The organism is Photobacterium sp. 270122K, assembly GCF_059941365.1.
Map to the genome: position 1 here is coordinate 403700 of NZ_JBPOEN010000001.1, position 57671 is coordinate 461370.

General features: G+C 48.1%; 53 protein-coding genes (2 of these 53 running past the window's edge). 16 read left to right on the forward strand and 37 right to left on the reverse strand.

Annotated elements, in window-relative coordinates:
- Positions 1–1989, forward strand: partial view of a c-type cytochrome gene (locus ACSF8W_RS01820; RefSeq protein ID WP_500844534.1) — the 3' portion only. Its footprint begins 168 nt before the window's first position; the window shows 1989 of its 2157 coding nt (coding positions 169–2157); the start codon falls outside the window, past its left edge; it ends in the stop codon at positions 1987–1989.
- Positions 1990–2162: 173 nt separating this feature from the next.
- On the opposite strand, the gene ACSF8W_RS01825 is transcribed toward ACSF8W_RS01820, so the two are convergent.
- From ACSF8W_RS01825 to ACSF8W_RS01850, 6 genes are all read right to left on the reverse strand, one after another.
- Entirely contained in the window at positions 2163–3935 is a 1773-nt protein-coding gene (locus tag ACSF8W_RS01825; protein ID WP_500844535.1) for an alkaline phosphatase D family protein, read from the reverse strand.
- Between the two features lie 650 nt (positions 3936–4585).
- Positions 4586–6499: a methyl-accepting chemotaxis protein gene (locus ACSF8W_RS01830; protein WP_500844537.1), complete on the reverse strand. Its 1914-nt coding sequence runs from the start codon at positions 6497–6499 to the stop codon at positions 4586–4588.
- A 396-nt stretch (positions 6500–6895) separates the two neighbouring features.
- Entirely contained in the window at positions 6896–9133 is a 2238-nt protein-coding gene (locus ACSF8W_RS01835; RefSeq protein ID WP_500844538.1) for a TonB-dependent receptor, read from the reverse strand.
- A 169-nt stretch (positions 9134–9302) separates the two neighbouring features.
- The gene (gene fhuB, locus ACSF8W_RS01840) at positions 9303–11261 is read right to left on the reverse strand and encodes a Fe(3+)-hydroxamate ABC transporter permease FhuB (RefSeq protein ID WP_500844985.1); all 1959 of its coding nucleotides are present in this window, start codon (positions 11259–11261) and stop codon (positions 9303–9305) included.
- A gap of 73 nt (positions 11262–11334) precedes the next feature.
- On the reverse strand, positions 11335–12354 hold the full coding sequence (locus ACSF8W_RS01845; protein WP_500844540.1) for an ABC transporter substrate-binding protein: 1020 nt from the start codon (positions 12352–12354) through the stop codon (positions 11335–11337).
- A 30-nt stretch (positions 12355–12384) separates the two neighbouring features.
- A complete protein-coding gene (locus tag ACSF8W_RS01850) occupies positions 12385–13152 on the reverse strand; it encodes an ABC transporter ATP-binding protein (RefSeq protein WP_500844541.1) in 768 nt (255 codons plus the stop codon).
- A gap of 249 nt (positions 13153–13401) precedes the next feature.
- On the opposite strand from ACSF8W_RS01850, the gene ACSF8W_RS01855 reads away from it, so the two are divergent.
- Positions 13402–13833 carry a MarR family winged helix-turn-helix transcriptional regulator gene (locus tag ACSF8W_RS01855; RefSeq protein WP_500844543.1) on the forward strand — a complete coding sequence of 144 codons (432 nt, stop codon included), beginning with the start codon at positions 13402–13404 and terminating at the stop codon, positions 13831–13833.
- 17 nt (positions 13834–13850) lie between these two features.
- Positions 13851–14618, forward strand: a complete 768-nt coding sequence (locus ACSF8W_RS01860; RefSeq protein ID WP_500844545.1) for a class I SAM-dependent methyltransferase — start codon at positions 13851–13853, stop codon at positions 14616–14618.
- A 301-nt stretch (positions 14619–14919) separates the two neighbouring features.
- Here ACSF8W_RS01860 and ACSF8W_RS01865 read toward each other — a convergent pair whose 3' ends face one another.
- From ACSF8W_RS01865 to ACSF8W_RS01960, 20 genes are all read right to left on the reverse strand, one after another.
- Positions 14920–15645: a hypothetical protein gene (locus tag ACSF8W_RS01865; RefSeq protein ID WP_500844546.1), complete on the reverse strand. Its 726-nt coding sequence runs from the start codon at positions 15643–15645 to the stop codon at positions 14920–14922.
- 186 nt (positions 15646–15831) lie between these two features.
- On the reverse strand, positions 15832–16023 hold the full coding sequence (locus ACSF8W_RS01870) for a YwbE family protein (RefSeq protein ID WP_500844547.1): 192 nt from the start codon (positions 16021–16023) through the stop codon (positions 15832–15834).
- A 77-nt stretch (positions 16024–16100) separates the two neighbouring features.
- Complete coding sequence (locus ACSF8W_RS01875; RefSeq protein WP_500844549.1) at positions 16101–17390, reverse strand: DEAD/DEAH box helicase; 1290 nt, start codon at positions 17388–17390, stop codon at positions 16101–16103.
- 196 nt (positions 17391–17586) lie between these two features.
- Positions 17587–18819 (reverse strand): beta-ketoacyl-ACP synthase, encoded by a 1233-nt coding sequence (locus ACSF8W_RS01880; protein ID WP_428479207.1) that lies wholly within the window; start codon positions 18817–18819, stop codon positions 17587–17589.
- The gene (locus ACSF8W_RS01885; RefSeq protein ID WP_500844551.1) at positions 18816–19541 is read right to left on the reverse strand and encodes a 3-ketoacyl-ACP reductase FabG2; all 726 of its coding nucleotides are present in this window, start codon (positions 19539–19541) and stop codon (positions 18816–18818) included. Before ACSF8W_RS01885 ends, ACSF8W_RS01880 begins: the two co-directional genes overlap by 4 nt.
- A complete protein-coding gene (locus ACSF8W_RS01890) occupies positions 19538–20002 on the reverse strand; it encodes a hotdog family protein (RefSeq protein WP_500844553.1) in 465 nt (154 codons plus the stop codon). Before ACSF8W_RS01890 ends, ACSF8W_RS01885 begins: the two co-directional genes overlap by 4 nt.
- Positions 19995–21242 carry a beta-ketoacyl-[acyl-carrier-protein] synthase family protein gene (locus ACSF8W_RS01895; RefSeq protein WP_500844555.1) on the reverse strand — a complete coding sequence of 416 codons (1248 nt, stop codon included), beginning with the start codon at positions 21240–21242 and terminating at the stop codon, positions 19995–19997. Before ACSF8W_RS01895 ends, ACSF8W_RS01890 begins: the two co-directional genes overlap by 8 nt.
- Before the next feature lie 15 nt (positions 21243–21257).
- Complete coding sequence (locus tag ACSF8W_RS01900) at positions 21258–21950, reverse strand: DUF3261 domain-containing protein (RefSeq protein ID WP_500844557.1); 693 nt, start codon at positions 21948–21950, stop codon at positions 21258–21260.
- Positions 21928–24339, reverse strand: coding sequence for an MMPL family transporter (locus tag ACSF8W_RS01905; RefSeq protein WP_500844558.1), 2412 nt, complete (start codon positions 24337–24339; stop codon positions 21928–21930). Before ACSF8W_RS01905 ends, ACSF8W_RS01900 begins: the two co-directional genes overlap by 23 nt.
- Entirely contained in the window at positions 24323–25066 is a 744-nt protein-coding gene (locus ACSF8W_RS01910; RefSeq protein ID WP_500844560.1) for an outer membrane lipoprotein carrier protein LolA, read from the reverse strand. Before ACSF8W_RS01910 ends, ACSF8W_RS01905 begins: the two co-directional genes overlap by 17 nt.
- Positions 25059–25490: an acyl-CoA thioesterase gene (locus tag ACSF8W_RS01915; protein ID WP_500844561.1), complete on the reverse strand. Its 432-nt coding sequence runs from the start codon at positions 25488–25490 to the stop codon at positions 25059–25061. Before ACSF8W_RS01915 ends, ACSF8W_RS01910 begins: the two co-directional genes overlap by 8 nt.
- A gap of 31 nt (positions 25491–25521) precedes the next feature.
- Complete coding sequence (locus ACSF8W_RS01920; RefSeq protein ID WP_500844986.1) at positions 25522–27066, reverse strand: HAL/PAL/TAL family ammonia-lyase; 1545 nt, start codon at positions 27064–27066, stop codon at positions 25522–25524.
- Positions 27067–27079: 13 nt separating this feature from the next.
- Positions 27080–28807, reverse strand: a complete 1728-nt coding sequence (locus tag ACSF8W_RS01925) for a glycosyltransferase family 2 protein (RefSeq protein WP_500844562.1) — start codon at positions 28805–28807, stop codon at positions 27080–27082.
- Complete coding sequence (locus ACSF8W_RS01930; RefSeq protein WP_428479198.1) at positions 28804–29175, reverse strand: ApeI family dehydratase; 372 nt, start codon at positions 29173–29175, stop codon at positions 28804–28806. Before ACSF8W_RS01930 ends, ACSF8W_RS01925 begins: the two co-directional genes overlap by 4 nt.
- A 25-nt stretch (positions 29176–29200) precedes the next feature.
- The gene (locus tag ACSF8W_RS01935; RefSeq protein ID WP_500844564.1) at positions 29201–30673 is read right to left on the reverse strand and encodes an AMP-binding protein; all 1473 of its coding nucleotides are present in this window, start codon (positions 30671–30673) and stop codon (positions 29201–29203) included.
- A gap of 84 nt (positions 30674–30757) precedes the next feature.
- Positions 30758–31336: a COG4648 family protein gene (locus ACSF8W_RS01940; protein ID WP_500844566.1), complete on the reverse strand. Its 579-nt coding sequence runs from the start codon at positions 31334–31336 to the stop codon at positions 30758–30760.
- Positions 31336–31587 (reverse strand): acyl carrier protein, encoded by a 252-nt coding sequence (locus ACSF8W_RS01945; RefSeq protein WP_428479195.1) that lies wholly within the window; start codon positions 31585–31587, stop codon positions 31336–31338. Before ACSF8W_RS01945 ends, ACSF8W_RS01940 begins: the two co-directional genes overlap by 1 nt.
- A 15-nt stretch (positions 31588–31602) precedes the next feature.
- Positions 31603–31860 (reverse strand): phosphopantetheine-binding protein, encoded by a 258-nt coding sequence (locus tag ACSF8W_RS01950; protein ID WP_428479194.1) that lies wholly within the window; start codon positions 31858–31860, stop codon positions 31603–31605.
- Positions 31861–31886: 26 nt separating this feature from the next.
- Positions 31887–32678 carry a lysophospholipid acyltransferase family protein gene (locus tag ACSF8W_RS01955; protein ID WP_500844988.1) on the reverse strand — a complete coding sequence of 264 codons (792 nt, stop codon included), beginning with the start codon at positions 32676–32678 and terminating at the stop codon, positions 31887–31889.
- Positions 32678–33412 (reverse strand): beta-ketoacyl synthase chain length factor, encoded by a 735-nt coding sequence (locus ACSF8W_RS01960; RefSeq protein ID WP_500844568.1) that lies wholly within the window; start codon positions 33410–33412, stop codon positions 32678–32680. The genes ACSF8W_RS01955 and ACSF8W_RS01960 overlap by 1 nt, the downstream gene beginning before the upstream one ends.
- Positions 33413–34193: 781 nt before the next feature.
- Here ACSF8W_RS01960 and ACSF8W_RS01965 point away from each other — a divergent pair.
- The 3 genes from ACSF8W_RS01965 to ACSF8W_RS01975 all read left to right on the forward strand — a co-directional run bounded on the left by ACSF8W_RS01965 (position 34194) and on the right by ACSF8W_RS01975 (position 36555).
- Positions 34194–35261: a methyltransferase gene (locus tag ACSF8W_RS01965; protein WP_500844570.1), complete on the forward strand. Its 1068-nt coding sequence runs from the start codon at positions 34194–34196 to the stop codon at positions 35259–35261.
- A gap of 252 nt (positions 35262–35513) precedes the next feature.
- On the forward strand, positions 35514–36176 hold the full coding sequence (locus ACSF8W_RS01970) for a winged helix-turn-helix domain-containing protein (protein WP_500844571.1): 663 nt from the start codon (positions 35514–35516) through the stop codon (positions 36174–36176).
- A complete protein-coding gene (locus ACSF8W_RS01975; protein ID WP_500844573.1) occupies positions 36142–36555 on the forward strand; it encodes a hypothetical protein in 414 nt (137 codons plus the stop codon). The genes ACSF8W_RS01970 and ACSF8W_RS01975 overlap by 35 nt, the downstream gene beginning before the upstream one ends.
- 172 nt (positions 36556–36727) lie before the next feature.
- Here the strand turns inward: ACSF8W_RS01975 and ACSF8W_RS01980 are convergent, their stop codons facing one another.
- The 4 genes from ACSF8W_RS01980 to csm6 form a co-directional block, all read right to left on the reverse strand.
- A complete protein-coding gene (locus tag ACSF8W_RS01980) occupies positions 36728–37588 on the reverse strand; it encodes an alpha/beta hydrolase (RefSeq protein WP_500844575.1) in 861 nt (286 codons plus the stop codon).
- Positions 37589–37674: 86 nt separating this feature from the next.
- A complete protein-coding gene (locus tag ACSF8W_RS01985; RefSeq protein WP_500844577.1) occupies positions 37675–39375 on the reverse strand; it encodes a DUF4145 domain-containing protein in 1701 nt (566 codons plus the stop codon).
- Between the two features lie 141 nt (positions 39376–39516).
- Positions 39517–39690 (reverse strand): hypothetical protein, encoded by a 174-nt coding sequence (locus ACSF8W_RS01990; protein WP_500844579.1) that lies wholly within the window; start codon positions 39688–39690, stop codon positions 39517–39519.
- Positions 39691–39947: 257 nt separating this feature from the next.
- Positions 39948–41063: a CRISPR-associated ring nuclease Csm6 gene (gene csm6, locus ACSF8W_RS01995; protein ID WP_500844581.1), complete on the reverse strand. Its 1116-nt coding sequence runs from the start codon at positions 41061–41063 to the stop codon at positions 39948–39950.
- 593 nt (positions 41064–41656) lie between these two features.
- Here csm6 and ACSF8W_RS02000 point away from each other — a divergent pair.
- The 3 genes from ACSF8W_RS02000 (at position 41657) to ACSF8W_RS02010 (ending at position 44669) form a co-directional block, all read left to right on the forward strand.
- Positions 41657–42238, forward strand: a complete 582-nt coding sequence (locus ACSF8W_RS02000) for a winged helix-turn-helix domain-containing protein (RefSeq protein ID WP_500844583.1) — start codon at positions 41657–41659, stop codon at positions 42236–42238.
- A gap of 658 nt (positions 42239–42896) precedes the next feature.
- Positions 42897–43571 carry a tRNA (adenine(22)-N(1))-methyltransferase gene (locus ACSF8W_RS02005; RefSeq protein WP_500844584.1) on the forward strand — a complete coding sequence of 225 codons (675 nt, stop codon included), beginning with the start codon at positions 42897–42899 and terminating at the stop codon, positions 43569–43571.
- A gap of 162 nt (positions 43572–43733) precedes the next feature.
- Positions 43734–44669 carry a hypothetical protein gene (locus ACSF8W_RS02010; protein ID WP_500844586.1) on the forward strand — a complete coding sequence of 312 codons (936 nt, stop codon included), beginning with the start codon at positions 43734–43736 and terminating at the stop codon, positions 44667–44669.
- Positions 44670–44787: 118 nt separating this feature from the next.
- On the opposite strand, the gene ACSF8W_RS02015 is transcribed toward ACSF8W_RS02010, so the two are convergent.
- Both ACSF8W_RS02015 and ACSF8W_RS02020 read right to left on the reverse strand, forming a co-directional pair.
- Positions 44788–44961 (reverse strand): hypothetical protein, encoded by a 174-nt coding sequence (locus ACSF8W_RS02015; protein WP_500844588.1) that lies wholly within the window; start codon positions 44959–44961, stop codon positions 44788–44790.
- A 138-nt stretch (positions 44962–45099) separates the two neighbouring features.
- Complete coding sequence (locus ACSF8W_RS02020; protein WP_500844589.1) at positions 45100–47490, reverse strand: glycosyl hydrolase family 18 protein; 2391 nt, start codon at positions 47488–47490, stop codon at positions 45100–45102.
- Positions 47491–48128: 638 nt separating this feature from the next.
- Here ACSF8W_RS02020 and ACSF8W_RS02025 point away from each other — a divergent pair.
- The 3 genes from ACSF8W_RS02025 to ACSF8W_RS02035 all read left to right on the forward strand — a co-directional run bounded on the left by ACSF8W_RS02025 (position 48129) and on the right by ACSF8W_RS02035 (position 49964).
- Positions 48129–49040: a chemotaxis protein gene (locus ACSF8W_RS02025; RefSeq protein WP_500844590.1), complete on the forward strand. Its 912-nt coding sequence runs from the start codon at positions 48129–48131 to the stop codon at positions 49038–49040.
- A gap of 233 nt (positions 49041–49273) precedes the next feature.
- Entirely contained in the window at positions 49274–49495 is a 222-nt protein-coding gene (locus ACSF8W_RS02030) for a hypothetical protein (protein WP_500844592.1), read from the forward strand.
- 157 nt (positions 49496–49652) lie between these two features.
- Positions 49653–49964, forward strand: a complete 312-nt coding sequence (locus ACSF8W_RS02035) for a hypothetical protein (RefSeq protein WP_500844594.1) — start codon at positions 49653–49655, stop codon at positions 49962–49964.
- Between the two features lie 79 nt (positions 49965–50043).
- Here ACSF8W_RS02035 and ACSF8W_RS02040 read toward each other — a convergent pair whose 3' ends face one another.
- Positions 50044–52347, reverse strand: a complete 2304-nt coding sequence (locus ACSF8W_RS02040) for a response regulator (RefSeq protein ID WP_500844596.1) — start codon at positions 52345–52347, stop codon at positions 50044–50046.
- Positions 52348–52546: 199 nt separating this feature from the next.
- On the opposite strand from ACSF8W_RS02040, the gene ACSF8W_RS02045 reads away from it, so the two are divergent.
- A complete protein-coding gene (locus ACSF8W_RS02045; protein ID WP_500844597.1) occupies positions 52547–53302 on the forward strand; it encodes a substrate-binding periplasmic protein in 756 nt (251 codons plus the stop codon).
- Positions 53303–53752: 450 nt separating this feature from the next.
- On the opposite strand, the gene ACSF8W_RS02050 is transcribed toward ACSF8W_RS02045, so the two are convergent.
- The 4 genes from ACSF8W_RS02050 to hdfR form a co-directional block, all read right to left on the reverse strand.
- On the reverse strand, positions 53753–53935 hold the full coding sequence (locus ACSF8W_RS02050) for a restriction endonuclease subunit S domain-containing protein (RefSeq protein ID WP_428479177.1): 183 nt from the start codon (positions 53933–53935) through the stop codon (positions 53753–53755).
- Between the two features lie 117 nt (positions 53936–54052).
- Positions 54053–54358 (reverse strand): DUF6916 family protein, encoded by a 306-nt coding sequence (locus ACSF8W_RS02055; RefSeq protein WP_500844600.1) that lies wholly within the window; start codon positions 54356–54358, stop codon positions 54053–54055.
- 241 nt (positions 54359–54599) lie between these two features.
- Positions 54600–54758, reverse strand: coding sequence for a hypothetical protein (locus ACSF8W_RS02060; RefSeq protein WP_500844602.1), 159 nt, complete (start codon positions 54756–54758; stop codon positions 54600–54602).
- 321 nt (positions 54759–55079) lie between these two features.
- Positions 55080–55940 carry an HTH-type transcriptional regulator HdfR gene (gene hdfR, locus ACSF8W_RS02065; RefSeq protein WP_428479174.1) on the reverse strand — a complete coding sequence of 287 codons (861 nt, stop codon included), beginning with the start codon at positions 55938–55940 and terminating at the stop codon, positions 55080–55082.
- 174 nt (positions 55941–56114) lie between these two features.
- Between hdfR and ACSF8W_RS02070 the strand changes: the two genes are divergently transcribed.
- From ACSF8W_RS02070 to ACSF8W_RS02080, 3 genes are all read left to right on the forward strand, one after another.
- The gene (locus ACSF8W_RS02070) at positions 56115–56459 is read left to right on the forward strand and encodes a MaoP family protein (protein ID WP_500844603.1); all 345 of its coding nucleotides are present in this window, start codon (positions 56115–56117) and stop codon (positions 56457–56459) included.
- Between the two features lie 124 nt (positions 56460–56583).
- Positions 56584–57612, forward strand: coding sequence for a glutathione synthase (gshB, locus tag ACSF8W_RS02075; RefSeq protein WP_500844604.1), 1029 nt, complete (start codon positions 56584–56586; stop codon positions 57610–57612).
- Positions 57596–57671, forward strand: the beginning of a protein-coding gene (locus ACSF8W_RS02080; protein ID WP_500844606.1) for a flavohemoglobin expression-modulating QEGLA motif protein. The gene runs 1907 nt beyond the window's last position; the window shows 76 of its 1983 coding nt (coding positions 1–76); its start codon is at positions 57596–57598; its stop codon lies beyond the right edge, outside the window. Before gshB ends, ACSF8W_RS02080 begins: the two co-directional genes overlap by 17 nt.

Here is a 57671-nt window from a genome sequence, read left to right on the forward strand (position 1 = left end):
TTGTTTGTGGCATACGCGGTGGCGTTCACGCTGTCTCTGGGTTACCTCATTCTTTATCCCGGATTAGGGAACTGGCCCGGCTTGATCACTTGGCAACAGAGCGATGATAAACTCAGTTCGCCGACCACCACCCTCAACGAGCAATTTGAAAGCATTCAAGATACCTCCTTGTCGTCTTTGGCGACTCAACCAGAAATTGTCGCAACCGGCCGAATATTATTTCAAACCCACTGCGCAGCTTGTCACCGCGACAATGCACAAGGGGCAAAACGTTTTCCTAACTTGATCGATAACGTCTGGCTGTATGGTGGATCCGACGAGGCCATTATTCATTCTATTGAAAAAGGCCGTAACGGTGCGATGCCCGGCTGGGTCGATGTACTCAATCCCGATCAAATTGCCAAAATGTCTTATTACATTGTCTCGCTCAACGACCGGCACACCAATGTGCCACCGGTGAAAGTCGAATTAGGTAATGCACTCTTCATGCAATATTGTTCGGCATGCCACGGCAACGGCACCATTGCCAATCAATCACTGGGTATCCCCACCCTTGCGGATGACATTTGGCTGCATGGTGGCAGCATTGAAGATATCCAACACACCATTCGTAATGGGATCAACAATGTGATGCCGGCGTTTGGTGATCAGTTGAGTCACAATGAAATTTTGGCGATGGGGGCATTCATCACTAAAGCCCGGCTTGATGAAGACAAAAAACTGGCGCAGTTTGATACCGCCTCTCTCGAGCGCGGCGAATACCTTGCGCGTGCCGGTGACTGTATTGCCTGCCACAGCGCCGAAGGTGGCGAACCGTTCGCTGGGGGACTCCCTTTTGTGACTCCCTTTGGCACCCTGTATTCCACCAATATTACGCCCCATGTCACCGAAGGGATCGGCAGCTACACGTTTGAGGATTTCAAAGCCGCCTTAGTGGACGGGAAAGGCCAGCACGGCTATTTGTACCCCGCGATGCCCTACACGTCGTATCAGTATGTAACCGAACAAGACATGCAGGATTTGTGGGATTACATGCAATCCATTACGGCGGTCTCGCGCCAGAACAATCACAATAAAATGATGTTCCCGAGTAATATTCGTTTAGGGTTATTAGGCTGGAATATCGTGTTTATGAACACCGCACCGTTAGATTTAACGCTGCCGTCAGCCCTAGATGACAAAGTAGACAACGTCGAGAAATGGCAACAAGGGAAATACCTGGTTGCGGGGTTGGGTCACTGCTCTGAATGTCACACCCCCCGCAATATTGCCCAAGCGCTCGACGAGAAACGTCTGTTCCAAGGCAACATCATTGATGGGTGGAATGCACCAAGCATTACCGCCACTGAATTGTTTGTTGACGGCTGGGATATCACGTCACTGACGGATTTCTTGCATACCGGTCATTCAGATAAAGGCTCAGCGTTTGCTGGTATGGCAGATGTGATTGAAAACAGCCTGAGTTATATGACACGGGATGACATTGAAGCCATGTCTTATTACCTGCTGTCCGGTGACACCAACAATTTATTCTCGGAAGGCAGCCAACGCTTGCAACCGACCGGTTTTACGGACACCGCGTATCAAAGTGACATTTACACCACTTATAACCAAACCTGTGGCGCGTGTCATGGTGAAGATGGTAAAGGGCGCGACCCGATTGCCCCTACCCTACTTAATAACGGGATCATCATGCACCAAGACCCGTTCAATACCATTGCAGTTACCATTCGCGGCTTACAACCGACCTATTTAGACAAAGATCGGAACTTTATGCCGATGGCGAGTTTTGAGGATATTTTGTCTGATCAGAAATTGGCAGAATTGATCACCTTTGTCCGCAATTACTTAGGAGCCAGAGAGAAGCCCGTAACGACTGAGGATGTCAAAGCCGTGCGCGAACGGTTGGAAAAAGCGGGTTACACCGAGGGCCTGCATACCACACCGTACATGTATGAACAGCGCGACGGGACTATTAATATGGATTGAGTTGCGAGTTGCGAGTTGCGAGTTGCGAGTTGCGAGTTGCGAGTTGCGAGTTGCGAGTTGCGAGTAAAGAATAGAGCTAAAAGAAAGGGAAAGGGAATAATAAAAAAACAGCCCATCTGATAGGACAGACGGGCTGTTTTCTTGTATACCGTTGTTACGACAACGGCGAACGATTAGTCGTCTAGCAGATCATCCAAGTCAACATCACCGAAAATATCGTCCCAATCTGGGCCGTCTTCTTCGTCAATATCTAGCTCAAGCGCATCTTCGGTGGATGCGTGCGTGATAGGCAATACGCTGTAATCTTTTGACAAAATCTTATCGACAAAGATCCATTCACAGTCGATCTCTTCTTGGGTGAAGGTCACGGCCATGAAGCCACGATCAACGATGTTCGCCCACTTCAGATCCGTCACCAATTCAGGGAACAATTTCTGAATTTCGCGCATCAACTTAGGCGGCAATGGCAGGTAATGCTCGATACCTGGGGAGCCGACAGATGACGCGGCGAATTCGACACCACAGTTGTTGCCTTGCTTGTTCACCAATTCGCCGGCCCACGCATTGTGTGTATCACCGGCAAAGCTCACGAAAGACTTACCGTATTTATTCATTTGACCGTAAACCCAATCACGATCACGCGGGTAACCGTCCCACGCATCCAGATTGTACGGTGACTTCAGAATGCTTGGATGGCGCGCCGCATCCATGATGATGTTGCCATCAAACGGGGTACGGGTACGGTGCGCTTCTTTCGCGCCCATGAATGCCAATAACAGGTTGAACGGTACATCCATTTTGGTCATCAATACCTGCTGACCCAAGGCGGTCCAGCGGGTTGAATGGTTACGCAGTTCACTTGCGATCCACTGTTTTTGCTTCTCACCCAGCAGTTCATGACCGTCTGCGTACAAGTCTTTCTGTAGCTGATCATAAGCGGCTTGTGGATCCGCTTTGCTATAGTTACCGTAATCTAACTGCTCAGTACGGCCCGTTACACGTGTATCCAGCATTAATAGGTGCACCAGATCGCCGTATACAAAACTACGGTAGATCTCGCCTTCTGCCACCATGTTGTCACGGATTGGCAACCATTCATGGAACGCCTGAATCGCCGCTTCACGACGTGCAACAAAATCACCTTCTTGTGGCTGATGGTTGAATGCGCCATCTTTCCACGTGTTATCCGCAATTTCATGGTCATCCCAAATGTGGATGAACGGCATGCTTGCGTGCAGGGCTTGCAGATCGTCGTCAGAACGGTACTGGGCGTAACGTTTACGGTAGTCTGTCAGCGTAATACATTCGTGAGCGGGTGATGGAACACGGTCAAGTTCAATAGCATGATCACTGGCGTATTCACCCATGCCGTATTCGTAAATGTAGTCACCGATGTGAAGCAAGGCATCAAACTGCTTACGTTTGTGCTGGCGTACAATTTCGCGGTACACGTTAAAGTAACCGGCTGGGTGGTTAGCACACGTGGCAATAGCAAAGCTAACTTTTTCGACATGCTTAACAGGCAGTGTTTTCGTCACACCTGTCACAGACTGGATAAAGTCTACCGAGAAACGGTAATAATATTTCTTGTTAGGAAGCAGGTTAGCGGCATCGACTTTGACAATGAAGTCACTTGCCTGTCGTGCCAGCGCATCACCAGATTGATAATTTTTGCTGAAACGTTTGTCGGTCGCCATTTCCCAATGCACGATGACTTCATCGATTTTCAAAAACGCATCAGGCACAAAACGTGTCCATAGGATCACACGATCAGACAGTGGGTCACCACTGGCAACACCGTGGGTAAAGCCACCATAAACGCGTGGGGTAGCCATGGTTTCAGACTGTTCAATAGCAGAAGGCGTTTGAGTGTGAGCAAATGCACTCGTTACGATACCAGCACTAGAACCTACAGTGAGGCAGCGAATAAAATCACGTCTTTTCATTTTTAATTATTAGTGTGTGTCAATGATGGGCGGAGTATTGGTAAATATCGTAACTGAATCAATAACAAATACACACGCACTTACAAGATACCCTCTCTCACACAGCACTTTTGATTTCTGTTTATATTTAAACGGTTGCTTTAAACCAACCATGAATAAATATAAGCAAGATCTTCTATTTTACTCACATCACTATTCTCTGTTCGTTTCTTATTTATATAAGCGAAGAAGACAAGAGAGAAAGAAAACCACACCAACCATTTAAAATCAACAGCTTAACACAAATCGAGCTATTCACATTTACACATGCCATTTTCATTTTAACTGCTTCTAATCGCGTAGCAGCACAATAACCACAGCACAAAACACACAACATGAACAATTATTGCACTACACTCTCGGATCCATCGAATTGTCTTCATATGAAGATAGTTACAAACTATAAAGGCGTAAATAAATAAAACGATTTCATGCTTGTTTTATTCTAACTGATTTTGTGATCTTCATTCCATAATTTTTTCATTCAAAAACACACATCCATTCATTGTTTTTTTACAGGAAGATTACAGCCATAAAAAAAACGGAAATACTGATGTATTCCCGCTTTTTTCTTTTAGGGTGTGTCCCCCCGCGTCAGAGGGGGGGTCACGTTACAACTTAAATTGCGCCGTGATTACGCGTAGTTCTCCCGCCAAACTCGACAACTCTTCACAAGCGCGTGTCGTCTGCTCAGCACCTTCTGTCACTTCATTGGCCGCCTGCGTGATATGCCCCATGTTGTTGCCTAACTCTTCCGATACCGCCGTTTGCTGTTCAGTGGCACTGGCAATTTGGGTGCTCATATCAAAAATCGTGGTCATCACACGGTTCATATCCCCGATGAGTTCACCGGTACGATTGACCGCATCCACCCCCTCACCCATTTTCTCTACACTGCTCGACATGGTCTTTTCTGCCGCTGTCGCTTGCTCTTGTAGTCGGGCAATGATCGACCCAATCTCTCCCGTCGATTGCTGTGTACGTGTTGCCAACGAACGCACTTCATCGGCCACCACCGCAAAACCACGACCTTGTTCACCAGCACGCGCTGCTTCAATCGCTGCGTTCAATGCCAATAAGTTCGTTTGGTCTGCAATGCTGTTAATCACATCCACAATCGAACCAATGCGCTGGCTTTCTTCCACCAGCTTATGCACGGTATCTGTTGTCACATACATTTCTTCTTCAACGGAACGGATCGCGTTAACCGAAACATGAATCGCATCACGTCCTTCTTTTGCGCTTTCTGCTGCACCATTCGTCTCGTGCGCTGAGTTCTCCGCATTTGACGCGATATCAGCAGAGGTAGCGCGCATTTCATCCATTGCAACCGTCAATGAATTCAGTTGATCCTGCTGACTACGCATACTCACCGACGATTGCACCGAGATAGCACTGACTTCTTCAGAGGCACTGCTCAACTGCGTGCTGGACTCCACTATCTGCTCGACAATCGCATGGATATTCATGCGCATATTATCGATTAAGCGAGACAGTTCACCCATTTCATTATTACCGTCATCAACAGGCTTCGGACTCAAATCTTTGTCACTGATCGCCTGTGCCGCTCGGATCGGCAGTTGTAACTGCGCATGCAGGTTATGCACAACTAACATAGACAATAACACCGCCAAAGCCGACGCGGATAACAAGGCACCAATGGTTAGATTATTGGTAGTACTATTGCTTGCAAGCAACTCATCCGCAAATTCAAAGCCAGCGGCGCCTAATTGATTTTGCAGTACATCTAACTCACGATTAAATGATTGGCCCAATTCCAATGACGTCGTGTGAGCCTGTCGGTACGCGGGCAGATCACGATCTAACATCATCAATGCTTCTTGATAACGTATTGCGGCCTTCAGCACACGGCCTGTGGCGGCATCCTGCCGATTTGTCTCCAGAATGCTGATGGCAGAATGAATACGTTTTATCGCATTGGCTAAGTAGGTCTCACGCATACCTGCCACGAAACCATTATAATTTAGACGAACAGAGGCGATTTGGTTCATGGCTTTCGTTGCTTGGCTAACCCATTCTTGTGAATAACTAGCACTGGTAATATGTAAGGAATAAGAGTCAAATTCTTTCCCTGACCCAGTAATACCGTGCTTCACGGCATCATCTAAAGTATAGAAATAATCAAACATCACCTCCGCCTGACGGGCGTAGTCCGTAACTAATCGCTTGATCGCTTTTTCTTCTGTCGTGGTAGGCACATAGCTTTCTGACATGCTCACCAACGCATTGAATTGATTTTTTGTACGGTCAATCAGCTCAATATTACGCGGGTTTGACCACGTTGTTGCCAACCCAACACGCGCTTGCCAAATGTTGAGACCAAATGTGGTTGCGGCTTGCAAATTCGTCACACGCTGATCCCGTTCTTGACGGTACGTTTGCTCTGTGTTGCTGTGGTTGGCATACAACCATAATGAAAGGCATAAAATCACCGCGCCCGTCATTAAACTGGGCAACAAGACCGACGTGCGAAAACCAAAATCTTTTAATCTGACAGCAAACATATCCTTTTTCACCTATAGAAATAGACATATTAATAGAGACGACTATCCAACGTCGCAAAAGATACAAGCGCTAAAATGCACCTGCATTAAGAGAATGAGAGATAATATAAATAGAACAGCGTTATTATTGTGACATCGACCGCAATTAACAAGCAAACATTGGTTGCATATTGCAAAAAAAGGCTTTAAAAACGACAAGTTATCATGACTACCATACGTAAAAATCAACCACTATTCCTTTTGCGGATACTTTATATATTGATAAAGTGCACCCTGTGTTATGGGATGTCTTAATCAATGCAAAACAAGAAAGCAAATAGAAAACAAAAAAATACATACAAACAAAAAAAGCTTGAAGCGAATAACGCCTCAAGCTTTTTTATGCGGCTTATTTCATTAATACTGTAATTGGTAATTCAAGGTGAAGGTACGCCCTCGGCCTTTATAGTCAAACATCTGCTCAGGGCCATAATAGGCATACCACCCTTTCGCGCGCTGTCCCCACACTGTGGTGTAGCTTTCATCCAGCAGATTTTGGATACCAAAGCCGAGGCTTCCGACCGGCAGATCAACGGTCCCGACCACATCAAACACGCTGTAGCCGTCTATTTTCCCGTCGTTATCGTCCGTGAGATCAAACAAAGTCTGATTTTGCAGCTTCAAAGCATAGTTATCTTGCTGCCACGTTACCCATGCGCCCGCTTTCGATGCACTGGCATAATTGATAGAAAGCTTGTTCCAATCGCCATCCGCATCTTGCTCTTCCGAGCGCACCCAATGGCCGTTTAACCCTACCTGCCAATTGTCCGTTACCCAGTAGGCCACTTCCGCTTCTGCCCCATAAATGCGTTTTTTGGCCTCTTTGATATTTACATTCAGGGTTTTTCTATCAAATTTTACGATTTTATCGGATTGCGAATAATACAGTGCCGCTTGCAGGATTAACGCATCACCCGCCTGACGATACCCCAATTCATAACTGTTGGTTTTCACCCCAGACAGCTTGGAATCATTCACATTCACGCTGTCGGTCAAGGTATAATGGCCGTTCGCATCCGGCGAGCTGTATTTCCCGACCCCGTAATATTTCGCCGGATCAGACAAATCGAACCCTTGTGCGAAGTTCGCCCAAACTTGTTTGTTTGGGCTGAGTAGATAAATCGTACCGAGGTTAAACAAGCCGATGTTATAGCGGGTTTCGCCACCTTGTACTGCGTCCGCAGAGGTGCCTTGGCCAAAGGCGATCTCACGCTGTATTTTGGCATCCACAAAATCATCGACCTGGTTATTCATATACTGATAGCGATAGCCGCCTTCAACGGTCCAATCCTCCGTGATCGCAAAATCCGCCTGAATAAAACCGGCGACCGAGGCCACTTCCGTGCCGGGGTAACGGCCAATGGTCGCTGCCGTTCTATTCACTAACCCACCGGTGTCATAGCTGGTTAGGCGATCAAACAAGGCCTGATCACTGTCGAGTTTATCGAGGTAGCTGTCTACGCCATACGTTAACGTAAAACGATCCATCGACTTGATCATCGCCGCGCGAAAGCTCAGTACATCGGTTGTCTGTTCAGAGGCCGCCAAGTATTGACCATAGATGAAGGGAATGAACGACAGCGCTTCACGACGATACGCAGCTTGCACTAATAAATCATGCGAAAAAAAGTCAGCATCGTGATAACTGGCGTTCAACATCACCCGCTCAGTCGCACCTTGGCGGTCTGATTCGTAGCCATCACGTATTTCAATCACATCCGTATCGGCGGGGTTGCCGGTAATATTGTTGGGCGCACCCACCAAATCCTGCCCGAAATAGATCCCATATGGGCTGTCTTGCTTGCTGTGATAATACTGCGCGAGCAGATTAATAGTTTGTGTCTCTGAGGGGGTGATCACCAGCGTCCCCATCGCATCCACCACTTCGTTAAACTGCAGCGAGCCTTGCGTGATATCCGGGACAATCAGATCGCCATTGCCATCGTAATACCCTTTCGTTTTACCGTATACAATCGACGCGCGACCTTTTACCTGATCGTTACCGCCACTGACAGATTGCGCCAATTTATAATCCACATCCTCACTGCTGTTAAATCCGGTGGTGGTACTGGCATAGCTTTCAAAAGCAATATCGGCACTGTCTGCGGTTTTGGTGATAATGTTAATCACGCCCCCAGTCGCCCCGGCACCATAAATGGCTGTCGCACCGGATAGCACCTCAATGCGTGCGATATTGAAAGGATCTATGGAATCTAATTGACGACTGATCGTGCGCGACGCATTCAGCGACACCCCATCAATCATCACCAGCATGGCTCTGCCACGTAAGTTCTGACCATAGTTGGTTCGCCCCTGACTGCCCACATCCAATGACGGCACAGCGGCCGATAAAATATCCGCGAGGTTTTTGCCCCCACGGTAATCTTGTGCGATTTGTTCGGCATCGATGTACCATACCGTACCCGGAATATCACTGATCTGCTTCGGTACACGGCTGGCCACGACCACCATTTTCTCTTGCTGGTACACAGGCTCTTCCGCCATAACAGGCAACGCGGTGAGGCTGCCCCCACTGACACCGAGCATGGCGATCATCAACGGGCTGACTGCAAACGTCCTTGATTGCTTTAACATCTTTTCTCAACTTCTTTTCAAAATAAACGAACAAGGGCACGCACTGTGCTTACCCTAAAAAACAGTCGCGAATGCTAATAACTATCATTTCTATTTACAAATTTAAGCACGGATATTTCCACAAAAAAGCCAGCTCTGGGAGCTGGCTCAATGATTATCCTCGTCACTTTCACGATTTTCTTAATAAGTAGATAAAATACCCCCCACCGACGAGGGACGCCAATAAGCCAGCCGGAAATTGCCATGGAAACCAAAGGTTTCTGCCAAGCCAGTCTGCCAGTACCATGACGATGCCCCCCAATAAACAGGCGATAACGAGCTGATCACGCGCCCGATACTGCCCTAAGGCTTTAGCCATGTGCGGAGCCAGCAAGCCAATGAAACTCAATGGTCCCACCACAAGGGTGGCCAAAGCCGTCAACATGGCGGCGATAAACATCAACAGCAGCCTGACCCGGTAGCCGTCGACCCCCAATGCGTTAGCAACGACCTCGCCCAGCCCCATCAAATCCAGCCACCGATGGCAGAGGATTAATCCGCCGCCCAGCACAATCACCCCCACCAGCAACACAAGCGCGTCATTGCCCGACGCCAGATAGGTTGACCCCGATAACCACGCCATCAAGGCGTGAACATTCTCTTGCCCAGATGACATGGCAATGCGGATCAGTGCATCCATCGCGGCACTTAACCCAATGCCCGTCAGCAGGATTTGCGCGGGCGCAAAACGGTGTCGTCTGCCGCTCAGCCATAACATGATCATGACCGAAAATGCGCCCAAGGTGCCCAGCAATAATTGTCCACCCCGCCCTGTCGTCATTCCCAGCATGGCCCCGCATACAACCGCCACCGCCGCCCCAGCACTGATCCCCAACACTTCCGGACTGGCCATGCCATTGCCCGTCACCCGCTGAATCACCGTGCCAGCAAGGGCAAGGGCGACGCCTGCCATCAAGGCCACCGCAATGCGGGGAAAACGCAGCGCCAGCACATTGGGCGACACACTGATCTGCCAACCGTACTGACTGTTGCCGACCATGAGGCTAAGCCACAACACCCCAGCCAACACAACCAGCAAGCCAACACCCACAGCAATCACGCTGCGCGGGTGATACTGTTTCATGCCTTCGGGTTCTGCCTTCAAACTGGCAGCCAACGACTGACGGTGTAATAACCACAACAGACACGGCGCGCCCAACAGCGCAGTCATGGCACCGGTCGGCAGCAACTCACCACCGACACCGGAAAACGGCTGAATACACAGATCTGCCACCAGCAATAAGGCCGCGCCAATCAGCGCACTGGTGAGCAACCGCATCAGCAAGGTGCGGGCGCCCACTAACCGCGCCAACGCAGGGGCGACCAAGCCAACAAAACCGATGATACCGACCTGACTCACGACGGCTGCGGTCATGAACACCGCCGCGACAATGCCCATCCCCCGTAACCATGCCACCCGTCCCCCTATGGAGGTCGCCACCGCGTCACCCAATTGCAATAGCGCCAGCGGTCGGCTGAGCAAGACCAATAACACACTGGGTACCACCAGTAGCGGTAACAACTGCGTGACCCCTTGCCAGTCATTCTGCTCTAACGCGCCCGCCCCCCATATAAACAGGCTGGTTAACTGCTGTTCATTCATGAGCATCAACATCATATTCAGCGAGCCAAAAAACAAACTGACCACCATACCCGCCAACACCATTTGCAACGGGGCACATCCCCGCGAAGCGGTTAACAAGAACACCAATCCCGTCGCCGCCAAGCCCCCGATAAACGCCAACCAATGCGCATCTATCGCCAGCGAAGCAGGCAGATAGAGCAACCCCATTGCTAACCCCAATTCGGCCCCCGCCGCCACGCCTAACGTGGTGGGCGAAGCCAGCGGGTTTCTGAGCACGTATTGCATCACACACCCCGCCAGCGCTAACCCCGCCCCGCATAACAGGGCCATCGCGATACGCGGCAGATAGTTGAAATGCACAATCACTTGCCGGTAATCGCTCAAGTCAGGCGCGAACACCGCGTGTTGCCACGCAACAAGGGGCATCTCAAACGGCAATCGCTGAACGATTAACAAGCCAATTAACAGGACAATTAACAAGACAATTAGCCCTGTCACGAGCATTATCCCAGTGATCGCGTACACGCTCCTATACCGACCTACCGCTATCCGCGGTGTGACTCTCTGGCCACTCACCTTATCGACGTTCATGATTAGCCTGCCCCGCGGTTAACGTGCCTGTTATTGACGAGTCTTTTATTGAAGTGCCTGGAATCAAGGTGCTTGTTATCAGCGTATCTACCATCTGCGTGGCTAAGCGTTCAGCAGAATGCAACCCGCCAAACGTCCAAATGGGGGGTAGTGAAAAAGCCCGTTGCTCACGATGAAACGCCATCGCTTGCCATAATGGCGTCGAGAAAAATGCCGCCTGTTGCGCCGCATCCATCGGCCCTAAATACACCATATTGGCCTGCTGGTGGGTGGCGATTTTATCCAGCCCTACGGCCGAAAAGCCCCAAAGGTTGGTCGACGCCTGCCAACTATTGGTCAGCCCCATGTGTGCCAGCGTATCGCCCGCCATCGAGCCCGCGCCCTGTACCCGCAAATGTTTCTCCCCAATAAAGCGCACCACCAATAACGGCCGTTCGGCTAACCCCGTGTCTGTTAATCGGCGTCCCTGTTCCTGCAAGTGCGTGCGGGTTGTGTTGATCACCTGCTTGGCGAGTGCCGTTTTTTGCACAATCTCACCCAGTTGTTGGGTGATCCGTTCTGCCGTTTGATAGGGCTGTTTTGTCGGTCCATACAGGCTCAACACCATCGTGGGGGCAATGGCCTCAAAATGGGCAAAGGCGGGAGCCAATGACTGATTCATGATGATCAGATCCGGCTGTATGTGCGCCAACAATTCCAGATTCGGTTCACGGCGCGAACCCAGATCGATCACGCTCTGCGGTAAAGGCGGCGACCCAACCCAATGTTGATACCCATTGGCATCCGCAACGGCATAAGGGGTGATCCCGAGGGTCAATAAGGTTTCCGTTAACGCCCAATCTAACGCAACAATTTTTTCCGGCACCGCAGAAAGCGACACCGTCCCCATCTCGTGTGAATAGCTTTTCATTGCTTGGGATTGCTTAAGGCTTTGGCTTTGGCAAAACAGAGGGCTGGCACTGATCATCAGTAATAGCACCGTGCCCCACATACGCATCCTGTGCATGGGTGACTCCTTGTCTTTTCTCTCGTTCAATTAGCGCACATAGCTGATCGGCAAGCCGGTATCGGGATGCGAAAACAACCCCAACGGCACACCGTATATTTCGGCCAACTGCGGGGCATTCATCAGCTCGGCGGGACTCCCCTCTGCCAGCACACGGCCAGAATGCATCGCCACTAAGTGATCACTGAAACGGGCCGCCATATTGATATCATGCAGCACCATCACCACCGTGAGCCCTAGTTGCTGATTTAAGCGTCTTATCAGCGATAAGAGCTCATATTGGTGCGCCACATCCAGCGCCGAGGTGGGTTCATCCAACAAAATACACTGGCTGCGCTGGGCCAATAGCATCGCAACCCAGGCACGTTGACGCTCACCACCGGACAAGGTACTGACAAAGCGTTCAGACAACGCCTCCAACCCCACCCGCTCAATGGCCTCATCAACATAGTGGGCATCGTCCGTGTTGTAGCGTCCCATCACCCCTTTCCACGGGTAGCGACCAAAGAACACCAGCTCCCGCACGGTCACACCGTCCGTCACGGGGGGATGCTGTGGCAGGTAAGCGACCTGTAATGCAAAATCTCGCGCGGCATACGTGGCGATATCCCGCCCTTGGCAAGAAACACTGCCCGAGGTCGGCGCGTGTTGACGACTGAGCAATTTCATCACGGTCGACTTACCACTGCCATTGTGACCCAGTAACGTCGTCACTTTGCCTTGTTCAATCTGTAAGGAGGTGGGCTGGAGAATACGGTGTTCGCCAATCTGAAACGTGGCGTGTTCAACTTTAAACATGGTTGGCTTTGCTGCTCCCTCATTGATGTCGCGAGGACTCCTTCCTCACGAGCGAATGAAAATGATAATAATTCGCGAACGAATTGTAATGGAAGGCGCAGCGGATGTCATGGGGGTGGAGACTCACTTCTGCCCCAATACTTCTTTGAGTATTTCAAACTTGCAATAGAAATTCTAATGCTTGACAAACACATCTTAAAGCCAGATAGTTAAGGTAAAGTAACTACTTTTTTCGGCGTAGGGCAGTAAATGAGTAATTTAACGCAAGTAATTGATAGGTTCTATCATGATATGGCTATCAATGATTTAAGAATAATGAATAGCTCCCTAGAAGAATCTAAACTGAGTTACCATAGCATTTTATATTTAGACATCATCATGGCTTATCCTGGAAAGTACACAGCATCTGAAATTGCAGATCTGTTGATGGTTGCTCGTCCTGCTGTAACACAAAAAATAAATGCGTTGGAAAAACTCAATTTAATAAAGAAAGTTCAGTGTAATCGCGACAAACGAAAACATTACTTGTATCCAGACTTAGAAACATTCCCCGAAAAATCACAGTACAATCAAAACGATGATTTTGTTGAGAACAAGCTTAACGAAGTTTATTCACAAAGTGAGTTGGATAAATTTTGCGAAATATTAGGTGTTGTCGGGGAATTGTATAAAGATAAATAATTTAAGGTTGATTTTTTATGGACATTAAACAACATAACAGTGTTGCTTGGGATAAAGATGATGGATTTGAAGAATGGAAAAAGCCAGTATCATCTGATGCCATAAGAGATGCACGAAACGGCATCGCAGATGTTCTTTTAACCAACGCTAAACCTGTTCCTTCAGATTGGTATATGCCAATTAAAGACAAAAAGGTGTTATGTCTCGCTTCTGGTGGCGGTCAACAGGCTCCTGTTTTCGCGGCAATGGGTGCAAACGTAACAGTAACAGATCTGAGTTTAGGCCAATTAAACAAAGACAAGTTTGTTATGGAAAGAGATAACCTCACAATGGAGATAATTCAAAGAGACATGTGTGATTTATCAATATTTGAGGATGATTCATTCGATATGATTTTCCACCCTATATCAAACTGTTTTATTGAGAACCCGAACCTCGTATGGTCAGAGTGCTATCGAGTGCTCAAAAAAGGAGGGTTATTATTATCAGGGTTTGTGAATCCATTGCTCTATCTCTTTGACTTAAAATGCATGGAGAAAGGTGAACTTAAAATCACAAATACGATCCCCTATTCAGATATTGATCAGCTTCCCGAGGAACAACTTCAAGAAAGGATTAATAATAACGACACAATTGAGTATGGTCATACTCTTGAAACCCAAATTGGTGGGCAAACTTCTGTAGGATTTGCAATCGTTGATCTTTATGAAGATATCAGCCATGACGAAGTTTTAGATAGACACATTAAAACTAGTATGGCTACCAAGGCAATAAAATTAGTTTAATACATTGAGATATACCGGCGTGAGTCACCAGCTATAATGCACGACTCTTATAAATTCAACCAAATTCATAACGGCCGTGAACATCCTGACGTACAACAAGATAAAAAGTTATTTGCAATTGTGTAGAAGACGACAAAAATTTGCCTCTCAATTAGAGGCTCTGCCATCTTTTTTATAATTAATCATGAGCTAAATTAGCAAGAGCGCAACTCAGAAATGTTTAATAGCAAGTTTGAATAAAGCTCATCAATACCACAAGGCCGTCACAGAACGGCCTTGTCGCAAGGCGACTCCATACACGTTACGAAAAACTTGAAAACACCATGACTTTTTTCAATGTCGGTTGGTAAAAAAGGATCGCGTCACCGCCACCATCGACATAAGTACCGTATTTAAAACACCCGAGATATAAAAAGTCTAAGCCTAATTTTTCACTATGATACACAATTTCTCTGGATGTGAATTCGTTGTACTTTTTTTCATACGCTTCTTCATCGAATTCATCCTCGTCTTCATCATCATCGAGATCGAAAACCACATCAAAATATTGTCTCAGTGCTTCGTTATCTTCATCTCTAAACATTTCATCCCAGTTACAACCGAGAGCAGGTTGCCCGCCTAATTCAAATAAAGACTGACTCTTATTCCCTTCTATTAATTGTGACGTTACGGCTTCGTGCTGTTGATAGAAATCACGCACTTGATCAAAATATTCACGATAGGAATCGAAATCTCCACCGATGTCACTGATGTCTTCCTCATCGACTTCCCAACCGAGCTCAGTCAATGAATAAGACATATATGGTGTACTACCCACAAATATACTTTCAGAGATAGGCAATGCAATCAATACACTCTCTTCACTGGAATCATCAAACACCGAGCATGATAATAAGCCAATAGGCAGTAATTGATTCTCGTTATAAGTTACATCATTTTTTGTTGGAAACGGGGTATATTCATCGGTTTTGGTCGTTATATTTTCATAAACAATTTTTATCGGTGTTGTTTTAATGTCAATCGCCATATTAGGTACTCAGTTAAATGAATTTGACATTGATTTTATCGAAAAATAAAAATCGTTATATTTCTATTTCCACAAAGATGATGAACAAGCGGTGTATTTTGGACAATAATAGAGGCGGTTCACACCTTTATTTGAAATATGAAAAGGTGTGATTAATCATTAACTATTCATGGCTTTTACGGGGATTCAACCAATCACTTTCACACGGCCAACCGCGCCGCTTTCTAAGCGCACTTTAATGCCGTGCGGGTGGTTCGGCGAGTTAGTAAGCAAGTCTTTCACGATACCCGCCGTCAGGGTGCCGCTGCGTTGGTGTTCTTTCAGTACGATTTTTACTGCCAATCCTGGGTGAATATTGGCGCGTTGTGTTCCACTCATATTACTGCCTTCTTGTTTGATTGCGAGTGACGTTACCCAGTCACGTTAACGGGCTGGGTAACGCCTAAACGCAGTGCTTAGTGCTTCAACCAGATATCTGATTTATTCTGCATCTGCTTCTTGCGCTTTTTCTTGCCGGTACCGGCCGGTTTTGCCATTGGCTTGCTAGCCGCTAGCATCTCTTCGGTCACAGTTTCATCCAGCTCAAAGCCTTTCACTTGCTCGCGTTCAAGACGGATTTTGTTCTTCTTCTCGATCACGGTGAAGTGATGGAAATCTTCATAATCAATCAGTGACAACGCAAGACCCACTTCACCGGCACGGCCGCTTCGGCCAATACGGTGGATGTAGTCTGACGGGCTACGCGGCAAATCAAAGTTGATTACCACTGGCAGCTTTTCGATGTCTAGGCCGCGGGCTGCGATGTCGGTAGCAATCAGCACGTCAATTTCACCGGATTTAAACGCGTCAAGAATACGGGTACGGTAGCCCTGCCCTTTATCACCGTGGAAGACTTCCGCTTCAATGCCGCGCTTATACAGTTTGTCAGCCAAGTGCTCACAGCTGTTTTTCGCGTTCACGAACACCAGCGCTTGTCGCCATTGATGCTCTTTAATCAAATGCGCCAATACCGCCGTTTTTTCGCCTTTATTCACGTTAAACACACGCTGTACCACCGTGCTGGCGTCGTCACTTTGTAGCTGTACTTCGATTGGATCATTCAGCAGCTCTTGCGTTAGTGCCTGCACTTCTTCCGGGAACGTCGCAGAGAACAATAGCGTTTGCTTTTGTTTCGGCAATTGCCCAAGCAGTTCAGACAGCTCTTCGGTAAAGCCAAGGCTTAGCATGCGGTCGGCTTCATCCAGCACCAAGGTTTTTACCTTGTCCAGCTTGATGGCATTGCTTGAGATAAGATCCAACAAACGACCAGGAGTGGCGACCAGAATATCGGCACCGCCACGTAGTGCCAGCATTTGTGTATTGGCAGACACACCACCAAACACACAAACGGTTTTAATCGCACCGTTAAAGTGCACGGCGTAAGACTTAACGCTGTCAGCCACCTGCTTCGCTAGCTCACGCGTTGGCACCAAAATCAACCCTGACACATAGTTGCCTTTGCTGCTGTTTGTGTTGGCGGTCTGCTTTTGCGTAAACAGTTCCTGCAACATCGGCAATGCAAAAGCCGCCGTTTTACCGGAACCGGTATTGGCACCAGCGATAACGTCGCGCCCCGCTAAAACACTTGGGATCACTTGCGCTTGAATCGGCGTAGGCTGTTGGTATTCTAGCTCTGTCAGGCGGGCTAACAAAGGCTGAATAAGGGCAAGTTCCGTAAAGGTGGTTGGCGTTGTGGCTGTAGTCATGGAGAAATAAAGGCTCTAGCTAAAATAATGGCGTGCATCTTAGCGTATTTAGCCCTTCGACACCTTATTTTATCGAAAACGATGATGATATAACCGAAGCGGTGAAGCGAGGAGTTAACGTAAAACAGGGAAATGATGCTTGGCACCGCGTATTACGGTACCAAGCATGCGCGTGCATCACACAGCCTAAAAAGCCTTAGCTTTCCCAGCGCTTGAAGATGATAGAGGTGTTAATGCCACCGAACGCGAAGTTGTTGCTCATCATGTAGCGGCAATCGATCTCACGGCCAGTACCTTGAATGTAATCCAAGTTACCACAACGGATATCAATAGCGTCTAGGTTCAGCGTGGGGTTAAACCACCCTGCATGCATCATTTCTAAGCCCAGCCATGCTTCAATCGCGCCACAGGCACCCAGTGTGTGGCCAAAGTAGCTTTTCAGGGAGCTGATCGGCGCGTTGTCACCAAAGATGTTCGCGGTGGCATTGGTTTCGGCAATGTCGCCTTTCTCTGTTGCGGTACCGTGCGCTGAAATGAAATCAATGACATCCGGTGTTAGATCCGCATTTTGCAGCGCCATTTCCATACACAGCTGCATGGTTTCCATGGTCGGTTGCGTCACATGGGTCGCATCGCAGTTGCTGGCAAAGCCAACGATTTCAGCGTAAATCGTCGCACCACGGGCTACGGCATGTTCATACTCTTCCAGTACCAACGTTGCGGCGCCTTCGCCAATCACCAAACCATCACGGTCGGTATCAAACGGGCGGGGGGTAGACTTCGGCGCCTCGTTTTTCAAACTGGTGGCAAAAAGGGTATCAAACACCGCCGATTCCGTTGGGCACAACTCTTCCGCGCCCCCCGCGACCATCACGGTTTGGTAACCGTGCTTGATGGCTTCGTAGGCATAACCGATGGCCTGACTGCCGGAAGTACATGCGCTGCTGGTCGGGATCACGCGGCCGCGTAAACCAAAAAACAAACCCACGTTCACGGCAGTAGTATGCGGCATCATTTGCACATAGGTCGTGGCGGTAATGGCTTTGGTATCTTTCTCATTGAGCATGACACCAAAAGCACCAATCGCCGGAGTACTGCCGGTTGATGAACCATAAGCAATGCCGGTTTGGCCGTTGGTTAACACGTCACAATCAATCAGGCCGCTTTGCTGTAAGGCTTGCTCACTGGCCAAGGTGGACAGTTTTGACACTCGCCCCATCCCGCGCACTTTTTTACGGGTGTAGTGAGACGGCAAGGTGAAACCATCAATCGGGGCGGCCAGCTTGGTATTCAGGCCGTTGTATTGCTCGTAACTTTCCATGTACACGGTGGCGTTTTCACACGCGCGTAATTTCGGTTCAATGGCCTGCCAATCGTTGCCGAATGCGGTGACACCGGACATGCCTGTTACTACGACACGACGATTCATACTAAACCTCCATTTACCGAAATCACCTGACGAGTGACATAAGCGGCGATATCTGACATCAAATAACTCACCAGACCCGCAACTTCTTCTGGCTCACCCATGCGGCGCAATGGCACTTGCGGCAACGCATGCTCTTTTACGTGTTCATCCACCATACCGGTATCAATCAACCCTGGCGCGACACAGTTCACCGTGATGTTGCGCTTGGCCAGTTCCAGTGCCAATGACTTGGTGGCACCAATCACCCCGGCTTTAGCGGCGCTGTAGTTGGTTTGACCACGGTTACCGGTAATGCCCGATACCGACGCCAAGGTGACAATGCGGCCGCCTTTGCGTAGACGCACCATCGGCATGACACACGGATGCAGCACGTTATAGAAACTGTCGAGATTGGTGTGGATCACCCCATCCCACTCGGCTTCTGTCATCGCGGGGAAGGCTGTATCACGGGTAATACCGGCATTGCTCACCACGCCGTAATAGGCACCGTGGGCTTCAATATCCTGTTCCAGTTGCTCACGACATTGTGCGCGATCACTGATATCAAACTGGAGTAAACGGCCTGTACCACCGGCGTGTTCAATCTCTGCCAGCGTTGCTTCGGCCCCCGCGCGATCACTCATGTAATGCACCGCGATGGTAAATCCATCTTTTGCTAGCGTAATCGCAATGGCGCGACCAATGCCTTTACTGGCGCCGGTCACTAAAACGTGTCGAGTCATGATGGATTCCTCTTTAACATGTGTTCTAATTTTTCTTCTGGCGGTACAAAAACATTCAGCTGGCTATTTGCCAGCACCTGCCCTTGCTGTTCAATGCGACAAGCAAACACCGCCATACCGTTGTTTTCTAGCACTTGCTCGGCATAAATATCGAGCGTGCTGTGTTCAGGGAACGCTGCACACGTGGTTTGGTAGCGTCGACTGCCCAATAAAAAGCCTATTGGTGACGCTTCCCCTTTTTTCCATGCGTGGTAGCCCGACCAGCAGGCCACTGACTGCGCCATAAATTCGATGCCCACGTAACCGGGGATCACGCGACGTTCCGCATCGAAGAATAAACACGCGTCGTTCACGGTAACCTGACAATGCACCGCAAGTTCGCTCACCTCGACCAAGGTGTCCACCAAGGCCATCGGCATATCATGGGGTAACAGTTCATGAATAGGAGGCGTATTAGTCATGGGTATATCCAAAAATCAGACTGATGTTATTACCACCGAAGGCAAATGAATTACTTAACATGGCAGGCTTTACAAGTGCGGTATCGGCCAGCACCAAGGCAATGGGTGCCAAGCTGTCGCTGATCTGTCCATCGTTAATCTGCATCGGCAGGGGTAAACGGTGACGCAATACATGCCAACAAATGGCCGCTTCTACCGCACTGGCGGCGCCTAGTGTATGTCCGGTCAGGGGTTTCGTCGAGCTTACTGGGGTTTGACTGCCAAACACGCGATGAATGGCTTTGGCTTCCATTTCATCATTCAGCGGCGTCGCCGTACCGTGCGCATTGATGTAACCAATGTCCTGCGCCGTTAAACCGGCGTCATCCAATGCCTTACGCATGGCCGCTTCTGCCCCGTTACCTTCCGGATGCGGCGCAGAAATATGGTGCGCATCAGAACTGTCGCCCGCGCCCAGCAACGCAATGGCCGGTATCGCGTCACTGTTTTCACTGTCACGGTCATTGGCATCCAAAGACAGCAACATAAACGCGGCGGCTTCACCGATATTAATGCCATCGCGGTTCACGCTGAACGGGTTACACAGACGACGAGAAATGGCTTCAAGGCCATTAAAGCCATTCAGAGTGAGTCGGCACAAGGAATCGGCTCCGCCCACGATCACCGCATCGACGATACCGGCTTTCAGTAATCGCTTAGCCGATAAAAATACGCGACCACTGGATGAACACGCGGTGGAAATGGTGTACACCGGCCCATCGAGGCGAAACAGATCTGCCACGAACTCGCCAAGGTTGGCCACTTCTTGTTGCTGATAATGAAAATCTGCCGGCAGTTCACCGTGCGCAATGTGTTCACTCAGCGCCGTTTCACCGTCGGCAATGCCCGAGGTACTGGTGCCCACAATCACCGCGATACGATCACGGCCGTATTTTTCAATGGCCTGCTCAATCACTGGGGTGATTGACTGCAATGCCGACAGCGCCAAGCGGTTATTGCGGGTGCCATAACGGATCGCCGCCAAATGCGTCGGTAATGCAGGCAATGTCGCTGTGACTCGACCCACCACGGTATCGGCACCGTTATTCAGCCAACCGGATACCGCTTGCATGTCTGGTGAAGCACCTTGCGCGAGTCGCTGATGAATAGTGGCAGGCTCTGCGCCTAACGCCGAATGAAAACCACAGCCGTGGATATACACGGGCGTCACCGCTTGCGTCATTGTTGTTGTCCTTGTCATGGTGCTCTCTCTTTTTTACGGCTGCGTTTGACGGTGGTTAAGGGTCTTAATCGTGATGTCATACCCCAAGGTACGATGGGTAAAGACAATGTCGCCATCCAGCGGCGACGCGGCGGCATAGTGAATATCCACCACGACGTTACCGTGATTATCCAGCAATTGTCGCTGATGCGGGTGTTCGATTAGCTGCCACCCTACCGCGGCTAACGGTGCTTGCCAGGCCTCTACCGGCCACAAGGTCAGCATCAAGTTCAGCAGCACTTGTTCGGGCTTAGGCAGAACATTGCCCAGCCCCGGCAACACATCGGTGGATAACGCGTGATCCTGATAGGTCAGGCTCAGTATGCGTGCGCCCCACGATGAAAAACCGGCTAGTACCAATTTGTCTGGCGTGACTTCCAATTGCACGGGCAATTGGTTTTGTTGATCACCCCAACGCGCCGTGATCAACTGGGTCGCCGTCAAGCTTTCCCCTAACGCAGCAGGCGTCGGTAAGGTCACGGTCACATCCGGCGCTAACGCCACTTGATTTAAGGCGGCGGCTGGCTGGTCCGTACTCACAGGTGCACTCGTCTCTTTATTCGCCGAGTTATTCACCGAGGCCCCCGCTGACGCCTCGTCGGTATGATTGCGGTTAACACACCCACTCAGGGTCATGAGCAACAAGACCGCACACGCGAGTCGTTTACGATGGCAAACAAACGTCATCTTGTTTCCTTTTCTCTGTAGCATGTTGTTCTGCTGTTTGAGGTAACGAAAGCGGTGCCAGTAACCACGCAGTCAAAATACCGGTTAACACGGTGATACCGAAGCTATGAATGGCCTGCGTTTCACTCAATGCTAACAAACCAAACGACAGTAACGTGGTTAATGCAGAAAGCGTGATCGCCAATAATGTGCTGTTGGCACGCGCTTGCTTTGCCACGCCTTGTTCGGCAAAAAACAGGGTGTAATCAATGCCGATCCCTAAAATCAGGAACAAGCCCAACAAATTAAACAGGTTCAGTGGCGTGCCGGTAAAACCGGTAATGCCCAGCCCGACAAAACAGGCGATCACGGGCGGGGCAATCACGCGCAGTGCGCGCACCCAACCGTAACGGCCAACAAGAATAAGGTAAATAACCCCCATTGCCGCCAGTAACAATTCACTGATCCGCACCCGGTATTCGGCAAAAATTGCCGACACTTCTTGGGGCTTGTCTAAATAGGTAACGCCCTGTTCAGACGCCGCATACGCTTGCAACGCGTTCGCATCATGAATGCCTTTTAACATCACGACCGAGGCGGGGTGACCTTCAATGTTGCCCAGCCACAAAAAACGCAATGGCGCGGAAGCCGGCGACGCTAAAAAGGCATCTGGCGTTAACGGAACAAAGGCGGCATCCAAGGTAATGGCCTGCTTGAGTTGCAGTTGCGCCGCAAGGCGCGCGCCTTCCTGCTGATACAATCGCTCGACCTCATCGTAGTTATCGGCCTGTGTCTGCGCAGACGGCAGATACGTGTGCAGGCTTTGATAACCGCTTAATGCCCCTTGCTGAACAAATTGCGTTAATTGGCGATCAACGACACCCAACTGTTCCAACAAGGCTTGCTCAGTCGCGGCTTGCACCAACAACATCTGCTGACCACCTTGCAGGCCAGTAATGGCTTTAATGGTTTCTTCTTGCTGTTTCAAGTCAGCCGGTAACACTTGTAACTGGCGAATGTCATCGTCATAACTGGCACGGAATAATCCCACCATCGCCACGACGATACACAGTAACGGCAAGCCCCAACGCACAGGCGGTTTTGCCCAAAGGGCAAGCCACGCGGTCATGGCACCCACCCACGGCAAGGCCACCACTTTGCCCGGGCGTGCAGCCAACACGGGATACCAACACATCACGGTGGCATACGCTGCGGCTAACCCAACGGCTGAAAACAGAGATAACTGCTGCAAACCGGGAAACGGCGCAATCATCATGCACAAGTAACCGATCAGGCTCATCAATAAACCCAGCGATACCGCGACCACAATGTGCTGCACCCCTTCGCGAACATGCCACTGTTTTCCGGCAGCAAGGCGATCAGTCAAAAAATGCAGGGCATAATCGATAGACACGCCGATCAAACTGGCGCCAAACACCAAACTGAACAAATGCACTTTGCCGAACACGAGCACCGTCGCCACAAACGCCGTTAACAACCCACAACCGATGGACAGCAATGCCAACCCCAATGGCAACGCGCTGCGGTACACCAGCAACAATAAGGCGATCACACCCAACAGCGAGCCAACACCAATGGTGCTGATCTCCCCTTTCGCGCTGTTGGTGCCATGCGCGGCATAGAAAATCACGCCAGTATGCAGCACGCTCACCCCGTATTCGTGGCGCAGCGTCTCTTCCACCTTGGCTAACGCGGGCAACTTGTCATGCATTGCCATGCTGTAAGCCGATTCAGCCAGATCCGCCGAGATCAACACATAGGTTTGGCCTTGGTACGGCGCGGTCAGGTAGCCCTGTTGCAAGGTGACAGCGGCATTGCCCGCTGTCAGGTGTGACATAAACTCACGGAATAGCAGGAAGGGATCCGCCGCCAACTCTTGCCCTGTCACGCCAGAAAACGGGTTGTACACCGCTTGGATCACTTTCTGTACCTGCGCGGCCGGATCCGTGTGTAAACGCACTTGCTGCTCGGGCGTTAAAAACTGCGCTCGATGTGGAAAATACAGTTTCCCCCACGCTTGCTGCTGAGACTGGCTGATCTTTCCGCTGATCTCACCCAACAAGCCCAAGGTCGATAACTGTTGGGTGAACGCATCTGCCGCTGTGAACAAACGGGCAGGATCGTCACTGCCCACCACGAACACCACTTTGTTGCTCATGCTGGACGCGACCTGATCAAACGCCGCCTGTGCCGCGGGATCTTGTCGGTTCTCTGGCAGCAACGCCAAGATGTTGGTATCAATCGGTAACGGCTGTCGACCCAGCAATTGCGTCGCCAACACACCCAATACCGTCAACATCACCAATAGCCAAGCAAGCGCGCGCTGTTTAACGCGTCGTTGCGCGCGGTCGGGATGGGATGGCGTTACGGGTTTAAAGTTGGAAAGCACGTTGTTCTTCTTTCGTTAGTGTCGTGGCTGTCTTACCTGACGTTGCGCTAACAGCACGCTGGTGACTAAATTGGATTTCAGTAACGTCACCGCGTTTCTCCGTCAACACAAGCTGATCAATGAATTGACCACCCGACAAGCGGATATGTTGGAACACCGCGTTCAGTGGTGCTGCCGTCGGTGTTAACGTCAATGCCCACTGCGCGCCCGCTGACTCACCCGATTCAGGCGATGCCGGCTGCGTCAGTGACACGGTGAATTGTTCTGTTAACTGCTGAGTATCGCCTTTAAACAACGACAAAAACAGGTGGCTGAAATAGAACACCATCGGGTTGTCTTTGGCGGCAATCACCTGCGCCGGACTGTCACCGAATTGCTGGCTCAGTTTGTCTTGGGTTAAGACCAGTGACACCGGAAACGGCACGGTTTGTTGCCACAACAAACCGTGGTCTTGTGCCAACAAAAAGTGCCCCGAAGATTCCAATGGCGCACTGAACATGGCCATATGGCGGGTTTGGGTGAAATCACCGCGTACCACGGTTTGGGCGGCAAGCTGCTGTTGCAAGTCTGCCAAGGTGAACGCCGAGTGTTGAGCCTGCGCGTTCACTTGCGCGGGTTTTTCGCCTTGTGTGTCAGCATGGGCAAACGCAGGGACGCTCACGCCACACAGCATCACGCAAAGGCCGACCCACACCCGCTGGCGCATAACAGACAATACGTTACGCATGAGCAAACCACGCCTCGATTTTATCCGTCAGCACCTTCGGTGAAGCAAAGCACATTTCACCACTGTCGATCCCCACCGCCACTTGCATTGTGTAGCCTCTGGTCATGCGCACACCGCTTTGCGCATCAAAAATCACATACTCCACTTTCAAGCGGTTTTCCCATTCCGTTAATGTCGCCACCACGCGAATTTCATGGTTAAACGGAATGGGTTTGATGTATTTCACGCGGGTATCAATGATCGGCCACACGTAGCCAGAGGCTTGCATCTCGCGGTAGTTGTAAGCCAATTTGTCCATCAATACACGGCGGGCTTCTTCAAAGAAGCGAAAGTAATTACCGTGATACACCACGCCCATCGGATCTGCATCTTGAAACGCGGTCATCATGATCACTTCTGCATGTAATACCGGCTGTTTGCTCATTATTACGCTTTCCTATTGGTCCATTAACGGCTTAATACAACGCCCAATGTTGCTGCTGAATGCGCATCATGAAATGGCGCAGATCGTGCTCTAATGGACGATCTTCTTCCACAAACTGGAACTCACTCAATACCGTTTCATGCATGGTTTTCAGTGCAAAACTCATCTGCTGATCGTCCAACTCGTTACGGCGCAGGCGAATTTCCAAGGCTTGTGTCGCCGCCAATAACGAGGCCGCCGTCACTTGCTCAGTCAACTGCAACACACGCAAACAGTCGCGCGATGCAATGGTGCCCATGCTGACTTTGTCTTGGTTATGGCATTCCGTAGAACGTGAGAACACACTGGCTGGCATGGTGTTTTTCAACGCTTCGGCTGTCCACGCCGAAATACCGATTTGCACGGCTTTAAAGCCATGGTTAATCGGCTTGCGCTCGCCTTCGGCACCGGTCAGGTTAAACGGCAAGCCGTTATTGAATTTGTAATCCATCAACTGGGCCATTTGACGATCCAGCAGATCGGCAATATTGGCCACGGCGGTTTTCAGGGTATCCATCGCCATGGCAATGTGGCCGCCGTAGAAATGGCCACCGTGCAACACGCGTTCGTTATCCCCGTCGATGATTGGGTTATCGTTCGCACTGTTCAGCTCGTTTTCAATCATCTGACGCAGCCACGGCAGGCTGTCTTGCAACACGCCAATGACGTGTGGCGCACAACGCAGTGAATAACGGTCTTGCAGACGATCACTGTTACGCGGCGGACGGGCGGCTTGCAAATCAGAACGCAACCACGCGGCAACGTTCTGTTGACCCGGATGTGGCTTCACCGCGAACAAGGCTTCGTCGAAATGGAAATCATTGCCTTGCATCGCGACTGATACCATCGCCGTGATACGCGTAGACAGCTGCGCCAAGTACTCGGCGCGTTTGTACGCTAAACAGGCTAAAGCAGTCATGACAGAGGTGCCGTTCATTAACGCTAAGCCTTCTTTTGGCTTGAGCGTGATCGGCGCAATATTCAGCTCGGCAAATACATCGCGAGTTTCGCGGATCTGGCCTTTATAAATCACGTCGCGCTCACCAATCAAGGCCGCCGCTAAGTACGAGAGCGGCGTCAAATCACCACTGGCACCGACAGAGCCTTCCTGCGGAATACGCGGGGCAATATCGTGATTGATCAAGGTGACGATCTGATTCAGCAATTCATGTGAAACACCCGATACCCCTTGTGACAACGAGCATAAACGGGTCGCTAACACGGCGCGTGCTTGTTCATGGCTTAAATTTTCACCTAAACCACAACCGTGGAAGCGGGTCAGGTGTAACGGCAGTTCGTCCACCAAATGCGGCGGGATAGCCACTGTGCACGAGTCACCGTAGCCGGTTGTCACGCCATAAATCACGCCTTCTTCTTTCAGCAAACGCTCAAGAAAAGCGACACCGCGGTCGATTTTTGCACGGTATTCCATGCTGTCGTTCATTGCCGCCGAGGCGCCATTCGCCACCGCAACAACGTCTTCAATGGTCAGGCGATCAACGCCAAAGGTTACGCTGTCTTTGTTCATCTTGGTCATGTCCGGGTGCTGATTATGATGCATTATCTTTTCCACTTAACTGCCAGAAAGGAAAGAAGTTATACCATTGTAGTGGTGCTGTTAACGTGTAAGCTTCTAACCGCGTAGCATATTGGCTGACAACAGCCTGAAGGGCCTGCTCTCGCTGCCCCCGAGGTAACTGAATCTGTTCGTTAAATAACTCGAAGTGCACATCGAAATGCGGCGTATCACCGCTGTCATTGCGTAAACCAAATAAGGTATAAACCGGGGCTTTTAACACGGCTGCCAGCATGAAGGGGCCTTGCGGGAACGGCGCAGGTTTGCCGAGAAAGTCCGCCCATATCACGCGCTGTTCATGCGTGACCGAGGTACGATCACCCACGATCACCACCCACTCCCCTTGATCGAGTTTTTGTCGCAACAAAATGGCGGTTTCGGGACCGACGTTGTTTACTTGGATCAAATTAAGGGCCGAATCTGGATTCACGGCCTGCATGACGGCATTAAAGCGTTCGGCATGCTCGGTAAACACCAAGGCGTTAATTTTCACATTGTCGTAGCCACGGCTCAGGGCACGGCACAATTCCAAATTGCCCAAATGAGAACCTAGGATCACGATCCCCTGCTTATTCGCGGTGATCTGATCAAAATGATCCTGCCCGTGCACGGTGATGTGATCAAGCGAGAAATCCCCCTGCCATGCCGCTAATTTGTCGAGCATCGTATGCCCAAACGACAGCATGTGCTGATAGCTATTGAGGTGTCCGTCACGCTCTTCGGGGATAGTCATGTCTTGCGCGGCAGCATAACGGCGCAAGGTCGCCAAGTAGTCTTCAGAGGCGGCGCGGGCGCGATGCCCCGTGCGGTGGTAATACGCCATGACCCCTTTCAGCAACACATTGAACACGCGGCGTCCCAGCAGGCGATAAACCAGTAATAAGGTTTTAATGCCCAAGACGGTGCCGCGTTCTGCATGGGAAGACCAATGACGGGATTTAGCCGATGCCGTTACTGTAGAAGCAGCCGCCGCGCGGCGTTTTAACAAGCGGGGAATACGCGGCAACATGCCAAAAAACAGACGGGTGTGCATGGCACTGATTTTGATGTTGTCCCACAGTGCATCAAAGTGGGAAATGCCGCCTTCCGGATACACGACCTTGGTATCGACAAAACGCACATCGCACCCATCCCAGTACATGCGCACCATGATTTCGGTGTCGAAATCCATACGCTGGCCGACACGGTTACGTTCGAGCACCTTGATGGTCGGGCCTATCGGATACGAACGAAAGCCGCACATACTGTCTTTAATCTGCATTGACAGGGTTTCAATCCATACCCATACATGCGTGGCATAACGCCCGTAGAGACGCGCTTTCGGTACCGACTCATCGTACACCGGTTGGCCGGAAACCAACGCGGTCAAATGCTGTTGTGACGTGGCAATGAGTATGGGTAGTGCGGAGACATCGTGCTGACCGTCGGCATCGATTTGAATGGCATGGCTAAAACATTGCGCAAACGCCTGATATAAACCGGCAATCACCGCCCCGCCCTTGCCCTGATTCTGTGGCAAGGTCACAACAGTCACGTGCGCACGTTGTGCCTGCTCGGCCAAGATCTGCTTGGTCGCCGCATCGCTGCCATCATCCACGATGATCACCGGATACGGGTAACGCGCTAAGGCATCCAGCACCGCGCTCACCGTCGCACCGTGGTTATAACAGGGGATCAAAAAACAGGGACGAAAGGTGCTCATTGCGCCTCACTCAATGTGATACGCCCAGAGGCATGCGTATGCTCTACCTCGCCCTCTTGGGAGGTATAACAAAAGCGCAAGCTGTGTTTTTCTGGCGACCATGTCAAGGTCAGCACCACGTGGCTGTTTGGCAAGATCGGCTGTTGGAATTTCAGCGCATCCATACCGGCAAACTCACCGGTTAATGACAGGCAGGTGCGACCGTAGTGCACCGCCCATTCAATTTGCGTCACACCCGGTAACAAGGGGTAGTCGGTAAAATGACCTTGGAAATCGGTAATGTCCGCCGTCACGTGCAACGTGAGGACAGCATGGTGTGCATTCACTTGTTGAGCCAGTATCGTTGGCTTTCGTTTCGTCTCGGTCATTTTTAATTCGTTCACTTTTCTCGTATTAAAAGAGCGTTTCCAAGTCTCTCACAAGCCGTTTTCCTTGGCTATTAAGCGGTATATCGTCCACCACCCGATAACGACGAGGAATACCGACCGGCTCTAGCCAGCGGCGTAATGCTTGGCGCAAAGCAAGCCAAAAAGCCCCTTTACCGAGCGTTTCCAACTCCGCTTCTCCATTAGCTGTTAACTTCAGTACCGCCCCCAGGCTAACGCGGCGAGGGTCTTCTAGCACCAAAACGGCCGCTTCTTTCACCCAAGGTAATGCGCACAATCGCGCTTCCACTTCGGTTAAGGAAATCCGTTTTTCTTCAATTTTGACAATGCGATCCACACGGCCAAGCAAAAGAAATTGACGGTGATCCAGTAGTTGGCATTGATCACTGGTTTGATACCACTGCGCAGCATCAACAAACGGTGAGCAGATCCGCAAGCAACCTTCCGCATTCAACACTACATCGATCACATCGAACACCTGCCACGGCGTTTGCGCGTCGTGTTGCTGGCGAAACGCGATACCGCCGGTTTCTGTACTGCCAAAGACCTCAATGGGCCACTGAGTAAACAACGTATGGCTGTACTGAGCCGCCTCATGACTTAATGGCCCACCCGAAGAAAACACGGCGCGGTATGGGTCAGCGGAAGAAGCCCCCGTTAAGCGTTTCAATAACGCAGGACTGGTCACCAAGGTGGTATCGCTATCAGCATGGGCGATCACTTGCTCGGGATACACGAGATCGTGGCGAGCAAAAGCCCGTCCGGCACACAGCGGCCACAAAATGCGGAACAACAAACCGTAAATGTGTTGATGAGACACGGTGCTGGCAATACGTGAGCCTGCGATTACCGTCCCCCATGTGCGTTCATGGTGCTGTACTTCTTCGGCCAGATCCGCCAGCGTTTTTTCAATCGCTTTAGGTACCCCGCTCGAGCCTGAGGTAAATAACGTCAGTCGGCAGTCAGCGAGCGCCAAGGTGGTGAACGCATACGTGTTGGCTGAGATGCTTGATTCGGCCAAGTATGCCGGCTCACTCTCTGCCGAAACACGCCACTGTGGATACGTTAACCCATCATAGTGCGCACGATCGTGCAAAATGGCATCGAAATGTTCGGCCAATGCAAGTAACGCATCCGGTTGATGGTTACCCGGTAAAATGAGGTGTTTACCTGCGTGAGTCGCAGCCATGAATGCCACCGCAAATTGGTAGCTGTCATCAAAACACAGTGCCCATTTCTGGGCAGGGTGCGATTGTAAGGCCACCGTCAGGCGTTGAACATCAGTGTGCCATGTTGCCCATGTGACGATTGTTTTCGCATGAGCCGCATGCTCTGACTGTCCATGACATGATTGAGCATGATAAGCCACGGGAAATGCATCCGGACGCGATGTCGCCATCAGCACATCTAAACTGAGAAATGGCGTGGCCATTGATTCAGGCAACGTCGATAAAGGGATCGCCACTGGAGAAATATTCATTTGTTCATCACGCTATTCTTATCGAGCTACGTTCATCACGCCCTGTTCATACGTTGGTTAACGTGTGGGGCATTACGTCAGCGGTTACTCAACCACGGATTCTGCCAACTGTTTCTTTATCACGTATTGACGCACCAGCCATTCACCGGCAAACAAACTGCCTGCCAGTAAGTAGCTAATCAACCCGTTGTAAAGTGTCCATACCGACAAGGAGATGAAACACGTTGCTAAGGCGATTGCTCCATTTAACACAAAAAAGCCACACCATACGCGTGTCACTTTGCGTGTGTAGCGCACGCCACTGTCAGGTAAATTCGGATCTTGCAAACGGGCAAAACGCTCAATCATGGTCTGCGATTGCCACAAGCTGGCACCAAACAGTCCAAGCATTAAACCGTTCACGATCACGGGATAATACATCAACCAGCCATGTTCACGGAACACACTGCCCAATACGGCCAATGTGATCCCAGCACCACCACTCAAATACGCAATGTATTTTAATTCACGTAAACGGGCTTGGTGGCCAGCTAACACACGGATCAAAAACAGAATCCCCAGTACGCCAGCCACCGGCCCCATGCCCCATTCGCTGATCCCGAAGTACACCGCGAAGGGGTACCCCAGTAACGCAATGGCTGATAGTGCGGTAAAAAATCGCATTACTGCAGTAGGGCTGCCACAGCATCGACCACGTCTTGCACGGTACGTACTGATTTAAATTCTTCTGGCTTGATTTTTTTGCCGGTCACATTTTGCAGATGCACCACCAAGTCCACCGCATCAATGCTGTCCAGATCCAAGTCTTGGTACAAGGTCGCCTCAGGGGTAATGTCGGCCGCATCCAATTCAAACAGTTCAACCAAGGCGTTTTGTACTTGCTCAAAAACGTCGTTGCGGTTCACATCAGTCATCAATTACGTCCTCAATTAAGCGCGGTTAGCAGCAATGAAATCAGCCAAGTTTGCAACTGATGCAAAGTATTGACGAGTATTCGTATCATCGGCATCAATGGCAATGTTGTACTGCTTTTTAATCGCCAAACCCAGTTCAAGGGCATCGATAGAATCTAAGCCTAAACCGTCACCAAACAACGGAGCTTGCGCCTCAATGTCTGCTGGGGTGATGTCTTCAAGATTCAATGCCTCGATGATGAGTACTTTTAGTTCGTTATGTAATGATTCCACGCTAACCTTCTTTATTACGTTATGTGTTACTTGTTCTGTTGTGGGAAAAGCGCCGTCGCCAAATGGCGGTTAAGCTGCCTTGCCGCTGTCGTGGGTGAATCTGAATGTGCAAGAAAATCCGTAATCGCAATTTTTTCTTTCACTTCCACCCGAAAAATGGGTTTACGATCAGGCACCTGATACCACTTTGCCTGCTTCGTTAAAAAATCGGGGCTCACGGTGATGTGTACCACGCGCAAGTCCGTTTGGGTGCGCACGGCAATCTGGGCCGCCCCTCGTTGCAATGAGGGTTGCTCGCCAGGCGTTGTGCGGGTGCCTTCTGGAAACACCAACAGGACGTTACCTTTTTCTAGTCGTTCACCACAGGCATCCAATAAACGCTCAGGATCCACATTGGGGACATATCCTGCCGCTTTAACAATGCCGCGCATAAAAGGATTATGCCAAATGGCCGCTTTCACCAAGCAATCACATTGCGGTAAGCATGAGCCAATCAGCACATAATCAATCAAACTCGGGTGGTTAGCGACAATCAGGCAACGGCGATCGTGTTGCAATAGCTCCACGCCCACAAATTCATATTCAATTGCGCCAAAGAAACGCATCGTACGGCAAAAAAACGCAAACGCGCGTTGAATGATCGCCTGTACACGTAACTCTCGGCGTTCGTGCCCTTTCATGGTGCCCGTCAACAACGGGAAGATCACAAACGTCAGGCACAGTGCACCTAAACCGAAAATGCTAAAGCACAACCCCGTCGCAAAGACGCGCCAGGCTTTATTGACGCGTTGACGTAGCGTGAGCGACGTTGGCTTCATCACGCTTTGATATTCCAATGCCAATGATGGCGATGTCCGTTGATTGACCAAGCTGGCGCTTGCTGCGCTAATTGCGCAATAACGGCCAACGTTTGTAATGGTTCAAGGGCAACCGCGGAGGCAGCAGAAGGGGCTCGTTGCCAACGCAAGGTACACTGTTCCCCTTGGGTGATCACCATGCCAAGCGCAAAACCTTGGTGCGGCTGTGGTTCGTAGATGTCATAAGGGACGGGTAACGGTTCGTCAAAATCCACCACCAAGACACGGTGCGTTGGGTGCTCAGCTAAATACGCGGCAGCGTCAATCAGTGCGGCATGCAACGAGTGCTCACCCGCGGCAATCGAGGTGACAGGAATGGCAAGTTTGGTGGCAATCGTTAACAGACCGGCAGCGGTATTATGTACTGATTGCGAGAACGCGATGGGGGAAGCATCATCACCGCGCAGCACATCTTGCAATAATGTGACCGTACGGTGCAGTTCGCCATGACGGCTAGAGAAAACGATAAAATCAACCGAGTGAGATTGCACCAACGTCATGGCGGTTTGGATGGCTAACTTGCTAAGCAGGCTCATTCGACGGCGCATCATGGCAGGAATATCCCCCACCGCAACCGGTGCAGGATCGGTTGGCCATGCTTTACCGTTCGCTGCCCACGCAGCCCAATCACTTTGGTTCGCCATCCCAGGTGACAATGCGTGCCAATCTGCAATATCAAAACGTACTTTATTCATCGGGGCTATTTACCTGTTACCTGCTTGTAGCTGTGTGTTCGCGATCGGTTAGACCTATGCGGTTGCCCATCCTAGCAACCAACTAGGATAATATTTATTGACCCTTTTGGGTATAGCTAGGGAGGCGATCCTTAAGGATTTTATTCAAACGGTCATTTATTCAATCACTAAAACAAACCAACTGTATAAAACGCCATCAAATAATTCCCTTTTCAATCAACTTTGCTAAAGAAATATAGGGGTAGCGTTCACCCCCCCTTTTTTACCATATAAGCATACATGCATATTCTTTATTATCCTTGCTTTTAGGGATCGACCATTTGTCGCTAAGGCATAGGCTTTTATTTCATGGATTTAATGGTCTACCGCTCTGCTTTCGCTCGCACTCAAAACAATGCCAACGGATACGCACAAGGCATATTCCCACGCTACACCATACGTATTAAATAACATTCCTGCACATTACTCATATCCATATGGGTAAGCACAATGAATACGAACGATGACCGAGCGTCTTTCCAACGAACGGGGTTGTAAAATGACGTAACATTCCTTTATCACATTACGAATAAATGTTAATTAATATGTTGCTCATATCGATTACGTATATTTTATCTCTACACGCCTGTTCTTTCTGTGCATTTACCACACGGTCCAGTAATTTACGGCATTTTCATCACAAGCACTTGAAAGCCTAGGACCGTTTATTCAAAATACCCCCTCAGATCTAAACGCTTTGGATCATGAATGAATATTACCTTTTAAGTAGTTGGAACGCTTTGTGACTTCATATCAACAAGATCCATTCAATGCCTTGCAAGCCAAAACGGAAGCTCAAAAGTTAGCGTTTGCCCCTATCGTCTTTCATACCGCACGCACGCTGCGTGACCTCGGCATCCTGGCCACCCTTGATGGCGCAGGAAAAAATGGATTAGATGCCCCGACGATTGCCCGTCAAACAGGCGTGTCGGAATACGGCGTTAAAGTCTTGTTGGACATGGCATTAAGTGCGCACATTGTGACATGGAATAAACCCAATTATGTCCTGGCTAACTTGGGGTACTTCTTGGCGAACGATGGCATGACCCGCGCGAATCTCGATTTCACGGCCGACGTGTGTTACGCCGCCATGATGCATTTAACCGAAGCTATCCAAGAAGGGACGCCCGCCGGTTTGAAAGAATTGGGTGACTGGCCGACCATCTATGAAGGCTTGTCTCGCTTGCCTGAAAAAGCCAAAGAAAGTTGGTTTAATTTTGACCACTTCTACTCAGACCGCTCTTTCCCTGTGCTGCTGGAGCGTGTATTTGCGGCCAAACCTAAACGTTTGTTTGATATTGGTGGTAACACCGGTAAATGGGCGCTGCAATGCTGCAATTATGACCAAGATGTGAATGTCACCATCATTGATTTGCCACAGCAAATTGAAATGGCGTTAGCCAATGCAGAACAAGCTGGATTCGCTGAACGGATTCACGGTTATCCCGTCAATATGCTTGATAAATCACAAGCTCTGCCATCGGGTGCCGATATTTGGTGGATGAGCCAGTTTTTGGATTGTTTCTCGCCAATGGAGATTTTGAGCATTTTGCGTCGTGTACGCGCAGCCATGTCGGATGACGCGACTGTGTATATTCTTGAACTCTTCTGGGATGCCCAGCGCTATGATGCGGCGGCTTATAGCCTGAACGCAACATCGCTTTACTTCACCTGCTTGGCCAACGGCAACAGCCGTTTCTACCGCAGTGAAGACTTCTTAGAGTTGGTGGAAGAAGCAGGCTTTACCGTGGCTTCGCGTACCGATGACATTGGTTTAGGCCACACACTGCTTGAGCTAAAAGCGGGCTAATTCCTTCCTGAAATATCTACACGTGCCGCCGTCATCACTCCCTGTATGACGGCATTTTTATTATTTTTTATCGTCATGATGGCGGCAGAACAACGCCCCCCGAAAGCGCATGAATGGAAAAATCATTACATGGTGGATAATTAATTCATATTGAAAATCGTAAGCATTGTAAAATGCGACACGCTTCACATTTTAGGATTGATTACGTATAATGCGGACTCTTTTTATCCCTATTAACCATGTAGATCATTCATGCACGAAGAACATAACAACTTAATTGTAGGTGCTTTTTCATGGAATGTGGACACGAGGAATTTACAGCGTATCACTGATACCGCCTCCTCTGACCAAAAGCAATCAGTGATGCTAACACCCAAGCAATATCAATTATTACGTTGTTTGGTCGATGCCTTCCCTCAAACATTACAAAAAGAACACATTATTGAAAAAGTATGGGGGACAAAACATATTTCAGCTGAAAGCTTACCTCAACTGATCAATAGAACAAGGCAAGTGCTTGAAGATAATGAAAAACAAATTCTTGTTAATGTTCCAGGCGTCGGTTATTCCCTTCAATTTAAAGTTACGCCTGTTACGGATAAAAAAACAGATGACATAGAAAATTTAAAAAAAGTAGAAAAAGTAGAAAAAGTACAAATAAATCAGCCATTAAATAAGCGTAAAATCCTTATCGAACGCTTATCAATACTATTTATTGTCTTTCTAACTGCACTGTCCATATGGAATATGAAAGAATTTATCCTGGCTGTGCATTACAAGCAGGTTATGCAAGAGATTCAGCATGCGAAGCCCTACCCAGATAGACAACCTATTGACGAGACAAAAATTTCAATCACCATTGATAACCATAAGTGTATTTATGACAACGCTAAATTCTTACTTAAATGCCAATAAATTCACCATTATTATCGTTTTACTCATGCTAAATGGTGGGCTTTTCTTTGCCGCTCAACACACCCGTACTGCATTCTTTGGTCAAGTTGAAGCCCTTGAGTACACTTGGATGACTTATACTGTTCAGTATAAAAACCAATTAATCACTAAAAATACATTTGCCCGATTAAATAACTCAGCGGATACACATGCAAAAAGTATTAATTTTGACTATACCTTCACCCGTACGAGTGATAATGGATACGTAGCAGAAGGTGACAGCCAATGTGTACCTATTCGTCACAATCACGTATATTATCTTGACGATATCTGCAGTGTTGTATTTAGTGGGCCGTCAGAACGCACCTTAAGAAATACGTCTCTACGCTGTCAGCATTAATATTGCCATCCGCTCTTCACCTTGGAAATCAATAAGAATGGGATATGTATAAGGGTGGTCTATTTTACAAACCATCCTTGAATACTACGACCAGCCTCCACTAAAGATAACCAAATCGTCAGCTTGGGTGTTATCTAACTCCCTCGTTAGACGTATCTACTGATTGTTGACATCACTGTCGTTTCGCTAAATTCATGCCTAGCACCCCATTGGATTCGGGCGTGGATTGGGCTAACCAGTCAACGACCCGTTGCTGAACCTCAGGAAATACGCCGGTCATCGCCCTTGCATGACGGCAGCCTTCCAAACGCCAAAACGTTTTATCCCCTTCCAATTCTGCGTATAAATCCTCACCGGCGGTAATAGGCACCACCTCATCGTCCTCACAATGTAATACTAATGCGTTCGTTTTCGGGACATTCGCCATCGCTACATCCGCAGCATAGTCATCCCGCATGACCAGTGATGCTACCCATGCATACATGTTACCCAGTACATGCTGACGAAGCGTAAATGCAGCCGTTTCTATATAACTGGTGAACGACGAATCGATAATGATACCGGCTACCTCGACCGGGTGATCCGCCCATGCGCGTAAAAACACATTTCCCCCAGTTGATGTCGCGACCACAAACACTGGCAGCCCCATACTGTCTTGTAATGTCTCACTGTACGCGAGCATTGACATCGCATCATGATATAAGGCTTCATCTGTGGGTTGCCCTGATGAATGACCAAATCCAGAATAGTCAAACACCAAGACGTGATAACCGTGCTCAACCAACCAATTCACTTTTTCCTGCGTCGCTTCCATATGGCCACTGTTTCCGTGAAAGTGCACCACAATGCCTTTCGGTGTATCAACGGCACTCGGCAACCACAAATAGGCCAACGCATTGCCGGAAGAGGAAGGTAGCCAGCGGATATCATCATTCATGTGTGCGGCAGTTGATGGGTAATAAAACAGTTGATTCGCACACCCTTGTAACAACAACGCATGAAGTATCACCAGTGAAATAATGGCACTCTTCATCTTGCCTCTCCTGATTATCTGCCTATAGTCATTAACCCTATACGGCAGATAAACTAAAAAAGTGCATCAGATGTAAGAAATTTGCGTTATTGCTTGCGTGCTTTTTTTGCCAATTTACGTTTCTTTTTATCTTTGACTTTCTGCCCTGCGCTTTTCGGCTGCATGCGCCCTGCTGTGGCATACCCGGATTTTTTCATCAAGGCTTTCCCTTCCGCTGAGTGGATATAACTGCGCGCCCCTTTATGGCCGGCGTCTGCCGCCTCTGATAGCAGGTTATGAATCGTATCTGGCGTCGCGACTGACTTCGCTTTTTTAAACTCCGTGATTGCTTTTTGTGCCATCTGGAATTTCACATCTGCTTTGGCTTCCTCGCTGTCTCCCTGCGATAACACACGGGTATACACCTTACGCAGCACCTCGTAGTGGCCATCCCCCACACAAATCACGCTGAACAATAGCGGTTGATAAGGCAAGAAGACAGGCAAATCATCATAACTGGCCACCATTTTGTCAGCCATATCAGCTTGAGACAGGGATTTATTCCCCACCCCATGACCATCAACATACGCCTGAATAAAGGCCATGCCCGGTGCGCGCTTCGCCGTGCCTATGATCACTGCGCTGCGCAGGTGCTTATGTGCCTGTTGTTTGAGTGATAGCGGCTGAGGCGTCAGTTGATCAGATGACGGGATCGATGGTCCATCACTCAAGTCATCCAGCAAATCATCGCCACCCAGTGCTGTGTATGCTTGCAACTTTTGAAAGGCATCAAGCGTATAAGCCGCCAGCTGATCGCTCTCAAGACCTTTGCTAATCCATTGTGCATATTCGGGTGTGCCGTAGTGCTTTTCTTGTACCGCTAACAATGCTTCAGCATGGCCCTTTTCTGCCGCCTGTGTCAGCATTTCCCACCCACGCACAACTTGCTGTTGATGACACAAATATTGCCCGTAATCAAACGCGGCTTGTCCATCGCTGTCATGCTCTACTGCGCGCTTGAAACACTGCTTGGCAGTGCGGTCAGCATGAGGCATCAATTTTCCGCTGGCATAACTGTTAGCCAACAACAACCACGTTTGCGGGTGACCCTGTGCATGGGCTTTTTCCAGCCAATACGCCAGATCACGCTGACGGTCGGCATACACCGTTTTATTCCACCATTTATCCTCGCCGGTTTCTGTCAATGCAGACAACTGTTCATGACAATATTCCGCCAAGGCAAAGCTGGCCTCTTTCTGGCCATTCAACGCTTGCGTGACTAACTCCGCCAGTTCTGATTGCTGGGGCTCCACCCACTCCCCCATGTCACGCTCTGCGGTACCAAGCAGTTTGTGCGCCATGTATTTCGCCATATCGTGCAGCTCGCGAACAAGCGCTTGCATGCGCACACGAGAGGTTTTCTGCTGCGCCACGTAATGACCATTAACCTCACACAAATGCACAGAGCGATTCCCCGCATCACGCAAGCGGTGCATCGTATCTGTCACCCATACTTCAACATAACCACTCGCAGACAACATGTTAATTTTGTTGAACAAGTCACCTTTTACGGGTGGCTTGAGCTTAAAATGTGCCCCTAACTCATGACAGGCTAATTCAACAAATAGCCGCATTTTCGCCAAGCTGGATTGACTGTCGCTATACAGGTATTTCTCCGCCTGTATCGCTTGCTGATACAAATCCGGTAATGCTGGCTGTAAAAAGGCAAAGTTGCTCACCTCTGTCATTGCGTTGACTGGGTTATGCGTGTGAACAGTGGAACAGGTAAAAGTACGGGCAGCTGACATGACATCTCTCCATTAATTGAAAACCACATCATCATAATGAGTAGGTCATTGAGAGTGACGTTCATAAGCTTGCGATCGTTATCCCGCGACCGAACACGATCAGCGTTGTCAGGCATAAAAAAGCACAGACGCGAGCCTGTGCTATTTAGTGACCGTTAATAAGTCGATGTTGTCGGGTGTTGCGAGAGGCATCCGTATTTTATTTAGCGGTGTTTGAAGGGCCATCTCTGCCAAAAAACGCTTTTTCACCTCAGCAAGGTGCTGGTCATGCCGTGCTTTAATTTGTTCACGTAACGCCTTTTTATTATCGCTCATTCATTGCATCACTCAGAACTTGATCAGCTCTCCGCAGTCTTTACATTGATAAACAGCTTTAAACCACAAGCGTTGAAAGACATTACGTTTTAGTTTGACAACATGACGATGCTGACAAAATGGGTACATAACATATTCTCCAGATACAAGCCCCCCTATGCCGACAATAAGCATATCTATAGGGGGGTAATAAATAAGTAAATTAAGGACGATGAATGATGGTCAAGAAAAGAAGCAGCATAACCTGACGTAAAAGGTTATACGCCCGTCACACATAACTCAGGCGCAATCCAATACTGGTTACCGCCACTCACACGTTGAGAGTGGATCTGCACTTTTTCATAAATTTCTGCCGGCAACGCTTTTTTAAGTTTACCGTTCACCTGCGTGCGGATAGGCTGAATGAATTCCTTTTCCATTGGCTTTAGCGTGGACAATGATTGCTCTCGCCAAGCAATGTCATCTTCCAACCCAAACGTGCGGTACACGCGTACATCGCCCTTCATTTTACTGTACACCGACAAATAGGCCTTACTGGGCGCTGTACTTTCAATAAAATGGCGATCCACCAGCACTTTTTTCTCGGTCTCAAGGGCGATGTAGTGATACAGCGCCAACTCTTTGGCCGTGAGCTTAATATCAATACCCAGCACCGAGAGGGTCGACGCATTATGCGACAACTGTGCCGATGTCACTTGATCGGCCGCATTCATACGGGCCACGGTTTTGCTGAAGGTGGCCTCTTCAATTTGGCTGATCAGATCATCTTCAAACTTCTTACGCATACGCACAAAGGGGATCTCGGCAAGCGTTACGATCGCCTCTTTGGTATTAACCTGATCGGCCACTGTTTTACCGACAATCCAATTATCGTTTTTAGTCGGAAAATAGAAATCACAGACAAACTCGAAATCATCGTTCACAAACACGTGGCTGAGAGAATCCTGCTCACGCCCCAGCAATGACATGGCATAGCCCATGTAAAACGCCATCGTTTTACGCCCGCCTGCAATTGATGCATGAATCGCCGTCTGGTTATCAGCGGTGAGTTCGGCGACTTTGCGGGTGATGAAATTGGCCATGTAGGCTTGATCTTCTTCGCCTTTCGCATCAAACACCGGCCGACCTTCTTCATCTTCAATCAACCAAATATGGCTTTCATCGAACGCAACGGCAGGCATACCATATTCATCATACAGCGCTTGGAGGTGCCCTTGTGTAAACAGACCTTCCACCAAGATCGCTTTCGCACTCTCCGTTGTGATCACATACATCTCATCTGGGTATGTCTTACCCTGAGTAAACAACGCATACAAGGTTTCAGTGACCACTTGTGGGCTTGCACCCGTTGTACAGAGAAGAATGTTTTTCATTATGATATGTGCCTTAAAGTCAGTCATTCGCTGATCGTGTTGGTATGATACATGATGCATCATCATTTGCGAATATAATAATACTTGAAATCAGTAGATGTAAGATCGTAAGCTTGTGAAAATACCATGGCACACAAATCATGTGATGATGTATCACCATCACGACCATGCTATTAATAGTGAAAATATCTAAGAGAATTGGAGCATATTTGCTGGATAAAAAACCACTTACAAGTGTATGAAATAAATATAAATTCAAATGTAATCAAATATAATTCCATAACAAACAACAACTTATACATCACCTCATTTATCCACCGCACTAAATAATGTAGAAACTCGCCACTTTGAGTGTTTGTCTTTCTGAACAAAATGATTAGTTTATTTCAAAAAATCATTAGATTTACTAATGATAAATGCCTTTATTGTAATCAGTAAGATTTTGAGTATACTTCGCGGTCATTTTAAAATATCTCACCATGCCACCGCATTTCTATGCTTAATTAAGGTTTACGTAAACATTGAATTCACAATTACACAGCAAAAAAAACATTCAGTTGGGTGATTATTACTGGCATGTCGAGTCGCGCACGATGGCACATAAAAATGAAGGTATGAGTGATAAAAATATAACCTTGACTCATAAACAGCACTTGTTACTCACTTGCTTGGTTAATGCGCATCCAACGATATTGAATCATAAAGAAATCATTCAATCCGTGTGGTTGTCTAAACCAACATCCAGTGAAAGCTTGCCGCAGTTGATCAGCAGAACGCGTAATGCGCTTCAAGACAAAGACAAGTCAATTTTAGAGAATGTGCCAGGCCAAGGTTACAAACTGAATTTTACGGCTATTGAAACATCTTCACTTATCAATGATGTAGATGTAGATGCTACGCCCCCGACAATAGACTGCAATATCAGCAAAAAAAGCATGTATATAAATCGCTTTTTTCTGATTTCAATCGGCTTGTTATCGTTTTCAGCGCTTTATTTTATCGGGCATTTTGCTGAAATCATCTACTACAAACAAGATTTTCGCTCGTTAATACAAATAAAACCTTATCCGCATATCATCAAAGATACGGGTGATAAAACCATAAAATTAACGATTGACGGTAATATTTGTACCTATGATTCAGATAATCAACGTTTAAACTGCGAAAAAATGTAATTTCTACAACAAGCCGTTAATTTTGATATAGGTTTTAATGTTAAAAATGCGTCGTAACCAATTGTTTACTTTTTTGTTAAATCACAAGTACAGCATCATTACTCTTCTTCTGGTGATTAACATTTCATGTGCGATCTTAGCCCATAATCAGCAACAATATTTTCATGGCACTATCGGTTTCGAAAAATACACTTGGATTGTTCACGGTGAGCAATTCAAAAATGAACATAAACTCACGTATACCTATATAAACAAAGATGACAACACCATAAAATTCAGTGATACCCATCCCTATACCGCAGACCGAATAGGAAAAAATTCGATCCTGGTAAAAAATGAGAATCAGTCCATTAAACTGCATTTATTGACGGCCTATTCTATTGATAATAAATGCAGTTTGGTATTTAGAAACAGCGAGAAAATGACCATGACAAATGTGCATCTGTCCTGTTTCGTTCCCAAGTAAAGCGTTAAATTTTATTATGCTCGTCAGTTTTTGCCCTCCCCCCCGTGCTTGCTCCTCACTGGTCGTACAGCAACATCACGGTAAAGACTATTGAGATGCAAGCCATAATCGGCATGCTATCGAAGTCTCCATCTGGCGAAACCGGCAAAAATCATTACAATACGCCGACTTTCCACTCCGAGATGATCCCTCTTGAAACTCAGTAAAAGGCTTACACACATCGAGCAACTGGTGCCCTCTGACTACACCCATATTTGGGACTGTTGCTGTGATCATGGCTTCTTGGGCACCGCACTGTTATCTCGACAGGCTGCGCCTTATATTCATTTTGTCGATATTGTCCCTGCACTCATGCAAGCCATTGAAGCCAAGCTGCAACGGTTTCATGCGGATTCGCTTTCTACGTGGAAAACACATTGTCTTGATGTAGCGAGATTACCGTTAAGTGCATACCCAGGTAAGCACTTGGTTATTATTGCGGGTGTAGGAGGGGACTTGATTACGCAATTTATCGAGGGCATTCACCGTCAATATCCTGATCTGGATATCGATTTTCTGCTCTGTCCAGTGCACCATCAATTCACGTTACGGCAGACATTGAGCCAGCTTGACTTCAGTTTGAAATACGAACTGTTGGTCGAAGAAAACAACCGTTTTTATGAGATCATTTATGTGTCATCCACACCCAATGAAAAGATGAAAGTGAGTTCAGTCGGTGATCAAATTTGGCGCGCAGCAACCGATGAACAAACAAAAACCGTCGAGAAGTACCTTGAAAAAACCCTGAATCACTATAAGCGTGTTCTGCAAGGTAACAAACATCATGCCGCTCAAGCTGTTGAAGCGTATCAGGCTGTTATTCTCTAGCTCAATCGTCGTTGATATTGCCAATGCATCATGGGGAATCCGACTCCCGTGAGCAAGTTCAAACTTCTGCGAAGACATCATGGCACATCATGCTCCCACTCCTCGGCATGACCCATAATTAATATACCCCTGACGGATAGATTAATTTTAAGAGGGACTGCCATGAACCATTCTTTATGCCGCTTGCTGGGCGTTCCCCTCGCCCTTTTTCTATTACACTCTGCAACCGTCACCGCAAAGTCGATGACGGATTACGCCCCGTCACCTTCCCTTTCATGGCATAAAGTGGCTGACGACATGGCGCAGGTCGCCTTTGTGGATGATCCAAGTGGTAGAGTAATCGTTGGTCGTAACCCGCTGAACACCACTGTCTCTAGCCCATTGATGTATTTTTCCACTCAGGCTGATAATTGCTTTTCAATGCAGCCAAAGGGGCAGTACCGCCTTGTAACCGCCAAAATCAACGACAATACCGTTAAGTTGATCAATCTGTGTCAGGATAATCAAACGGCGTTGCTAGTGCCGGCGAATGAAAATGATCGGCTCGTGATGTTGTGGAACGCCGTGCTACGCGACGAAACTCGCGTGAATCTGCATATTGAGGGGACTGATATCTTGCTGGCGGCAGGGAAATACACCAATAAGGGGTTTCGTCCTCTCTATGAACGCATTTTTGATCATGCATTAGACGACGATCCACTGCAGCCTTGGGTATACAATCCTAAAGCCAATAATGCCATCGCACCGGTCTATACCTATTTCTTTGGCTCTTCAGTCGGCATTGCCAATAATGGAAAAGGCGGGAAAATCTTCAACATGGTACTGCAAGTCGGCGATGCATGTACTGCACGAAGTGAAGCACCCACTCGCTATCGGGGATTTCGATTAGATGATACCGATTTCAACATGAACTTTATCTGTATCTATGCAGGGCATGCCATGTTGCTGCCACGCAATGATGACGAGAACATGCGACTGATCAACCATTTACGCTTCCATAAACAAAGTGTTATTTATGGAGGTGGCACACTAGGGAAAATTGGCACCTTTTCCAATGCGGGGTTCACAGATGCCATTGAAAAAGTAAGTACACACTGATCGCCTCTTCCCCAGCACGACGACGTTAGCCGCAACGCAGTAAAAACGTCAATACAAAGACAGCAAAAAGCCAGCATCATCGTGCTGGCTTTGTTATTTCATAGCAAGTGGCTTATGACTATTCGGGGTATTCGCCTTGCTTGCCTTTTGGCGTGGCACTGGCTTGCCAATGTTCATTCGGGTCATAGTTTTCATCACAAATATCTAATGAAAAACCCATGTCCACCACTTCTTTCAAGGTGAGGTTATCTGCCAGTTTTGCTACATCGCCCGATTTATTTCGCAATTCCATACTCGCCTACCTCGTTATCTTTACCGTTTCGCCTCTTAACTATAGGTGCGATAGCCACCGTTTTCATGGACAAAAAAAGGCCTGACACGCATGTCAGGCCTTTTTCACATTTAAAATAAAGTTAAGAAACTCACTTTATTAGATTTTTTCCCATGGGCCGTACTGAGCACCAGGCTGGTCGCCTTGTGTCCACCACTTAGCACGGTATTTCTCACCGTTGAACACAACTTCTTGGCCGCCAGTGTACACTTTGTCCGCTGACCAATCGTTATCACCTGGGTTTGGACCAGGATCAACGCCGCCGTCATCTTTCGCTTCCCACACTGCGCTGGTTCCAGGTTTTTCACCCTTGTTCCACCACTTCGCGGTGTATGTTACGCCTTCAAATACAACGGTATCACCACTCACGTACACTTTGTTTGGATCCCAAGTGTTGCCTGGTGTTGGTTCATCAACAGCCTTCACTGTTACAGCAATCGTTGCAGCATCGGTTGCTTTACCGTCAGTGACAGTCACAACAAGATCAACGACCTTGTCAGCTGTTACTTCAGGTGCGGTGAACGTAATGTCAGCACCCGCTGCTGTTGGTGTAACAACCGCACCTTCAGCTGCAAACGTCAGCGCGTCGCCGTCTTTGTCTGTTGCAGATACAGAGATAACCACTGTTTTACCGCTATCGACAGATGCAGTCGCTGGTGCAGTCAGTACTGGTGGGTTATTTTCACCCGGTAGTGGTGCTTCACCTTTTACTTTTACGACAACAGACTTAACCGCGGTCTTCTTACCGTCAGAAACCGTTACAGAAACCGTTTCAGTCAGGTCAACAGATGTGTTTGGCGCTTTGTAAGTTACGGTAGCGGTACCGTTACCGTTATCAACAACAGTTGCGTTAGTGACAGTGAAGCTTAGCGCATCGCCATCAGCATCGGTTGCTGAAACATCAAAGCTGATCACTTGGCCAGCATCTGCCATTTGTACGCCAGGTACGGTCAGTACAGGTGCTTTGTTGCCAGGAACTGGGGTATCTGCAGTGAACACTTTGTCGATTTCTTCAGCCAGTGGCGAGCTTAGGTTAGTACACTGCTTCAGCTTACTGCCGTAGTTCACGAATGAACCTTTACACTGGATGTCACCATGCACCTGCCATACGATGATACCACCTAGGTCGTTATCAACGATGTACTGGGCTTTCTTGTTCATCGCTTCTGGATCATCGTAGCTTAGGAAGTACTTGCCTTTCACCGCGTACGGTACTTCGGCGTTCGCATCCCACATGTGCTCCCAGCCAGTTTGCTTGATGATATAGTTGTAGTTTGGCTGACCATCAAACGCTTTCCAGTTATCGATATCTGCCGCAGACAGTGTTGGACCATCCACTGAGAAATTCAACATACGTTTGTCTGTTGGTGCGCCTAGGGATGCCGTGCTTTCTGTCGTTTGAACACCACGACCGTAGAATGCCGCACCGAAGTTGATCTTCTGGCTTGGGATGCCTTTAACATCCACCATCCAATTCTTCAGGGTATCAAGGTTCAAGCCCTCGAACTCTTCTTCTGGGTATGGATATAGTGGTGAGTTGTGGCCCGTAACATTCGACCAACCACCGTTCAGGTCGTAAGTCATCATGTTGAAGTAGTCCATTGACTTCACTAGACGATCCCAGTTAAAGCCTTCAAGTGCTGCTGGCACCGCTTTAAATGCTGCTGTCAGTAGACGATCTGGACCGATACGCTCACGGATGTCTTCCATCAACTGTTCAAAGTTCGCGAAGTCAGCTTCAGTACCGGTGAAGTTCATACCGCCCGCACCTGGGTATTCCCAATCGATGTCGATACCGTGGAAACCAAGCGCAAGCAGAGCGTCTACGTCTTTCAGGAAGCGCTCTTTCTTCACTGGGTCTGCAGCCATTTCTGGGAAGTGCTTAGACATACTCCAGCCACCGATAGACGCCATTACTTTCACGCCTTTCTCGTTAGCTAGGTCGATAAGACCCGGTGCGCCACCTTCTTTTTTCAGAGGGATAGGCATTTGACCTGTGATACCCGTTGGTTCGTGTTTCCAACCACGACCATCTTTAATGAAGCCTTGTGCTTGTACTTTCGCTAACGCATCAGCCTGCCAAGGTTCGTTTCCTGGGTACTCGTGGATGTACTCTAGCTCACCCCAAAGAATATGGAAGTCCCAGCTTGAGTAAACATCTGGGTGTAGAAGCGGACCTGGCTCCTGCACTGAACCCGGCTTGTAAATGCTCTTGTTACGTAAATCACCACTGTGCATTGAACCGTCTTTTGCCACCCCGAAGAATGAGAAGTTCAAGATTGAGTAGATGTCCATATCTACGTTCAAGTGTGTCGCTTCACCTTTTACGCTGAAGCCAGCATCTGTACCTTTCCACGCTTCCCACTGCGTCAAATAACCGATAACGGCCTTATCGTGAGTCGGTGCAGCAACGGCTGTCGCCGTTGTCCCTGCCATCAACAAAGCAGCCATTGCACATGCTACTTTGCTAAGACGTAGTCCCTTTTGCATAATGTTCTCCACATAATGATTATTTATTCACCGATGACAGGCAGTACATCCTGCGCTTCATTCGATGTCATTAAGTGTTAGCTAACTTTTTTCGGAACGCGAAACTGTTGTTATTGTTTTACATGTCATTTCAAATGAAAATGTAAAATGGCTGTAAAGTAAAAGATGAAACACACGCTCTGTTCAAATTTATTCTCCATGATCGACCATTTTTTTCTCTCGACCAAAACCGCGCTCATTCAAATATTCAACTTATCAATAACGACTTCGATCAACGAATGATAAGAAACTCATTAACTTCTCTTTCCTCGTACGGGGTGAAACCGCTACTATGGTGACAAAGTATTTCAGACGCTGAATTTCGTCATTTTTAACGGCAATATCAACAGCTAAGGTGAGATGATATTTCTCTATACAAGAGGAAAATACGCATAGACGGTGGGAAATATCACTAACAAGCGCGCCTTTTTTATGCGTAAGTTCTATTTTGAGTCAAATGTCACGCAATGTAACAAAAAGTAAATTTTGTCTTGTGACACTTCTGACATCTCCATTTTTTCATCACCACTGCGCGGAAAACAGTGGCTGATGGTGACGGCGAAAATACCGTTACACTTTCATCTCAAAGGGATTGAACAATGATAAAAAATGCCACGAATCAATCTCAAGGCATGCTGCTTTTTCAGCTTACCGCACGGCAGTCTTTTGCTATTGGCACACTCAAAGTCAAAGAGATCGTGCCTTACACAACACTCACTGCAATCCCCCATTCTCATCCAACCGTACTCGGTGCGGCAAATTTGCGCGGGGACACATTACCGATTATTGATATGGCTAAAGCGGTCGGTTACCCGCCATTGACAAATGACGAATTAAGCACCTGCTATATTATCATTACGGACTGCCAGCGCATGTTGGTTGGCTTTCTGGTGCGGGGAATTAATAAGATCACGGCGTGTAATTGGCATGATATTGAAGCGCCACCGAGTACCTTGGGCAACAATGTATTTGTTACTGGGGTGACGACCGTTGACGATAAGCTGATCCAGCTATTGGATGTGGAATTGTTGCTGTCTAAGGTGTTTCCTGAGCCGCCAAGCAGTTTGCATCCGGTATTAACGGATATGCAGCGTGAGAAGCTCCGCCCGTTAAAAATCATTTTGATCGATGATTCTTCCGTGGCTCGTCGACAACTGTCGCAAGCGCTCGACAGTATTTCAGTGCCGTACTTTGTGGCAACCAGCGGCCTGCAGGCACTGGACATGCTCAAACATGCGGCGGCAGGCGGTTCACCGTTTGATATTGTCGTCAGTGATATTGAAATGCCGGGGTTAGATGGCTATGAGTTGGCATTTGAAATTCAAAACACGCCTTCTCTCAATAGTGCTTACATTATTCTGCATACGTCATTATCCAGTGAGATCAGCGTGTCTCAAGCCCATCAGGTTGGCGCACATGAAGCCTTAACCAAGTTTGAAGCCAACGAACTCGTCCATGCGATGTTACGTGGGGCCGAGCGTAAACACACCGCACTCACCTTAACGGCCTAGGGTGTGTCCCTTAATTATTTGCACCATCGTTATAGGTCCAAAATTCGTGAAAGCAATCAAAATGGCGATGAACATAGTGGTTCTATCTTCAAGCCATTTTGGGCAGATGGCGCGGTATTTGCGCCATTCATGATGTATGCCTTGTCGCATTCTTGTCGCATGAGAGAAACAATGCCCCCACTTGCGTCAACTACACTCAGTACACGGCATCGTCTTGATACAAGGTACCTACCATGAAAACACTGTTCATTGTTGGCTTATTGAGTCTTTGTGGCGGCGCATGGGCATCGGGGGGAGGACTCGGTGGACTGCCAGCACCTACGGCACCGTTTATGACCGTGGCGGTTTGTTTAGATGCACACGGGAAACCCTTACCGCGCACACAACACCTCAAACAACAGCACCAATGCAAAGTAACGGGGAATACACAGATCGATAAGATTAACCGCAAATAATGCCTAACCGTGATCCCCTTTCCATAACGCATCACGACGCAGGCTTTTCTTTTGCATTTGACGCACGGCTGACAAAGTCATAATTGAGTCATGGCACAGTATGTACATCGGCACATTTTGCTATGTGTAACCTGTACTTAACTCAATCGCTGTAATCATGATGATCAAGAAAAGCCTCGCCGCACTCTCTCTGTTCGCCTTCTCGACGCTGGCTCAAGCCTCTCCAGAACTCTTAGCCCCTACGGAAGTGGATCACGGGCAATATGAACTGATCGAAACCTTTAAAATTCAAGGTGACATTAACGACAGCCTAAGACATCTCGTCACCACTAATATTAAAAATAAACACAGCGAATATTACGTTATCTCTGATATTTCTGAAGACACCAGCGAAAATACCCTGACTGTGGTGATCAGTTTATACAATCAACCGTTGGATTTTTTAAGCAGTAACCAGTCTCTTTCCTAAGTATCAGACATCCCATTGAGATCCGCAGGGCTCACGTTAATCGCGACCATGCGGATCGAATGATCTTAAATATGCCTTTCTACGTGATCGTTGTTTCGTGCTGCGTACAATGCAACACTAACATTTTTGCCAGCGTCTGCTTACTGACCGGTTTCGAGGCAAAGTCATCCATACCCGCTTGCAGGCATTTTTCTTTCTCTTCCTTCACAACATTCGCAGTGAGCGCAACAATAGGGATATGTTCCTCGTCAGCCTCAAGGGTGCGAATGATCTTTGTCGCTTCAAAACCGTCCAACACCGGCATTTGGCAATCCATAAATATCAAATCGTAGTGTTGCTGCTGAAAGGCATCTACCGCAACTTGGCCATTTTCCGCAATGTGAACCACCGCCCCCAATTTTTCGAGCATCATTTTTGACACTTTCTGATTAATCGCCGTGTCTTCCACCACCAGTATCAATAATTGATCCGTCGCGGCACACACCACTTCTTCCGCCGCAGCCTCCTTTTTCACAATCTCCTTCGTCACAGTCGGCAGCTCAGCCGATGTCGCGGAGGGCGCACTCAGCCTGTCACTCGATAGCTCACATGGCCGCTCACTCGGAAGCTCACTGCTCAGGGGGGCCGTGTCACGGTGTTGTGTGTCGGGATGCGGGCAAGCAGCAAGGCCAATCAATTGTGTCAGCGCCCAAATTAAGTGACTTTCTTTATAAGGACGAACAATAAAGTATTGAATGTTTGCCGAACGCGCACTGTGCTCATCCCCCGGATCAGGGGCTGCTGAAATCATCATCATCTTAGGACAGCGCGCTTTAAGGTTCTCCGTCAGTATGTCTGCCAGCTGAAATCCCCCCAATTGCGGCATCCATTTATCTAAAATAATGGCATCAAACGGTTGTTCAGCGATGTCAGCATCGGTAACCATCGCCAGTGCGTGAGCCGGATTGCCACACAGTGTGGTTACCACACCAAACCGTTCAAGCTGCACCGAGGTGATCCGCATGTTTAGCATGCTGTCATCAACCAGTAACACCCGCTTTCCTTGCAAGGCGTCAGGTTCGACAAGCCCATCGTGCTGCTCTTGATGGGCAAACTGTAATGAAAAAGAAAAACAGCTCCCCTGGCCCAATGCGCTTTCTAACTGTAACGTCCCCCCCATTAACTGCACCATTTCCCGACAAATCGCGAGCCCTAGACCGGTCCCGCCATATTGCCGAGTCGCGCTGCCATCGGCTTGCTGAAACTTTTCAAAGACCAACCCTTGTTGATCTGGAGAGATCCCGATCCCACTGTCACTGACAGCAAAACCTAATCGGCACTTTTCGGACAACGCTTCAAGGTGCTTGATAGTGACCTGCACATGGCCTTCCTCGGTAAACTTCACTGCATTACTGACCAAGTTCGTCAAAATTTGTCTGAGCTTAGTGGCATCCCCCAATAACAATGGGCTCACCATGGGATCCACCGAACACGATAGCACCACGCCTTTTTGTGCCGCTTTGACTAAAAATAGCGACTCAACGTCTTTACTTAATTCAAAAATGTTCACCGGCATGAAATCAAGCTCCATTCGACCCGCTTCAATTTTTGAAAAATCTAAAATGTCGTTAATGACATCCAGTAATGACAACGACGATGTATGCAGCATGGTGACATAATCTTTCTGTTCTGCTGGCAGTTTCATGTCCAGCATTAAACCCGACAAACCAATGATGCCATTCATGGGGGTACGAATTTCGTGGCTCATATTGGCCAAAAATTCACTCTTCTTCTGGTTAGCTTGCTCAGCATGCTGGCGAGATTGCTCCAGTTGACGATAATTTTCCCGTACATGTGCGATAGAGTGATTATAGCGTGACGCCAATACCGAAATTTCATCGTTAAACCATCGAGGGGCCAATTCAATAGATAAGGGAATTTGCTGATCATCAAACTCCGTGACGGTTTTGGCCATCGTGGTGAGCGGGTTAACAATCAGCCGGTAAGTCACAATTAATATCACAATGGCGATACAAAACACCAACAAGGCATACCCCACGAACAAAACGATACCTTTATTAATTAAGCTGTTGTAAACCAATGAAAGATCGTACTGCAGTGTCAACGTCGCCAAGTGGTAGGTTTTATTGCTCATCACCTGCTCGAGCGGCCACTGCTGCTCCAATACCTGTTCTGTCAGAGGGGTGCCTAACTGAATAATGATTTCTTGTTCGTTCGCTATTTGTAAATGATTAATGCCGGGCAAATGCATAATACCCTGCGCTTGTATCATCAATTGCGTTCTATCTTCCACCCACAGACTGGATGACAAGCCTGATAAATCACTTTCTTGAATTTGATGAAATAAAGCGTGAATGTCTGAACGCGTTTGTTGATAGTCCAAATATAAACTCAATCCAGCAGAAAGCACGGTGAATACTGAGCTTATTATCAATAATACAATCAAAAGTTGTTTCGATAGGCTCATGATCATTTTATTTTGTGATTGCTGTTCTCTTTTGGCCATCCGTGCCCCCACCCATGCATATTCACCACTAATCTAATCATAGACCTCGAAATTGAATGTGGAAAAAGGACCAACAATGTATAAATTCATCATATTTTGCCTCGGGTTACTCCTTCCTCTTTCGGCATACAGTGAACAACCTACAACGGTTAACTATTACGTTATTAAAAAACAAGCCGTCCCGTTTCAAATTGAGAAAGACGATAACCATAGCGGTATTGTTACCGACATTGTTCGAGCCGTCTTTGAAGACTCACCGTATACGTTGGCTTACCACGCCTATCCCTTTAATCGCATGATTTCAGTACTGGAAAGTGGGGGAGAGGCAAACTGGATCACATACGGAAGCCCAACATGGGGAAGCGTACAAGCCGCCAATTTGTCTTCTCAGCCTATTTACACAGTGAAGCACGCCCTGTTAAGTCGCAAGGGGAGCACGCTATCATTCAACACAATGCAAGACCTTCAAGACAAGGTCGTCGTGCTATTACATGGATTCAGTTATCCGGAATTGATGCCCTATATAGAAAATGGCACGATTGATGAACTGCGGGTGAAGGATTACGCCGCCGCTATCCGAGTGATTAATCGCTCACCGGATGATGCAACGTTCGTTGAAATGGCATCTCGCATTAAATACCATTTAAAAAACAGTCAATATCCGTCAACGGATTATAAAATGACATCGTTTAGCCAGGTCATTCCTGATTATTCTATTTATTTAGCGTTTGATCCGAACATGGACCCAAATATGCAAGCCTTCATTAATAAACGACTCGTCCATCTCCATGCATCTGGTGATATTTCGAGTATTATCAAAAAATATTACTGATCTTGACATTCTTCAGCAGAAAAGCGGTGATAACATTGCATTTTCACCGCAAATCAATACTCGCTAGCATCGGCGATATGGGACGCTGACTGTCGCTTCTTTTTTTGAATGATATCCAGTGCCATCTGTCACCCAAAAGAAATAATATTTACGTTGATAAAGATAATACAAGCCATCATTTTTAATGACTTTATAGTTTCGTCGAAAAACCTTTGAATCTATGTGTGTTCTCATCACTACGCCGTCTAGCTGTTATTTATTTTTTGCTTTAAAGCGTAAACTAACACTTGTGCGTATATAGTCAGATAAAATGCATATAGAAACGTTAAGCCCCCGAGACATAGTGCGTTTCCGTGTGTAACAAGTGCAAAGTGATAAGGCGTTATGGGAGGTAAACGGCATCACACGGGCGTGTAATGCCGTCAGTGTTTGACCTATGGCTGCGGCGTATTATGCGTCAGCGGCAGGTTTACGGTTACCCGTCATGAAGGCTTCAAGCACTTCTGGCGTTAACTCACCCGCTGCTTCCAGACGCTTTAACTCTTCAACAATACGCTTCTGATCGTCAAGAGAAGGCAGCGGTAACTCAGGCTCTTTTTGAATGTCATCAGGAATACTTAGATTGTCTAGCATGTTTCAACCTTTGGTTTAACTTGAATAAAATACTATTGGCCGCAGTATACATGATTTGTATCGCCAAGTGAGATCAACATACGGCTTGAATACCGATAAGACGTGCATCACACAGGTTTAACCGGGCAGTTGTGAATCAACAATGATTTCATACTCATGCCCCGTCTTATGAAACACATACAACAAGATTTCGCCAAATTTAGGATGCTTGAAATGGTAATGCCCATCAGGAAAGTGGCTGCTGCCATCGCCTTGAAAGTTGATCACAAAATGCTCTATCACTCGTCCGAGATCATCAAAGCCATGGCGGTCCAACGGGGTCACCGCATTGACAATAAAGTGCCCTTCTCGCCCTTGCTCATCAAACAAGCTAATCGTCTCACCAATCAGCTTCTGCGTGTTGTTCATCGATAATGGGTTCATGGCACCTCCGATTGGCTATATCGCCCCAGTAGACGCATTACGCATCTCTATAAGCGTAAACCGGATCAGGCTAAACACAATCACAAGCCTCAGAGGAAGAACAAGCTGCAGAAGAAAAACAAGGGGGGACGGTGAAGGGGTTACAGGTAACAGATTACAAGTAGCAAGTAAAAGATAACAAGTAACAAAAAGGGCACCCTCAGGCGCCCTTCACTTCAATCATCATGACGATGACAGGGAATTAATAGTTTTCTTCGTACTCCGGAAATTCATCACGCTGTCGCGCAACACGACGCTTTTTCTTCCTTGATTGCTGATCGAAATCTTGAAAATCATCTCCAAAATCGAACTTGTTTTTTGACTTAGACCCTTTCGCGAATTTTTGATCTAACTTAGCCATGACTGTTTCCTGACACTCTTCCAGAGTAAGTAACTAATTACTAATACGTTGTACACTTACAACAATACTGGATTTATCACACAGTATTGTTACCGATATAAACAGCAGCGTAGCGCGAGATAAAAACAGTAAACGAAACCTTCGCCACTGACTGCTCTCTTCTACACAGTGTGATATACATCAACCGTGTTAACACAGGCTTTCCCCTACCTTGGCAGGGGGAGCAATCTGAGAATAGGAGATCATCGTATTTTCTGTACAACGAGTAATTTTTATCCTTACCATCAACACTTTTTATGCAACAGTCAGCATTCTATCGCGTTAAATACTCTCGATAATTTGGGTAAATGGAACAGCCAACATGGCTTCCAACATTTCCACTTTTTCTGTGTCTTCACGCCACACTAAATACAGCGACTGTTCCATGACTGGCGCGCCTTCAACCGGGAAAAGTAACCCTTCTTGAACACTGCTTGCCACAACGGGTGACGGCAAGAAACCCACACCATTGTTATTGATTAAAAACTCAACGGCCATTTTGCTTGAGTGCGTATGCATGATCGGCGTTTTTTGCAATTCTGTGATCCGGCTATGCTCGAGTGAGAAGCGCGTACCCCAATCGAGATACACCAACGGACGTGCTTTCACTTGATCCATCGCACATTCCGGCACATTCGTGACGAGCTGCAATTGGTAATCACGCACTTTGGTGACGTGTAAATTTTCAATTTTCGGTGGATCGCTGGTAATCGCGACATCAATACTTTTGTCGAGCAATTGCTTGGCCAAGCTCTGACGCGGGACGGATTCAAGGCGCAACGCTAACCCTTCGACGCTCTGATAAATACGGCTGATCCAATCGGAAATGCCATCGAACTCCCAAAACAACGAGGAGGCCCCGATCGTCACCTGCTGGTTATGACTGTCACTTAATGCGACATCTTGCTTAGCCCGCCCCCAGGTTTGCAAAATCGCTTCAGCATAAGGCTGCAAGCGCTCTCCCGCGGCAGTAAGGTGCACATTGCCCCGCTGACGAGAGAACAAATCATTCCCTAACTGCGTTTCAAGTTGTCGGATACGAAAACTGACGGCTGACTGGGTTAAAAACAGATTGTCTGCGGCGCGACCAAAGTGGCGAGTCTTTGTTACTTCGAGGAATGTTCTGAGTAGTTCTGTATCCACTAGCGATCTCAATAACTAAGGAGAATATAAAACCATAATAATACATCTGAAGGAGGACTTACATTAATCAATCCATGATAAGTATTTTTTATCGTCACGACGAAAAAAATTTGTTTTACAAGAAACCGTCAGTGAAAGAATATCACCGCAAATCTCGTCCGGAAGCATTATTAAATGAGAAGTGTAGGCAAATTTTACGACGATAAAAATTTCCCACGTGGCTTCAACCGTTCTGGTGTATTCACCGTCAGTGAAGCTCAACTGTTAGAAAACTATGGCCGTACCATGCGCGCCCTAACAGACGGGTCATTGGCTCCTCTTACCGAGGTTGAAGCTGAGTTTCTTGCGGAAGTCAGTGGCGAAAAAGACATGCACTCCAGCCTTGCAAAATGCTGGAATAAGTACGTAAGTAAAACCACCAACAAAGTCCGTAGTTATACCCTTTGCCAGTCACAGCGCAAGCAAAATGGGAACTACGACGACGACGATAACGATAGCGATACCGATATCGATATCTAGTAATAGGGCGGGCCCTCCGCACTGTTCTAAAAAAATTAAGTTATCCGAATAAGCCATCCACGCGAGTGTGATGGCTTAATTCTTTTTCACCCCTGTCGAATATGACAGAAATTAGGCAACTGCTATGAAAATTTGTTTTGTTATGTACCCGTGGGACAAAGTTGAGCCAGAAAACGACTCAACACTACGCATGATTCACGAAGCTGCATCGCGTGGTCACACGGTAGCCATTACAACACCGAATAACCTGACAATGCGTCACAGCACTGCGCTGGCATTCTGCCAAGTGTTAAAGCAAGGTGAGATTTCTTCTAATATCCCTAGCTTCTACCGCAAAGCCGAATTCAACAGCGCTCAGCTACCGCTTGCTGGTTTTGATGTTATTTTCATGCGTGCCAACCCGCCGCTAGATACGATGGCGTTGAACTTCTTGGATTCTGTTCGTGATCAAACTTTCATCATGAACGACATCGACGGTCTACGTGTAGCAAACAACAAGCTATACACCACCTCGCTGCCTGATCCGAACAACGAGTTCATCCCTGTAACACACGTATCTAAGAACCGCGACTACCTACAGCGCGTTCTAGAGGAAAGCACTAACGATCGTATGATCTTGAAGCCATTGAACGGCTACGGCGGCAAGGGCGTAATCCTAGTCGAGAAAAGCGCAAAATCGAGCGTGAAGTCACTGCTTGACTTCTACATCGGTGATGATCAGAACTACGTTATCCTTCAAGACTACATTGAAGGCGCTGAAGAAGGCGACGTACGTATCATGATGCTAAACGGTGAGCCAATTGGTGCGATGCGCCGTGTACCTGCAGAAGGTGACGTGCGTTCAAACATCCACGCGGGTGGCCGTGAAGTGAAGCACGTACTGACCAAAGAAGAGATCCAACTGTGTAAGCACATTGGTCCTAAACTGGTTCGTGACGGTCTGTACTTTGTGGGTCTTGACGTGATCAAAGGCAAACTGGTTGAAGTAAACGTACTAAGCCCAGGCGGCATTACACGTATCAACCGTTTGAACCGCGTGAAGCTACAAGCTCAAGTTTTGGACTTCGTTGAAGGCGTTGTTAAAGCCAAAGAAATCGGCATTGCACGTAAGAACGAATTCCGTCAGGTAATTGCTGATGCTACAGCTTACTGAAAATGAAGTGCTGGAAAAAATCCAGCAACTCATTCCCTTTGAAGCGCAGCTAAATGACG

Excerpts from the sequence above, each read along its gene's own strand:
- ACSF8W_RS02025 (WP_500844590.1), top strand. The coding sequence starts at position 48,129 with ATGATAAAAAATGCCACGAATCAATCTCAAGGCATGCTGCTTTTTCAG.
- ACSF8W_RS01855 (WP_500844543.1), top strand. The coding sequence starts at position 13,402 with ATGAGTAATTTAACGCAAGTAATTGATAGGTTCTATCATGATATGGCT.
- ACSF8W_RS01850 (WP_500844541.1), bottom strand. The coding sequence starts at position 13,152 with ATGTTTAAAGTTGAACACGCCACGTTTCAGATTGGCGAACACCGTATT.
- ACSF8W_RS02010 (WP_500844586.1), top strand. The coding sequence starts at position 43,734 with ATGAACCATTCTTTATGCCGCTTGCTGGGCGTTCCCCTCGCCCTTTTT.
- ACSF8W_RS01990 (WP_500844579.1), bottom strand. The coding sequence starts at position 39,690 with ATGAGCGATAATAAAAAGGCGTTACGTGAACAAATTAAAGCACGGCAT.
- ACSF8W_RS02015 (WP_500844588.1), bottom strand. The coding sequence starts at position 44,961 with ATGGAATTGCGAAATAAATCGGGCGATGTAGCAAAACTGGCAGATAAC.
- ACSF8W_RS02060 (WP_500844602.1), bottom strand. The coding sequence starts at position 54,758 with ATGGCTAAGTTAGATCAAAAATTCGCGAAAGGGTCTAAGTCAAAAAAC.
- fhuB (WP_500844985.1), bottom strand. The coding sequence starts at position 11,261 with ATGCTCGTGACAGGGCTAATTGTCTTGTTAATTGTCCTGTTAATTGGC.
- ACSF8W_RS01880 (WP_428479207.1), bottom strand. The coding sequence starts at position 18,819 with ATGAATCGTCGTGTCGTAGTAACAGGCATGTCCGGTGTCACCGCATTC.
- ACSF8W_RS01830 (WP_500844537.1), bottom strand. The coding sequence starts at position 6,499 with ATGTTTGCTGTCAGATTAAAAGATTTTGGTTTTCGCACGTCGGTCTTG.
- csm6 (WP_500844581.1), bottom strand. The coding sequence starts at position 41,063 with ATGAAAAACATTCTTCTCTGTACAACGGGTGCAAGCCCACAAGTGGTC.
- ACSF8W_RS01895 (WP_500844555.1), bottom strand. The coding sequence starts at position 21,242 with ATGACAAGGACAACAACAATGACGCAAGCGGTGACGCCCGTGTATATC.
- ACSF8W_RS02000 (WP_500844583.1), top strand. The coding sequence starts at position 41,657 with ATGGCACATAAAAATGAAGGTATGAGTGATAAAAATATAACCTTGACT.
- ACSF8W_RS01835 (WP_500844538.1), bottom strand. The coding sequence starts at position 9,133 with ATGTTAAAGCAATCAAGGACGTTTGCAGTCAGCCCGTTGATGATCGCC.
- ACSF8W_RS01980 (WP_500844575.1), bottom strand. The coding sequence starts at position 37,588 with ATGAAGAGTGCCATTATTTCACTGGTGATACTTCATGCGTTGTTGTTA.
- ACSF8W_RS01920 (WP_500844986.1), bottom strand. The coding sequence starts at position 27,066 with ATGACCAAGATGAACAAAGACAGCGTAACCTTTGGCGTTGATCGCCTG.
- ACSF8W_RS01970 (WP_500844571.1), top strand. The coding sequence starts at position 35,514 with ATGCACGAAGAACATAACAACTTAATTGTAGGTGCTTTTTCATGGAAT.
- ACSF8W_RS01860 (WP_500844545.1), top strand. The coding sequence starts at position 13,851 with ATGGACATTAAACAACATAACAGTGTTGCTTGGGATAAAGATGATGGA.
- ACSF8W_RS02035 (WP_500844594.1), top strand. The coding sequence starts at position 49,653 with ATGATGATCAAGAAAAGCCTCGCCGCACTCTCTCTGTTCGCCTTCTCG.
- ACSF8W_RS02070 (WP_500844603.1), top strand. The coding sequence starts at position 56,115 with ATGAGAAGTGTAGGCAAATTTTACGACGATAAAAATTTCCCACGTGGC.
- ACSF8W_RS01975 (WP_500844573.1), top strand. The coding sequence starts at position 36,142 with ATGACAACGCTAAATTCTTACTTAAATGCCAATAAATTCACCATTATT.
- ACSF8W_RS01985 (WP_500844577.1), bottom strand. The coding sequence starts at position 39,375 with ATGTCAGCTGCCCGTACTTTTACCTGTTCCACTGTTCACACGCATAAC.
- ACSF8W_RS01940 (WP_500844566.1), bottom strand. The coding sequence starts at position 31,336 with ATGCGATTTTTTACCGCACTATCAGCCATTGCGTTACTGGGGTACCCC.
- gshB (WP_500844604.1), top strand. The coding sequence starts at position 56,584 with ATGAAAATTTGTTTTGTTATGTACCCGTGGGACAAAGTTGAGCCAGAA.
- ACSF8W_RS01935 (WP_500844564.1), bottom strand. The coding sequence starts at position 30,673 with ATGAATATTTCTCCAGTGGCGATCCCTTTATCGACGTTGCCTGAATCA.
- ACSF8W_RS01870 (WP_500844547.1), bottom strand. The coding sequence starts at position 16,023 with ATGAGTGGAACACAACGCGCCAATATTCACCCAGGATTGGCAGTAAAA.
- ACSF8W_RS01955 (WP_500844988.1), bottom strand. The coding sequence starts at position 32,678 with ATGAAGCCAACGTCGCTCACGCTACGTCAACGCGTCAATAAAGCCTGG.
- ACSF8W_RS02045 (WP_500844597.1), top strand. The coding sequence starts at position 52,547 with ATGTATAAATTCATCATATTTTGCCTCGGGTTACTCCTTCCTCTTTCG.
- ACSF8W_RS01900 (WP_500844557.1), bottom strand. The coding sequence starts at position 21,950 with ATGACGTTTGTTTGCCATCGTAAACGACTCGCGTGTGCGGTCTTGTTG.
- ACSF8W_RS02050 (WP_428479177.1), bottom strand. The coding sequence starts at position 53,935 with ATGCTAGACAATCTAAGTATTCCTGATGACATTCAAAAAGAGCCTGAG.
- ACSF8W_RS01845 (WP_500844540.1), bottom strand. The coding sequence starts at position 12,354 with ATGCACAGGATGCGTATGTGGGGCACGGTGCTATTACTGATGATCAGT.
- ACSF8W_RS02055 (WP_500844600.1), bottom strand. The coding sequence starts at position 54,358 with ATGAACCCATTATCGATGAACAACACGCAGAAGCTGATTGGTGAGACG.
- ACSF8W_RS01875 (WP_500844549.1), bottom strand. The coding sequence starts at position 17,390 with ATGACTACAGCCACAACGCCAACCACCTTTACGGAACTTGCCCTTATT.
- ACSF8W_RS01960 (WP_500844568.1), bottom strand. The coding sequence starts at position 33,412 with ATGAATAAAGTACGTTTTGATATTGCAGATTGGCACGCATTGTCACCT.
- ACSF8W_RS01910 (WP_500844560.1), bottom strand. The coding sequence starts at position 25,066 with ATGCGTAACGTATTGTCTGTTATGCGCCAGCGGGTGTGGGTCGGCCTT.
- ACSF8W_RS02030 (WP_500844592.1), top strand. The coding sequence starts at position 49,274 with ATGAAAACACTGTTCATTGTTGGCTTATTGAGTCTTTGTGGCGGCGCA.
- ACSF8W_RS01925 (WP_500844562.1), bottom strand. The coding sequence starts at position 28,807 with ATGAGCACCTTTCGTCCCTGTTTTTTGATCCCCTGTTATAACCACGGT.
- ACSF8W_RS01930 (WP_428479198.1), bottom strand. The coding sequence starts at position 29,175 with ATGACCGAGACGAAACGAAAGCCAACGATACTGGCTCAACAAGTGAAT.
- ACSF8W_RS01915 (WP_500844561.1), bottom strand. The coding sequence starts at position 25,490 with ATGAGCAAACAGCCGGTATTACATGCAGAAGTGATCATGATGACCGCG.
- ACSF8W_RS02020 (WP_500844589.1), bottom strand. The coding sequence starts at position 47,490 with ATGCAAAAGGGACTACGTCTTAGCAAAGTAGCATGTGCAATGGCTGCT.
- ACSF8W_RS01865 (WP_500844546.1), bottom strand. The coding sequence starts at position 15,645 with ATGGCGATTGACATTAAAACAACACCGATAAAAATTGTTTATGAAAAT.
- ACSF8W_RS01890 (WP_500844553.1), bottom strand. The coding sequence starts at position 20,002 with ATGACTAATACGCCTCCTATTCATGAACTGTTACCCCATGATATGCCG.
- ACSF8W_RS01945 (WP_428479195.1), bottom strand. The coding sequence starts at position 31,587 with ATGACTGATGTGAACCGCAACGACGTTTTTGAGCAAGTACAAAACGCC.
- ACSF8W_RS01825 (WP_500844535.1), bottom strand. The coding sequence starts at position 3,935 with ATGAAAAGACGTGATTTTATTCGCTGCCTCACTGTAGGTTCTAGTGCT.
- ACSF8W_RS01885 (WP_500844551.1), bottom strand. The coding sequence starts at position 19,541 with ATGACTCGACACGTTTTAGTGACCGGCGCCAGTAAAGGCATTGGTCGC.